At 74.5% G+C, this 46670-nt stretch carries 43 protein-coding genes, 4 tRNA genes and 1 pseudogene; 23 read left to right on the top strand and 25 right to left on the bottom strand.

The genetic code is table 11. The annotated features are described in order from the left end of the window. Positions 1-234: pseudogene (locus tag EYB28_RS08290) on the top strand (IS481 family transposase); the annotation flags it as partial. Positions 235-294: 60 nt separating this feature from the next. Here EYB28_RS08290 and EYB28_RS08285 read toward each other — a convergent pair. The 4 genes from EYB28_RS08285 to EYB28_RS08270 all read right to left on the bottom strand — a co-directional run bounded on the left by EYB28_RS08285 (position 295) and on the right by EYB28_RS08270 (position 1850). Next, positions 295-371 (bottom strand) — tRNA-Pro (locus tag EYB28_RS08285). An 89-nt stretch (positions 372-460) separates the two neighbouring features. After that, positions 461-835 carry a CrcB family protein gene (locus tag EYB28_RS08280; RefSeq protein WP_166846528.1) on the bottom strand — a complete coding sequence of 125 codons (375 nt, stop codon included), beginning with the start codon at positions 833-835 and terminating at the stop codon, positions 461-463. Next, positions 832-1311, bottom strand: a complete 480-nt coding sequence (locus EYB28_RS08275; RefSeq protein ID WP_240930444.1) for a CrcB family protein — start codon at positions 1309-1311, stop codon at positions 832-834. The genes EYB28_RS08280 and EYB28_RS08275 overlap by 4 nt, the downstream gene beginning before the upstream one ends. Next, positions 1302-1850, bottom strand: coding sequence for a universal stress protein (locus tag EYB28_RS08270; RefSeq protein ID WP_166846525.1), 549 nt, complete (start codon positions 1848-1850; stop codon positions 1302-1304). Before EYB28_RS08270 ends, EYB28_RS08275 begins: the two co-directional genes overlap by 10 nt. Positions 1851-1971: 121 nt before the next feature. Between EYB28_RS08270 and EYB28_RS08265 the strand changes: the two genes are divergently transcribed. From EYB28_RS08265 to EYB28_RS08250, 4 genes are all read left to right on the top strand, one after another. Then, a tRNA-Gly gene (locus EYB28_RS08265) sits at positions 1972-2042 on the top strand. A 432-nt stretch (positions 2043-2474) separates the two neighbouring features. Continuing rightward, a complete protein-coding gene (cysK, locus tag EYB28_RS08260) occupies positions 2475-3410 on the top strand; it encodes a cysteine synthase A (protein ID WP_166846523.1) in 936 nt (311 codons plus the stop codon). A 100-nt stretch (positions 3411-3510) separates the two neighbouring features. Next, on the top strand, positions 3511-4122 hold the full coding sequence (epsC, locus tag EYB28_RS08255) for a serine O-acetyltransferase EpsC (protein ID WP_166851971.1): 612 nt from the start codon (positions 3511-3513) through the stop codon (positions 4120-4122). A gap of 132 nt (positions 4123-4254) precedes the next feature. Next, complete coding sequence (locus EYB28_RS08250) at positions 4255-5244, top strand: CPBP family intramembrane glutamic endopeptidase (protein WP_166846520.1); 990 nt, start codon at positions 4255-4257, stop codon at positions 5242-5244. Here EYB28_RS08250 and EYB28_RS08245 read toward each other — a convergent pair. After that, positions 5211-5456 carry a hypothetical protein gene (locus EYB28_RS08245; RefSeq protein WP_205710870.1) on the bottom strand — a complete coding sequence of 82 codons (246 nt, stop codon included), beginning with the start codon at positions 5454-5456 and terminating at the stop codon, positions 5211-5213. The genes EYB28_RS08250 and EYB28_RS08245 overlap by 34 nt on opposite strands. Positions 5457-5659: 203 nt before the next feature. On the opposite strand from EYB28_RS08245, the gene EYB28_RS08240 reads away from it, so the two are divergent. Next, positions 5660-6691 (top strand): LLM class F420-dependent oxidoreductase, encoded by a 1032-nt coding sequence (locus tag EYB28_RS08240; RefSeq protein ID WP_166851968.1) that lies wholly within the window; start codon positions 5660-5662, stop codon positions 6689-6691. 75 nt (positions 6692-6766) lie between these two features. On the opposite strand, the gene EYB28_RS08235 is transcribed toward EYB28_RS08240, so the two are convergent. Further along, positions 6767-7120: an MGMT family protein gene (locus EYB28_RS08235; RefSeq protein WP_240930443.1), complete on the bottom strand. Its 354-nt coding sequence runs from the start codon at positions 7118-7120 to the stop codon at positions 6767-6769. A gap of 132 nt (positions 7121-7252) precedes the next feature. On the opposite strand from EYB28_RS08235, the gene EYB28_RS20310 reads away from it, so the two are divergent. Together EYB28_RS20310 and EYB28_RS20305 are read left to right on the top strand one after the other, a co-directional pair. Next, positions 7253-8032 carry a GNAT family N-acetyltransferase gene (locus EYB28_RS20310; protein ID WP_240930442.1) on the top strand — a complete coding sequence of 260 codons (780 nt, stop codon included), beginning with the start codon at positions 7253-7255 and terminating at the stop codon, positions 8030-8032. Continuing rightward, entirely contained in the window at positions 7930-8574 is a 645-nt protein-coding gene (locus tag EYB28_RS20305) for a sterol carrier protein domain-containing protein (protein ID WP_240930703.1), read from the top strand. Before EYB28_RS20310 ends, EYB28_RS20305 begins: the two co-directional genes overlap by 103 nt. A gap of 31 nt (positions 8575-8605) precedes the next feature. On the opposite strand, the gene EYB28_RS08225 is transcribed toward EYB28_RS20305, so the two are convergent. Both EYB28_RS08225 and EYB28_RS08220 read right to left on the bottom strand, forming a co-directional pair. Then, on the bottom strand, positions 8606-9712 hold the full coding sequence (locus EYB28_RS08225) for an Fpg/Nei family DNA glycosylase (RefSeq protein ID WP_166846518.1): 1107 nt from the start codon (positions 9710-9712) through the stop codon (positions 8606-8608). Between the two features lies 1 nt (position 9713). Next, positions 9714-10181, bottom strand: a complete 468-nt coding sequence (locus tag EYB28_RS08220) for a ribose-5-phosphate isomerase (protein ID WP_166846516.1) — start codon at positions 10179-10181, stop codon at positions 9714-9716. Between the two features lie 101 nt (positions 10182-10282). On the opposite strand from EYB28_RS08220, the gene EYB28_RS08215 reads away from it, so the two are divergent. Then, the gene (locus EYB28_RS08215) at positions 10283-12295 is read left to right on the top strand and encodes a M13 family metallopeptidase (RefSeq protein ID WP_166846514.1); all 2013 of its coding nucleotides are present in this window, start codon (positions 10283-10285) and stop codon (positions 12293-12295) included. A gap of 277 nt (positions 12296-12572) precedes the next feature. On the opposite strand, the gene EYB28_RS08210 is transcribed toward EYB28_RS08215, so the two are convergent. Beyond that, positions 12573-13604: a hypothetical protein gene (locus tag EYB28_RS08210; RefSeq protein ID WP_166846512.1), complete on the bottom strand. Its 1032-nt coding sequence runs from the start codon at positions 13602-13604 to the stop codon at positions 12573-12575. A 255-nt stretch (positions 13605-13859) separates the two neighbouring features. Here EYB28_RS08210 and pepN point away from each other — a divergent pair, with 255 nt between their 5' ends. Beyond that, complete coding sequence (pepN, locus tag EYB28_RS08205; protein ID WP_166846510.1) at positions 13860-16424, top strand: aminopeptidase N; 2565 nt, start codon at positions 13860-13862, stop codon at positions 16422-16424. A gap of 91 nt (positions 16425-16515) precedes the next feature. Here pepN and malQ read toward each other — a convergent pair whose 3' ends face one another. Then, positions 16516-18696, bottom strand: a complete 2181-nt coding sequence (malQ, locus tag EYB28_RS08200; protein WP_166851962.1) for a 4-alpha-glucanotransferase — start codon at positions 18694-18696, stop codon at positions 16516-16518. 634 nt (positions 18697-19330) lie between these two features. Between malQ and EYB28_RS08195 the strand changes: the two genes are divergently transcribed. Next, on the top strand, positions 19331-20338 hold the full coding sequence (locus tag EYB28_RS08195; RefSeq protein ID WP_166846508.1) for a mechanosensitive ion channel family protein: 1008 nt from the start codon (positions 19331-19333) through the stop codon (positions 20336-20338). A 12-nt stretch (positions 20339-20350) separates the two neighbouring features. Here EYB28_RS08195 and EYB28_RS08190 read toward each other — a convergent pair whose 3' ends face one another. Then, entirely contained in the window at positions 20351-20605 is a 255-nt protein-coding gene (locus EYB28_RS08190; protein WP_166846506.1) for a glucose PTS transporter subunit EIIB, read from the bottom strand. Positions 20606-20733: 128 nt separating this feature from the next. Between EYB28_RS08190 and EYB28_RS08185 the strand changes: the two genes are divergently transcribed. Both EYB28_RS08185 and EYB28_RS08180 read left to right on the top strand, forming a co-directional pair. Next, on the top strand, positions 20734-21117 hold the full coding sequence (locus EYB28_RS08185; protein WP_166851959.1) for a globin: 384 nt from the start codon (positions 20734-20736) through the stop codon (positions 21115-21117). Between the two features lie 4 nt (positions 21118-21121). Then, positions 21122-22039, top strand: a complete 918-nt coding sequence (locus EYB28_RS08180; RefSeq protein WP_166846503.1) for an acyl-CoA thioesterase II — start codon at positions 21122-21124, stop codon at positions 22037-22039. A gap of 12 nt (positions 22040-22051) precedes the next feature. Here EYB28_RS08180 and EYB28_RS08175 read toward each other — a convergent pair whose 3' ends face one another. The 9 genes from EYB28_RS08175 to EYB28_RS08135 form a co-directional block, all read right to left on the bottom strand. After that, complete coding sequence (locus EYB28_RS08175) at positions 22052-22555, bottom strand: thioesterase family protein (RefSeq protein ID WP_166846500.1); 504 nt, start codon at positions 22553-22555, stop codon at positions 22052-22054. 43 nt (positions 22556-22598) lie between these two features. After that, positions 22599-24353 (bottom strand): GTPase, encoded by a 1755-nt coding sequence (locus EYB28_RS08170; RefSeq protein ID WP_166846497.1) that lies wholly within the window; start codon positions 24351-24353, stop codon positions 22599-22601. Further along, complete coding sequence (locus EYB28_RS08165; protein ID WP_166846495.1) at positions 24350-26344, bottom strand: dynamin family protein; 1995 nt, start codon at positions 26342-26344, stop codon at positions 24350-24352. The genes EYB28_RS08170 and EYB28_RS08165 overlap by 4 nt, the downstream gene beginning before the upstream one ends. A gap of 62 nt (positions 26345-26406) precedes the next feature. Further along, positions 26407-27414 carry a phosphotransferase gene (locus tag EYB28_RS08160; protein ID WP_166846492.1) on the bottom strand — a complete coding sequence of 336 codons (1008 nt, stop codon included), beginning with the start codon at positions 27412-27414 and terminating at the stop codon, positions 26407-26409. 172 nt (positions 27415-27586) lie between these two features. Continuing rightward, positions 27587-29269 (bottom strand): energy-dependent translational throttle protein EttA, encoded by a 1683-nt coding sequence (gene ettA, locus EYB28_RS08155; protein WP_166846490.1) that lies wholly within the window; start codon positions 29267-29269, stop codon positions 27587-27589. Positions 29270-29443: 174 nt separating this feature from the next. Then, on the bottom strand, positions 29444-30070 hold the full coding sequence (locus EYB28_RS20300) for a single-stranded DNA-binding protein (protein WP_240930441.1): 627 nt from the start codon (positions 30068-30070) through the stop codon (positions 29444-29446). 51 nt (positions 30071-30121) lie between these two features. Beyond that, a complete protein-coding gene (locus tag EYB28_RS08145) occupies positions 30122-31711 on the bottom strand; it encodes a GTPase (protein WP_166846487.1) in 1590 nt (529 codons plus the stop codon). Continuing rightward, complete coding sequence (locus EYB28_RS08140; RefSeq protein ID WP_166846484.1) at positions 31708-33384, bottom strand: GTPase domain-containing protein; 1677 nt, start codon at positions 33382-33384, stop codon at positions 31708-31710. Before EYB28_RS08140 ends, EYB28_RS08145 begins: the two co-directional genes overlap by 4 nt. A 351-nt stretch (positions 33385-33735) precedes the next feature. Further along, positions 33736-34167, bottom strand: a complete 432-nt coding sequence (locus EYB28_RS08135; RefSeq protein ID WP_166846481.1) for a group I intron-associated PD-(D/E)XK endonuclease — start codon at positions 34165-34167, stop codon at positions 33736-33738. A gap of 97 nt (positions 34168-34264) precedes the next feature. Here EYB28_RS08135 and EYB28_RS08130 point away from each other — a divergent pair. The 4 genes from EYB28_RS08130 to EYB28_RS08115 all read left to right on the top strand — a co-directional run bounded on the left by EYB28_RS08130 (position 34265) and on the right by EYB28_RS08115 (position 35770). Next, positions 34265-34338, top strand: a tRNA-Arg gene (locus tag EYB28_RS08130). 298 nt (positions 34339-34636) lie between these two features. After that, positions 34637-34816: a hypothetical protein gene (locus EYB28_RS08125; RefSeq protein ID WP_166846478.1), complete on the top strand. Its 180-nt coding sequence runs from the start codon at positions 34637-34639 to the stop codon at positions 34814-34816. 169 nt (positions 34817-34985) lie between these two features. Continuing rightward, positions 34986-35624 (top strand): oligoribonuclease, encoded by a 639-nt coding sequence (orn, locus tag EYB28_RS08120; RefSeq protein ID WP_255461484.1) that lies wholly within the window; start codon positions 34986-34988, stop codon positions 35622-35624. A 70-nt stretch (positions 35625-35694) separates the two neighbouring features. Further along, positions 35695-35770 (top strand) — tRNA-His (locus EYB28_RS08115). Positions 35771-35874: 104 nt separating this feature from the next. On the opposite strand, the gene EYB28_RS08110 is transcribed toward EYB28_RS08115, so the two are convergent. Next, the gene (locus EYB28_RS08110) at positions 35875-38502 is read right to left on the bottom strand and encodes a polysaccharide lyase family protein (protein ID WP_166846472.1); all 2628 of its coding nucleotides are present in this window, start codon (positions 38500-38502) and stop codon (positions 35875-35877) included. A gap of 207 nt (positions 38503-38709) precedes the next feature. On the opposite strand from EYB28_RS08110, the gene EYB28_RS08105 reads away from it, so the two are divergent. From EYB28_RS08105 to EYB28_RS08085, 5 genes are all read left to right on the top strand, one after another. Then, complete coding sequence (locus EYB28_RS08105; RefSeq protein ID WP_166846469.1) at positions 38710-39156, top strand: hypothetical protein; 447 nt, start codon at positions 38710-38712, stop codon at positions 39154-39156. Positions 39157-39372: 216 nt separating this feature from the next. Further along, the gene (locus tag EYB28_RS08100) at positions 39373-40203 is read left to right on the top strand and encodes an ABC transporter ATP-binding protein (RefSeq protein WP_166846466.1); all 831 of its coding nucleotides are present in this window, start codon (positions 39373-39375) and stop codon (positions 40201-40203) included. Beyond that, positions 40200-40844: an ABC transporter permease gene (locus EYB28_RS08095; RefSeq protein ID WP_166846463.1), complete on the top strand. Its 645-nt coding sequence runs from the start codon at positions 40200-40202 to the stop codon at positions 40842-40844. Before EYB28_RS08100 ends, EYB28_RS08095 begins: the two co-directional genes overlap by 4 nt. Then, entirely contained in the window at positions 40841-41569 is a 729-nt protein-coding gene (locus EYB28_RS08090; protein ID WP_166846460.1) for an ABC transporter permease, read from the top strand. The genes EYB28_RS08095 and EYB28_RS08090 overlap by 4 nt, the downstream gene beginning before the upstream one ends. Positions 41570-41622: 53 nt before the next feature. Beyond that, positions 41623-42534, top strand: coding sequence for an ABC transporter substrate-binding protein (locus EYB28_RS08085; protein ID WP_166846457.1), 912 nt, complete (start codon positions 41623-41625; stop codon positions 42532-42534). Between the two features lie 48 nt (positions 42535-42582). Here the strand turns inward: EYB28_RS08085 and EYB28_RS08080 are convergent, their stop codons facing one another. From EYB28_RS08080 to EYB28_RS08065, 4 genes are read right to left on the bottom strand one after another with little or no spacing between them, the layout of a single operon-like run. Then, positions 42583-43494 (bottom strand): RimK family alpha-L-glutamate ligase, encoded by a 912-nt coding sequence (locus tag EYB28_RS08080; protein ID WP_166846454.1) that lies wholly within the window; start codon positions 43492-43494, stop codon positions 42583-42585. Further along, the gene (gene trmB, locus EYB28_RS08075; RefSeq protein WP_240930440.1) at positions 43491-44339 is read right to left on the bottom strand and encodes a tRNA (guanosine(46)-N7)-methyltransferase TrmB; all 849 of its coding nucleotides are present in this window, start codon (positions 44337-44339) and stop codon (positions 43491-43493) included. The genes EYB28_RS08080 and trmB overlap by 4 nt, the downstream gene beginning before the upstream one ends. A gap of 60 nt (positions 44340-44399) precedes the next feature. Further along, positions 44400-44807, bottom strand: a complete 408-nt coding sequence (locus EYB28_RS08070) for a pilus assembly protein CpaE (RefSeq protein WP_166846451.1) — start codon at positions 44805-44807, stop codon at positions 44400-44402. 23 nt (positions 44808-44830) lie between these two features. Further along, on the bottom strand, positions 44831-45118 hold the full coding sequence (locus tag EYB28_RS08065) for a hypothetical protein (protein WP_166846448.1): 288 nt from the start codon (positions 45116-45118) through the stop codon (positions 44831-44833). A gap of 732 nt (positions 45119-45850) precedes the next feature. On the opposite strand from EYB28_RS08065, the gene EYB28_RS08060 reads away from it, so the two are divergent. After that, positions 45851-46504: a TetR/AcrR family transcriptional regulator gene (locus EYB28_RS08060; RefSeq protein ID WP_166846446.1), complete on the top strand. Its 654-nt coding sequence runs from the start codon at positions 45851-45853 to the stop codon at positions 46502-46504. Positions 46505-46670: the final 166 nt, after the last annotated feature.

Below are 46670 nucleotides of genomic sequence, written 5' to 3'. Positions count from 1 at the left end.
CACGACCGACTCCGCCGCGACAAGATCGACAAGACCGGCTGCGTCACCCTGCGCATCGCCGGAAAACTACGCCACATCGGCATCGGACGACCCCACGCAGGAACCCACGTCCTGCTCCTGATCCATGACCACGACGTGCGCATCATCAACGCCGCCACCGGCGAGATCCTGCGTGAGCTCACCATCAACCTCACCCGCGACTACCAGCCACGCGGCACCAACACGCAGAAATGACAATGGCCCGAACCCACATTTCGTGGGTCCGGGCCATCCCGATGTCCTGAGACATCACAATGGTCGGGGTGACAGGATTTGAACCTGCGACCCTCTGCTCCCAAAGCAGATGCGCTACCAAGCTGCGCCACACCCCGGTGCCCCACGGCTGCGCCGCCGGGCCTCGGTCAGTGTAGTGCGCGGTCGGCCCCGCTCCGCGCCGCCACGCCCCGCCGGGCCGCGGCTCTCAGAGCTGGCCGAGCGCGATCCCGGCGACGGCCGCCGCGACGCCGGCGAGCAGCATCCCGACAGGGTGCAGGACGGCGGCGGCACCGCGGCCAGCGAGCACGAGCCGGGCGGCCTCGACGCTCGCGGTGCTGAAGGTGGAGTAGCCGCCGAGGAAGCCGACGCCCAGGACCGCCTGGAGGACGCCGTGCCCCGGTGCAGAGAGGGCCCACCCCGTGAGGAGGCCCAGCAGGAAGCAGGCCGTCGTGTTCACCACGAGGGTCCCGCGCGGGACCCCTCCGTGGTGCCGGCGGGCGATCGCCGAGTCCACGAGGAAGCGCGCCGCGGCCCCCGCCCCGCCGGCCAGGGCGAGCAGCAGCGCCGCCGCCGGCGTCATGCCGCTCCCCCACGCCGGGCGCGACGGCGTCGGTGCACGGCCCCTGCGCCGAGGATCCCGGCGAGTGCGGCGAGCACCCCGGCCAGGACGCTCACGAGCGCGTACGCGGCGCCCACCGCCGGGTGCCCGTCCTGCGCGAGCCGCACCACCTCCACCGCGAACGAGCTGTAGGTGGTGAACCCGCCCAGCAGCCCGGTGCCGCACCCGAGGCGCACCAGCCGCCGCCGGCCGCGGTCCGGGCCGGAACGCAGCAGCGTCTCCAGCAGCGCGCCGAGCACGAGGGACCCCACGACGTTGACCGTGAAGGTCGTCCAGGGCCACGCGCCGGACGCCGCGGGGAGAGCGTTCTCGAGCAGGGCCCTGCCCAGGGCGCCGACCGCACCCCCGGCCGCCACGAGCGACGCCGTCGCCGCGGTCGCCGCGGCACCGCCCCGCCCTCCGCCGCCCGACGGCCCGCGCGCCGCCGTCACCGCCACGGAGCCTTCGTCGCCCGCCAGTCGACCACGCTCGTCGGCACGGTGATCACGGGCCGGTGCTGGTGGTGGGCGAGGTGCACGGCGACCGAGCCCTCGAGGAGCTCGCGCAGGTGCGCGGCCGACCCGGGGGCGCGCGTGCCCACGACGATCGCCGCGGCGTCCACGGCGCGCGCGAGGTGGGTGAGCGCCCGGTCGGGGCGCCCGGCGAGGTAGTCCAGGCGCCAGGGGACGGCGGCGTCGGCGAGCACCCCGGCCAGGTGCTCGCGCATCGTCCCGAGGATCCGCTCCCAGGAGTCGTCCGCCGCGTCCGGGTCGAGCGGGGCGTGCGTGACGCCGCCGTCCGCGTGCTCCTCGACGACGTAGCGGGAGGTGTCCACGTACGCGAGCCGCATGGCCGGCGCACCGACCGCGCGCGCCCAGGACGCGGCGGTGAGGGGGACGAGGTCCGGCTGGCCGGGGACCACACCCACGACGACGGGCCGGCCCGCCGGGTCCACCATGCGGTCCACGGCCGGCTGGGGCACGGACGTGCTGCTCATGCGGCTCCTCCTCGCACGACGGTCGGTCACCCGGCGACGCCGACGGGGCCGCGAGGTTTGCTAGGGTGAGGCCCGCGCTCCGGCGCCGCCCCGTGCACCTGGGGCGCGCGGCGGGCAGCGTGCGGGCGTAGCTCAATGGTAGAGCCCCAGTCTTCCAAACTGGCTACGCGGGTTCGATTCCCGTCGCCCGCTCCGTGAGACGATCCCGGCGCACCGTTGCCGACGGCACCGTCGCCCGATAGCCTCGAAACACACGGCCCGCACCGACGCGGATGCCGTGCTCACGACCGCGGCCCCGGCGCCGCCCGGACGGAAGGACACGGTCATGCGCCTCGCGCCCCTCGCCGTCGTCACCCGTCCCTGCCTGCCCTGCTGCTGCACCTGTCTGTAGAGCGTCCGCGTCACGCCTGACCCGTCCCGCACGGGCCGCGGCGAGCGCGCGACGCTCCGCTCCGCGACGCGTACCGGCCCCCCGCGATCCTCCTCCTCGTCCGGTGGCGACGTCGCCCTCCCGAGTCCACAGTGACGGACAGCCCTCGTGCACACCCGCGCGTCGGCCACATACCCGCACGTCAATCCGCCGGCACCGCCGGCACCACACCGACGAAGAGGACACACACCACCATGGCCCGCATCTACGAGGACGCGACCCAGCTCATCGGCCGGACCCCGCTCGTGAAGCTCAACCGGCTCTCCGCCGAGTCCGGCGCGACCGTCGTCGCGAAGCTCGAGTTCTACAACCCCGCCAGCTCCGTCAAGGACCGCATCGGCGTCTCGATCGTCGACGCGGCGGAGGCGTCGGGCGACCTGAAGCCGGGCGGCACGATCGTCGAGGGCACGTCCGGCAACACCGGCATCGCGCTCGCCTGGGTCGGCGCGGCCCGCGGCTACAAGGTCGTCCTCGCGATGCCGGAGACGATGTCCAAGGAGCGGCGCGCACTGCTCCGCGCCTACGGCGCCGAGCTCGTGCTCACCCCGGGTGCCGAGGGCATGAAGGGCGCCGTCGCGGCCGCCGAGAAGATCGCCGCCGAGCGGCCCGGCGCTGTGCTCGCCCGGCAGTTCGCCAACGAGGCCAACCCCAAGATCCACCGTGAGACCACCGCGGAGGAGATCTGGGCCGACACCGACGGCGAGGTCGACGTCGTCGTGTCGGGCATCGGCACCGGCGGCACGATCACCGGCGTGGGGCAGGTGCTCAAGGAGCGCAAGCCCGAGGTCAAGATCGTCGCGGTGGAGCCGGCCGAGTCGCCGATCCTCAACGGCGGCGCCCCCGGTCCCCACAAGATCCAGGGCATCGGCGCCAACTTCGTCCCGGAGATCCTCGACACCTCCGTCTACGACGAGGTGATCGACGTCGACGCCGAGACGTCGGTGGAGTACGCCCGCCGCGCGGCGAAGGAGGAGGGTCTTCTCGTCGGCATCTCGTCCGGCGCGGCCCTCGCCGCGGCGCTCGAGGTCGCGAAGCGCCCGGAGAACGCCGGCAAGCTGATCGTCGTCGTGGTGCCGTCGTTCGGCGAGCGCTACCTGTCCACCATCCTGTACTCCGACCTGATGGACTGACATGACGCTGCTCCGCGCCGCGCGCACCGCCGGACGCGTCCCCGACCGGGGCGGGGCGACCCCGCGCACGGGGGCGGGCGGTGACGCCTCCCCGCACCCGATGCCGCCGGGGCACCGGCCCGGGCTGCGCCACCTCGTCGAGATCCTCTCGGAGGACCTCGACGCCGCGCACGCGCACGACCCGGCCGCACGGTCCCGCTTCGAGGTCGCTCTGGGCTATCCGGGTGTGCACGCGGTGTGGGCGCACCGGATCAGCCACCGGATGTGGCACCGGGACGGTCTGCGCCTGCCCGCACGGCTCCTGTCGCAGCTCGCGCGCTGGGTCACCGGGATCGAGATCCACCCGGGTGCCCGGATCGGGCGGCGGCTGTTCATCGACCACGGCATGGGCGTCGTCATCGGCGAGACCACCGTGATCGGCGACGACTGCCTGCTGTTCCACGGCTCGACGCTCGGTGGCCGGTCGATGACGCGCGGCAAGCGGCACCCGACACTCGGGAACCGTGTGCTGGTCGGCGCGGGCGCCAAGGTCCTCGGGCCGCTGTGGATCGGCGACGACGCCCAGATCGGTGCGAACGCGGTCGTCGTCAAGGACGTCCCCGACGGGTCGGTCGCGGTCGGTGTGCCCGCGCACGTGCGGGAACCCCGCCACCGCACCGCCCGGCCGACAGCCGTCGAGGACGCGTCGGAGCTCATCGAGTACGTCATCTGAGCGGCCCTGCCGACGGCCCGCGCCCTGGAGGGCGCGGGCCCTCGTGCTTCTCGTGGCGGGATCGTCGCAGGTCACGCAGACTGGGGCCATGGTCGTCGTCCCGGTACCGCTCCCGGCGGTGGATCGAGCGCGATGACCACCGCCGCGCAGCCCGCCCCCGGCACGGCCACCGCCGTGCCTCGACGGGCGGCCGCGCGGCCCCGCACCACGCTCGGCCCGCCCCCGGCAGGGTGGCTCGGCCCCGCCGTCTTCGTCGCGCTGTCCTTCGTGCTCGCCTGGATCGCCACGCTCCCGCTCTACACGTCGGGCGACGGGCTGGACAGCGCCGCGTTCGGGTCGGTCGCGCTGCTCATGATGGCCACGCCCGCCGTCGCCGCGGTCCTCACGGTGCGGTTCGTCGACCGCGAGCGCCGCGTCTGGGCCCGCCTCGGTGTCACGTCTGCCGGCCGGCGGTGGACCGCCGTCCTGGGCTGGGTGGGGATCGCCTTCGTCGTGTGCCTCGCCGTGGTCGTGCTCGCCCTGCCCGTCGGGGCGCTGCTGGGTGCGCACCCGGCGGACGTCGTGGGGCTCGCCGGCCTGCGCGACCTCGCCGCCGAGCGGTCGACCGGCCTCGCGGACGCCCCCACGTGGCTGCTGGTCGCGGGGCAGCTCGCCACGCTGGTCGTCGCCGCCGCGACGAGCACGGTCCCCGCGCTGGGCGAGGAGCTGGGCTGGCGCGGCTATCTGTTCCCGCGGCTGCTGCGGCTCGGGACCGTGCCGGCGATCGCGGTCTCGGGAGCGGTGTGGGGCGTCTGGCACACGCCCCTGCTCCTGCTGGGCTACAACTACCCCGGCGCGCCGCCGCTCGTCGCCGTCGCGGCGATGTGCGGGATGTGCACGGTGACCGGTGCCCTGCTCGGCTGGGTCCGGCTGCGGTCCGAGTCCGTGTGGCCGGCGGCCGTGGGGCACGGGGCGATCAACGCCGCGGCGGGCGTCGCGGTCGTCTTCGTGACGCCGGGCGTGGGCGTGGACACCACGCGGGCGTCGATCCTCGGGTGGTCGGGGTGGGTGGTGCCGCTCGCGCTGGTCGTCGTGCTGCTCGTGGCCGGTCAGCTGCGCCGGCGGCCGCGCCACGCGAGGTAGTCCGCGGCGAGACGCGGGGGCGCCTTGGCGAGCCAGGCGTCCTCGAGCAGCTCGGTCAGCGCGGCCGTCTCCGCCGCCTCCAGGCGCACCAGCACGGCGGCGAACCCGTCGAAGTGCTCGATGGTGAAGCACACGTCGGGGTGGGCGGCGAGCACCGCCTCCTTCTCGCCCAGGTCCTCGACGGCGAGGGCGAGGATGTCACCCGTCGGCACCGGCTCGTCGTCTCCCCGCCGAACATGTGGTTGGTCCGGGATTCGGCGGCCGAATCCCGGACCAACCACATGTTCGACACAGAGGAAGGACATGGTCGGCTAGGGTGAGCCGCAATACCCCATACTCCGGGTACCGGGAATCGACTGCGCCATCGACGGCCGCCCGCCCCGGCTCGACGACGAGGAGCTCGCCCATGTCAGCGCTGCGCATCGGACTGCAGACCGGGTACTGGTCCCGAACACCCCCGCACGGCATCGAGGCCGCGCTGGTCGCGGCCGAGGAGCGCGGACTGGACTCCGTCTGGACGGCCGAGGCGTACGGCTCGGACGCGTTCACCCCACTGGCCTGGTGGGGGTCGCGCACCCGGCGCCTGCGACTGGGCACCGGCATCGCGCAGATGGCCGCCCGCACGCCCACGGCGACCGCCATGCAGGCACTCACGCTCGACCACCTGTCGGGCGGGCGGTTCGTGCTCGGCCTCGGGGCCTCGGGCCCGCAGGTCGTCGAGGGCTGGTACGGCCAGCCGTACCGACGCCCGCTGGCGCGCACGCGCGAGTACGTCGACGTCGTGCGCCAGGTGATCGCCCGCGAGCGCCCCGTGACCGCCGACGGCGACTTCTTCCGGCTGCCTCTGCCGGCCGACGCGCCCGGGGCCACCGGGCTCGGCAAGGCGCTCAAGCCGACGGTGCACCCGTTTCGTCCGGAGATCCCGATCGTGCTCGCGGCCCAGGGGCCGAAGAACGTCGCGCTCGCCGCCGAGATCGCCGACGGCTGGATGGCCGGCTTCTACGCCCCCCGCACCGACGCCGAGCACCGGGAGCGGCTCGACACGGGCTTCGCGGCCCGCGCCCCGGAGCGGTCGGCGGCGGACCGGTTCGAGGTCCTCGCCACGGTGCCCGTCGTCGTGCGCGACGACGTCGAGTCGGCGGCCGACCTCATGCGCCCGCACGTAGCCCTGTACGTCGGCGGCATGGGGTCCAAGGAGGCCAACTTCCACAAGGCGTCGCTCGACCGGCTCGGCTACGGGTCCGCGCTCGACGAGGTGCAGGACCTCTACCTCGCCGGCCGCAAGGAGGACGCCGCCCGCGCCGTGCCGACGGAGCTCATCGAGGAGGTCGCCCTGGTGGGGCCGGCCGACAAGGTCCGCCGCGACGTCGCGCGCTGGGAGCCCACCGCCGTCACGACGCTGCTGCTGCAGGGCGACCCGGCGTCGGTCGCCGCGGTCCTGTCCTGATCGTGCGTCGCGATCGGGACCTCGTTCGCTGCCGACGGGGTCCCGACCGTGACGCTCGACGGAGAGGCGTCGCGGCTACGGCAGCCAGACGGCGCGCCGCAGGTCGACGCGGCGGCCGTCGCGTGTCAGCGGGCAGCCCTCCGCCCGCAGCTCGGCGAGCGCCCGGTCCAGATGCCGGGCGGGCGGCGATCCCGCCGCGTTGACGACGCGCCACCACGGCACGCCGGAGCCCGCACGGGCCATGACGTTGCCCACCTGGCGCGGACCGCCGCGCCCGAGCACGTCGGCGACGGCCTCGGCGACCAGCCCGTACGTCGTCGCCCGGCCCGACGGGACGCGCTCCACGACGGCGAGCACCTCGTCGAGGTACTCCTCCGCCGGCGTCGGGGGCGGCAGCGGGGATGTGTCGGGGGCCGGCTGCTCGGGCACGGCGCGAGACTACCCCGGGCCGCCCTCGGCCAGGGAAACTCCCGAAACATTCGGTATTCCGAGAGTTTCCGTGACCGTCGCGGGGGCCGAAATGTGCTGGCGGCGCCCCTTCCCGGCGGCGACGATCGTCGGGTGACCTCCTTCGACACACCCGCACCCGACGGCTACCGCTTCCGACGACTCACCGGCGACGACCGCCGGGCCCTGATCGACCTCGACACGTGGGCCTTCCCGATGCCGACGCACGTGGACGACTTCGACGACGTGCCGCTCCCGCTGACGTGGGAGCGGACCGTGGGCGTGGAGCCCGTGGCGGGCCCCGGGGACGACGGACGGGGACGGCCGCTCGCGGGGATGCACGCGTCGTACCCGTTCTCCCGCTTCGGCGTGCCGGGCGGCGAGCTGCCCACGGCCGGCCTGACCTGGGTGGGCGTGCACCCGCAGCACCGCCGGCGCGGGATGCTCTCGGCCATGATCGACCTGCACCTGGCCCGCTGCCGCGAGCGCGGCGAGCCGCTGTCCGCCCTGTTCGCCGCCGAGGCCGCGATCTACGGGCGCTTCGGATACGGCAAGGCGGCCGACGACCTGCGCCTGAGCATCCCTCGTGGCGCCGCGCTGCGGGACGTCCCCGGCGCCGCCGAGCACACCGTGCGGGTCGAGCACGCGGACCGGGCCCGTCACGGCGACCTCGTCGCCCGGTTGCACCGGGACGCCGGGGCGTCCGCCGGCGCCACGGGCTCAACCGGCCCGGGTGGGCGACCCGCGAGACCGAGGAGCTGTGGGCCAGCTTCTGGGGCGATCCCAAGGCGCTGCGCTCCCCCGGCCAGGAGTCGCGGCGGATCGTGGTGGTCGAGCGCGAGGGCGAGCCGCGCGGTTACGCGACGTTCCGCCGCACGCTCGACTGGCAGGTGACCGGCCCCGGCGGCACGGTGCACGTCGGCGAGGTCGTGGCCCTGGACGCCGCCGCGGCCCGGGCGCTGTGGGGCGTGCTGCTGGACCTGGACCTCATGAGCGGCACGGAGCCGTTCCTGCTGCCGGTCGACGACCCGGTCACCCAACTGCTCGTGAACCCGCGGGCTGCGGGGGCGCGCACGGTGGACAACGTCTGGGTCAGGCTCGTCGACGTCCCGGCGGCGCTCGCCGGTCGCCGCTACCAGACGGACGTCGACGTGACGCTCGCCGTCACGGACGCCCGGCTGCCCGCCAACGACGGCGTCTGGCGCCTGCAGGCGGGCGCGTTCGGCGACGCGACGTGCGAGCCCGCTCAGGTGCCGCCGTCGAACGCGGACCTGGCGCTGGACGTGCGCGAGCTCGGCGCCGCCTACCTCGGCGGGACGTCCCTGGCGGCGCTGGCCGCGGCCGGCCTGGTCGAAGAGCTCACGCCGGGCACCCTGGCGGCGGCGAGCGCGGCGTTCGGCTGGCCCGTCGCACCGGGTTGCGGCTGGGTCTTCTGAGCCCGCTCCGACGCTCGAGCGTCAGTCCCCCTCAGCGCTGGCAGACGCCGCACCAGAACAGGTTGCGCCCGGCCAGCTCCTTGACGAGGACCGGTGTGCCGCAGACACGGCAGGGCAGGCCGTCGCGGTGGTAGACGTAGAACGCCAGCTCCCGCGGCACGGCGTCCGGGTCGTCGTCCGTGTTCTGCCGGGTGCGGCGGGACTCGTGCAGCGGTGCGGCGTCGTCGCGGTCGCCGGGGCGCGTCGTGACGATACGGCCGGTGTCGGCGCCGTCGCGCATGAGCACGACGAGGTCGTCCCAGATGCCGACGAGGACGTCCGCGGGCACGTCCCTGCCGGGGCGCAGCGGGTCGACGCCGGCGCGGAACAGCGCCTCCGCGCGGTAGATGTTGCCGACGCCGGCGACGACGGCCTGGTCCATGAGCTGTTGACCGACCGTCACGCGCGAGCGCCGCACCCGCTCGACGAAGGCGTCGCGCGCGGCGTCGAGCGTCCGCCGGCCCACGCCCCACGAGGCGTCCTCGCTCCGCTGCGGGCCCTCGCGGGGGTCCCGGGGCCCGTGCCGGATCGGGTCGGGACCGAGCCGCGCCTCGACGGCCGCCTTCTCCTCGCCGGTGAGCACCTCGCAGGCCGTGGGCCCGGTGAGGTCGGCGACGGCATGCTCGCCGCGCAGGCGCACCCGCACCGCCCCGCGCGGGGCGGGCGGCGTCCACTCCCCCGCGTCGTCGGCCCCGGCGGAGGACGGCCCCGCCGGGTCCGACGACTCGTCCGTCAGGGCGGTCTCGCGCTCGCCGACCCGCCTGCGCGGCGCGCCGATGGCGTGCACGACGTCGGCGGTGCCGTCCCCGGCGAACGTCCACGCGCCGTACAGTCCCAGGTGGACGCGCAGCCAGAGTTCCGGCTCGTTCGAGCTGTCAGACTCAGCGCGGGCCATCCCCCGCGCTGAGTCTGACAACTCGGGAGCGAAACCGCAGAAGAGCTGCTTGCCCCATGCCTCGGCGCGCACGAGCGTGGCGCCGTCGAGCAGCGCGGCGCCGGCGGCGAACCGGCCCTGCGGGCTGCCCACCCGCACCTGCTGCCCGGCGAACAGGGCCTCGAGGGTGCGGGCGAGGCGATGGACGGTGTGTCCCTCGGGCACGTCAGGAGATCGCGGCCACGTCGTGCGTCCGCTCGTACGCCGCGACCTTGTCGATGCGGCGCTGGTGGCGCTCGTCGCCGCTGAACGGCTCGGCGACGAAAGCCTCGACGAAGCTCGTCGACTCCTCGAGCGAGTGCATGCGGCCGCCGACGGCGATCACGTTCGCGTCGTTGTGCTGGCGGCCCAGGCGCGCGGTCTCCAGCGACCAGGCGAGCACCGCCCGCACGCCCACGACCTTGTTCGCCGCGATCTGCTCGCCGTTGCCGGACCCGCCGATGACGATCCCCAGCGAACCGGGCTCGGCCACGACGGCCTCGCCGGCCGCGGCGCACACGGCCGGGTAGTCGTCCTGCGGGTCGTAGGTGTGGGCACCGTGGTCGACGACGTCGTGCCCGGCGGCGCGCAGGTGGTCGACGAGGTGGGTCTTGAGCTCGTATCCGGCGTGATCGGCGGCGATGTGCAGACGCATGGTGCTCATTGTCCCCTACCGCCGCGGTACCGCGGCGGTAGGTCTCGCCATCGGGTGGCCGTGCCGCCGGCCCGTCGGTCCGCGGCCGTAGTGTGGGCGCCATGACTGCAGACGCCACCGGGCTGAGGTCCGGTATCGACCTGTCCGCACTCGACGACGCCGTCCGCCCGCAGGACGACCTGTACCGCCATGTCAACGGCCGGTGGCTCGCCGAGCACGAGATCCCCGCCGACCGCGCCATGGACGGCGCGTTCCGCGCCCTGCACGACCTGTCCGAGGAGCGGGTGCGCGCCATCATCACCGACCTCGCGGCCACCGAGGGCCTCGACCCGGCGTCGACGCCGGCGAAGATCGGTGCCCTGTACGCCAGCTTCATGGACACCGAGACGGTCGAGCGTCGCGGCACGGGCCCGGTCGCGGACGAGCTCGCTCAGGTCGCGGGTGCCACCGACGCGGGGGACCTGGTCCGCGTGCTCGGCTCCCTGCAGCGGACCGGGGGCGGCGGCGCCGTGGGCCTCTACGTGGACAACGACGCCAAGGACCCCGAGACGTACGTGACCTACCTGGTCCAGGGCGGTCTCGGGCTGCCCGACGAGGCGTACTACCGCGAGGACCAGTACGACGCGGTGCGGTCGGCGTACGCGCCGCACGTGGCGCGGATGCTCGGGCTGGCCGGGGTGTCGGCCGACTCCGCCTGGGGCGCCGGGGCCGACGACGCCGCCGCCCGCGTCGTCGCGCTCGAGACGAAGCTCGCCGCGCACCACTGGGACGTCGTGCGCGACCGGGACGCCGACCTCACGTACAACCCGATGACGCTCGCCGACCTGGTGGAGCAGGCGCCCGGTTTCGACTGGCGCGCCTGGGCGGCGGCGCTCGGCGCCCCCGAGGGGTCGCTCGACTCCCTGGTGGTGCGCGAGCCCACCTTCGCCACCGGCTTCGCCGACCTCTGGTCGAGCGAGCCGCTGGAGGACTGGAAGCTGTGGGCGGCCTACCACCTGGTCACCGCGCGCGCCCCCTACCTCGACGACGCGACCGTCGAGGCGAACTTCGACTTCTACGGGCGCACGCTGTCCGGCGCCCAGCAGGTGCGCGACCGCTGGAAGCGCGGCGTCTCCCTGGTGGAGGGCGCGCTCGGCGAGGCGGTCGGCGAGCAGTACGTGGCGCGGCACTTCCCGCCCGAGCACAAGGAGCGGATGGACGCGCTCGTCGCCAACCTCGTGGCGGCCTACCGCGAGTCGATCGAGCAGCTCGACTGGATGACGCCCGAGACGAAGGTCAAGGCGCTCGCGAAGCTCGAGCGCTTCACGCCCAAGGTGGGCTACCCGGTGAAGTGGCGCGACTACTCGGGCCTCGAGGTGGACGCCGACGACCTGGTCGGCAACGTCCGCCGCGCCCACGCGTTCGAGCAGGACCACGAGCTCGGCAAGATCGGCAGGCCGCTGGACCGCGACGAGTGGTTCATGACGCCGCAGACGGTCAACGCCTACTACAACCCGGGGATGAACGAGATCGTGTTCCCCGCGGCGATCCTGCAGCCGCCGTTCTTCGACCCGGACGCCGACGACGCCGTGAACTACGGCGGCATCGGTGGCGTCATCGGGCACGAGATCGGGCACGGCTTCGACGACCAGGGCTCCAAGTACGACGGCGACGGCCGCCTGGAGGACTGGTGGACGGAGACCGACCGCGCGGAGTTCGAGAAGCGCACGAAGGCGCTCGTCGCGCAGTACGACACCTTCCGCCCCGCGCAGCTGCCCGACGACGGCCCGCACGTCAACGGGGCGCTGACCATCGGGGAGAACATCGGCGACCTCGGCGGCCTGTCCATCGCGATCAAGGCCTACCGGATCGCGCTGGGCGGCTCCCTCGACGACGCGCCGGTCGTCGACGGGCTCACGGGCCTGGAGCGGATCTTCCTCGGCTGGGCGCAGGTGTGGCAGTCGAAGGGCCGCGACGAGGAGGTCGTGCGGCGCCTCGCGATCGACCCGCACTCCCCCAACGAGTTCCGCTGCAACGGCGTGCTGCGCAACGTCGACGAGTTCCACACCACCTACGGCGTGGGCCCCGACGACGCCCTGTGGCTCGCCCCCGAGGAGCGCGTGCGCATCTGGTGAGGGGTCGGGGCCCGGCCTCGGCGGTCCCTGCGCTTGGGCCGGGGCCGGGTGGGCAAGGGGTCGTTGTCGCCAGGCGCGCCATCCGCCGCTCGTTCCTCGCGGCTCCCGCCAGGCCCGACCAGCCTGGCGACAACGACCCCTTGCCCACCCGTCGGTGGTCCGGTCACGACCGCAACCGCCCGGGGACGGCGGGGTGAGTCCTGGCGGCAGCGACCCCTTGCCCACCCGTCGGTGCTCCCGTCACGACCGCAACCGCCGGGCGGGCACGCCCCGGACCTCAGCTGGTGCCGATGCCCGCCCGGGCGATGGAGAACCCGCGGCCGGAGGGGTCGTGCCGGCAGCTCATGCCGGTCTCCTCGCTGGTGCACGTGAAGTCGCCCTCGGTGCGCGAGTCGCCGTACGCGAGGACGTCCGCACCCTTGCCGGCGGCCTTCGGCTGGTCCTTGGTCGCCACGCACGGCAGCGAGACCTGGCCCTCGCCGTCGACGGTGACCATGTAGCCGGTCGTGCCCGAGCACCCCTCGACCGGGGCGGGCTGCTGGTCCAGCTCGGCGATGCCGCACGTGGCGGCGTTCTCGAACATCGTGCAGGTGATGTTGCCCGACGGCGACGCGAACGCGGCGAGCCGGGCGCCCTCGGCGGGCGCCTCCTCGCTCGGCGTGGCGGGTGCCGTCGGCGAGCCGGACGCCGCGGGGGCCGTCCCGCCCGCGGTGTCGTCGCCCGGCGACGACGACAGGACCTGCACCGCGAACGCCACCACCATGACGACGAGCACGACGTCCACGACGATGAAGGCGATCCAGCCGGCGCTGAGACGCCGTCGGCGGCGCGGCTCCTCGGGCGGCGCACCGGCCGCGGCGGCGGTGGCCGCCCCGGCGCCCGGCGGCGGCACCGCGGCGTGCGGGGACTGCGCGTACGCCTGCTGCTGGGGCGCGGCGGCGTACGCCGGCTGCGCCGGGGCGACCTGCGTCGGTGCGGCGTAGGCGGGCTGCGCGTACGCCGGCGGCGTCCCCCCGGCGGGCGTCTGCCCACCGGACGGCGGGTAGGCGGGTGCGCCCGCCGCGGGGCCGGGCGCGGCCGGAACCGGCGGGATCTGCTGGGTGCCCGGGTCCTGCGGCGGTGGCGGCACCGGGGCGTGGACGTGCTGCCCCGGCTGTGGTGCGGCGTCGTGGGGCGACGGTGTCCCGGCCTCGGGGGTGGCCGGCCGGTGGTATGCGGACGTGACGCGGCGGACCCCGGTGGCGGGCGGTACCGACGACGGCATCCCGTCGGGGCCCGGGGGCGGCGGTGGCGGCACGGTGCCGGACATCTGGACTCCCTCCAGTGACGGTGGCGCCCCGCGAGGCGTCGGTGGGCACCTCCGCGCAAGACGCACGGGGCAGGATGTCACGACCGGGTCTCGAGGGTCGAACCCGGGAGCGCACGCCCGGGCCCCCGGTGCCTTTTCACCCCGGTCGACGGGCCGGGCGAATCCGTTCGGACCGCCACGGCCGAGGTGGCATGATCGACGACGGGTCGCGACGATCTCGCGGCCGCCCATCCGCCACCGTCCGAGGGAGCATCCGTGCCCGGAGAGAACCTGACCCGCGCCGAGGCGATCGATCGCGCCGCCGTCGTGACCGCCGTCGAGTCCTACGACATCGAGCTCGACGTCACCACCGGCCCGACGACGTTCGCGTCCACCACCGTCGTCCGGTTCTCCGCGACCCCGGGCGCGACGACGTTCGTCGACCTGGTCGCCCCGACCGTCCACGAGGTCGTCCTCAACGGGCGCCCGCTCGATGTCGCCGAGGTGTTCGCCGACTCGCGCATCGCCCTGACGGGGCTGGAGGCCGACAACGAGCTGCGCGTCGTCGCCGACTGCGCCTACATGAACACCGGCGAGGGGCTGCACCGCTTCGTCGACCCGGTGGACGGCGAGACGTACCTGTACACCCAGTTCGAGGTGCCCGACGCGCGCCGCGTCTTCGCGACGTTCGAGCAGCCCGACCTCAAGGCGCCGTTCCGCGTCACCGTCACGGCCCCGGCTGCGTGGCACGTGGTGTCGAACCAGCCGACGCCGGAGCCGCAGGCCGCCACGCACGCCACCGACCCGTCGGTCGAGGCCGCCGTCTGGAGCTTCGAGCCGACCCCGCGCATCTCCACCTACCTGGTGGCGCTCGTCGCCGGCCCGTACGCGGTGCAGCGCGGCGAGCTCACGTCGTCGGACGGGCGGACCATCCCCCTCGGCGTCTTCTGCCGCGCGTCCCTGTCCGAGCACCTGGACGCGGACTACATCATGGACACGACCCGCAAGGGCTTCGAGTTCTACGAGAAGACCTTCGACGTCCCGTACCCGTTCGACAAGTACGACCAGCTCTTCGTGCCCGAGTACAACATGGGCGCGATGGAGAACCCCGGCTGCGTGACGTTCACCGAGGCGTACGTGTTCCGGTCCCAGGTGACCGACGCCGTGCGCGAGCGCCGCGTCGTGACGATCCTGCACGAGCTGGCGCACATGTGGTTCGGCGACCTCGTCACCATGAAGTGGTGGAACGACCTGTGGCTCAACGAGTCGTTCGCGGAGTACATCTCCACGCTCGCCACGGCCGAGGCCACCGAGTGGGAGGCGGCCTGGACCACCTTCTCCGCCATGGAGAAGACCTGGGCGTACCGCCAGGACCAGCTCCCGTCCACGCACCCGATCGTCGCCGAAATCCGTGACCTGGAGGACGTGCAGGTCAACTTCGACGGCATCACCTACGCCAAGGGCGCGTCGGTGCTCAAGCAGCTCGGGGCCTGGGTGGGCCGCGAGCAGTTCCTCGGCGGGGTCTCCGAGTACTTCAAGAAGCACGCCTGGTCGAACACGGAGCTGCCCGACCTGCTGGTCGAGCTGGAGGCCACCAGCGGCCGCGACCTCACGGCCTGGTCGAAGGCCTGGCTGGAGACCGCCGGCGTCAACACGCTGCGCCCCGAGATCAGCACGGACTCGGGCGGCCGCATCACCGGGTTCGCGGTGCTGCAGTCCGCCCCGGCCGACCACCCGACCATCCGGCCGCACCGGCTCGGCATCGGCTGCTACGACCTCGTGGACGGCGCCGTCGTGCGCACCGGCGAGGTCGTCGTGGACGTCGACGGCGAGCGCACCGAGGTGCCCGAGCTCGTGGGCCGCGACCTGCCCGGCCTGGTGCTGCTCAACGACGAGGACCTCGCGTACGCGAAGATCCGGCTCGACGACGCCTCGCTGGCCTTCGCGCTCGAGCACCTGTCGCGGATCAGCGACCCGCTGGCCCGCTCGCTGGTGTGGGGCTCCGTGTGGGACGCGGTGCGCGACGGCGAGACCCCGGCGTCGGCGTACGTGGACCTCGTACTGGGCAACATCGCCGCCGAGACCGAGTCCACCACGGTGCGCACCACACTGAACCAGCTGGGGCTGGCGGTGCGCTCCTACGTCGCGCCCGCCCGCCGCGCCGAGACGCTGGCACGCGTCGGCGACCGCCTGTGGGCACTCGCACAGGAGGCGGCACCGGGCTCCGACCTGCAGCTGCAGCTCGTGAAGTTCTTCACGGCGCTCGCCTCGACGACCGACCACGTGGCGCCGCTGCGCGGCCTGCTCGACGGCACGGTCGCGCTCGAGGGGCTCACGGTCGACACCGACCTGCGCTGGGAGCTGCTGCAGGGCCTGGTCCAGCTCGGCGCCGCCGGCACCGACGAGGTCGACGCGGCGCTCGCCCAGGACGACACGGCCACGGGCCGCCAGTCCGCCGCCCGCGCCCGCGCCTCCGTGCCGACGCCGGAGGGCAAGGAGTCGGCGTTCGCGTCCGTCGTCGAGCACGACGACGTCCCGAACGCGATCATCCGGGCCACGGCGGCCGGCTTCGTGCGCGTCACCGACCCGGCGGTGCTCGAGTCGTTCGTGACCCGGTACACCGAGGCGCTGCTGCCGATCTGGGACGGGCGCAGCTACCACATCGCCGAGGAGCTCATCGAGGGGCTCTACCCGGCGCCGCTGGCCTCCGTCGCGCTGCGGGACGGCGTGCGGTCGTGGCTGGACGCGCACGCCGACGCCCCGGCGGCGCTGCGGCGCATGGTGACCGAGCAGCTCGCCGGGACCGAGCGGGCGCTCGCGGCGCAGGCGGCCGACGCCTGAGCCGTCGCGGCGTCAGCACGACGTCGGGGGCCGTCCGATCCCGGACGGCCCCCGACGTCGTTCCCGCACCGGCCCCGGGGCGGGGCCGCCGCTAGCGTGCGGTGCGCACCACCTGCAGGAGCGAGCGCAGGCGCGCGTGGTCGAACAGGTCGTCGACGAGGACGACGTTGCCGGCGCTGTCGCCGAGCGGCACCTTCCAGCTGGGGTACTCGTCCCCGGCGCCCGGCTGATGCTGGGTGCGGCGCTCCCCCACCGCGTCGACGAGCTGGACGCCGACGAGCGTCGCCGGGGTGCGGCGTGCGTACCGGTGCAGCCCCTCGATGATCTCGCGCTCGGAGGGATGGTCGGACACCATCCCCTGCTCCGCCAGGACGAGCACGGCGGCGTCCCTGTCGGCGCGTGCCTGGCGACGCAGCTCCTGCGGGTCCTCCGTGAGGCCGAGACGCTCGGCCAGGTCCACGTGCTCCCCGGCGACCAGCCCGGCCGTCGGCGGCATGACGTGCGTGCCGACGGTGGCGAGCGCGAGCCGCCGGTGGCTCTCGGGGGGCAGCAGCCGGCCGGCCCCGTCCCGCTCGAACCACAGCACCGAGGTGCCGAGGATCCCGCGCTCGGCGAGGTACTCGCGCGCCCACGCCTCGGCGACGCCGCGGTCCTCGCCGATGACGAGCGCCCCGGCCCGGTGCGCCTCCAGGCACAGGATCCCGACGAGCGCCTCGTGGTCCGACCGCACGTACGCGCCGTCCGCCGGCGCGGTGCCCGCCGGCACCCACCAGGTGCGGAACAGGCCGAGCACGTTGTCGACCCGCAGGCCACCCGCGTGACGCAGCACGGTGCGCAGCATGTCGCGGTACGGCGCGTACCCGGCCCGGGCGAGCGTCCGCGGGTTCCACGGCGGCACCGACCAGTCCTGCCCCCGCGGGTCGTCCGCGTCGGGCGGGCTGCCCGCGCCGACGCCGCGCGCGACGACGTCGCGGTGCAGCCAGGTGTCCGCCCCGTCGGGGTGCGCGCCGGCGGGCAGGTCGTGCACGACGCCGATCCGCATCCCCGCCTCGCGCGCGACCCGCTGCGCCGTCTGCTTCTGCTCGTCGGCCACCCACTGCAGCCAGGTGTAGAACTCCACCCGGTCGGCGAGCTGCTCGCGCAGCGCGGCGACGGCCGGCGAGGCGGGGTCGCCCACCTCGTCCGGACGCGGCACCCGGCCGAGGTGCTCGACGACAGCGCACCAGGTGGCGAAGTCGCGCAGCCCGGCCCCCTGCGACTCGACGAAGTCCTCGTACGCGGCCTGGCGCACGGCGCGCCGCGGCGCCGTGAACACGACCTCCAGGGCCGCCTTCTTCGCCTCCCAGACGGCGTCGCGGTCGATCGGCCCCGCGTCGGTGACGAGGTCGCGCACCGGGTCGGCCGCCCACTCGACGAGCGAGCGGTCGGCCGCCGACAGGTACGCCGTCTCGGGGACGTCCTCGACCCGCACGTAGAGCGGGCTGAGGAAGCGCCGGCTCGTCGGCAGGTACGGCGACGGCGTCAGCGGGCGGACCGGCTCGGTCGCCGCCAGCGGGTTCACGGCGACGAAGTCCGCGCCGTTCTGGTGGGCGACCAGCCACGCGAGGTCCGTGAGGTCGGCGAGGTCGCCCACCCCCCACGAGGCGCTCGAGCGCACGGAGTACAGCTGCGCGAGCAGACCCCACCACTGGTCGTCGGCGAGGCCGGCGGGGAGCTCCAGCCGGCGCGGCGTCACGACCAGGGTCGCGCGGGTCTCGTGCCCCTCGCTCAGCGCGTGCAGCGCGTGCCACCCGAGCGGCAGGTCCGACGGCACCGTGAACGTCGTCCGCTCGACGCGGCGCCCGTCGATGGTGCGCGCCTCGGCCGACGTCCCGACCTCGTCGAGGTCACGGCGCGGGCGGTGCTCGTGCATCCGGGCGCCCTGCTCCGCGCCGTCGATCTCGACCCACACGTGCGCCGACGCGCCTTCGCTGACGTGCACCGGGATCTGCGTCTCGTCGCCGGCGCGCACGACGACCGCGGCCGGCAGGACGGCGCGCCACTCCTCGTCCTGGACGCGTTGCAGGCTGTGCGCCACCTGCTGCGGCGTCGAGGCCGCGACGCCGAGCGTCTCCAGCACGGCGACGAGGGTGTCCGCCGGCACGCGCACGCGGTCGCCCCCGAAGGCCTCGTGCTCGGTCAGCACCCCGTGGGCGGTGGCGAGGTCCCGCAACGCGTCCGGGGCCTCGCCCTCCTGTGCCGGGGCCCCGTCGCCGTCCGCCTGGTCCGGCAGGACGGCCTCGTCCGTGTCGTCGGCCTCGTCCACACCATCGGCCTCATCCACGTCGACCTCGACCGCGGGGGCCTCCTCGTCGGCGTCGTCGACATCGCGGTCGGCGTCGTCGACCTCGACCGCGGGGGCCTCCTCGTCGGCGTCGTCGACATCGCGGTCGGCGTCGTCGGGCTCGTCCGTCGCGTCGTCGGCCGCGGCCTCGGGATCGTCCGCTCGGTCCTCGGGATCGTGCACGGGGTCGTCGACGTCGTCCGCGTCGTCTCCCTCGTCGGCGCCCGCGTCGGTGTCCGCGGACACGTCGTCGCCCGGCTCGCGCGGCCCGTCCGCCGCGGCCTCGGGCACGTCGGCGTCCGCCGTGTCGTCGCCGTGCACGGCATCCTGACCCACGTCGTCACCCACCTCGTCACGGTCCTGCGCGTCGTCGGGCACGTCGTCGGTGGTCGCGTCGGGTGCGTCGTCCGCACCGGGGTGGTCGATGCTCACGGGACGATCCTGCCATCTCCGCACGTGACGGGGCGGGCTCCACGCTGCCGGGACCGCGGATCGGCGCCCCGAGCGACGACGAGACGCGTCTCACGGCACCTCCGGCCCGCGCCTTTGCGGACGGTCCCGGAGGGGCCGTTACCGTGGTGCGGTGATCGTCTCCGCCACCATCGACACCAGCATCGACCCGTCGCCCTCGCCGTCCACCGTCCCGGAGGAGCTGACCGAGGGCGCGAAGGACGCGAGCACGGCGTTCTGGGACTGGTTCACCGGCTGGCCGCTGCACGTCCTGATCATCCTGGTGGTCGGGATCATCGTGCTCGCGCTGCTACGCCGGGTGATCGGCCACGTGACCGAGCGCATCGCGCTGGGCGGCAAGGTCGGCGAGGCGTCCGACAAGTCGTGGCGCTCCTACTTCCGCCGCGCGCCCCTGGTCGAGGACGCCCTGGCGATGGCGAACCCGCTGGCGAACGAGCGGCGGGCGCAGCGGTCACGCACCGTGGGCTCGGTGCTGCGGTCGACGGCCAACATCGTGGTCGGCACGATCATCATCCTGATGATCCTGCAGGAGTTCGAGGTGCAGATCGGCCCCCTGCTCGGGGCCGCCGGGTTCATCGGCGTGGCGGTCGGCTTCGGCGCCCAGAGCCTGGTGAAGGACTTCATCTCCGGCATCTTCCTGCTGGTCGAGGACCAGTTCGGCGTCGGGGACTACGTGGACCTCGGCTCCGGCGCGGAGGGCACGGTCGAGGACGTCCAGCTGCGCACCACCAAGCTGCGCGCCATGGACGGGACCGTCTGGTATGTGCGCAACGGGGAGATCCTGCGCGCCGGCAACTACACGCAGCAGTGGTCGCGTGCGATGGCGCAGATCCGCGTCCCCGTCGACGCGGACGAGCAGGTGGTGCACGCGGCGCTGCTGCGCGCGGCGGACGCCGTCTACCACGACCCGGAGCTGACCGGCGTGCTGCTGGAGGAGCCGGTGCTCTGGTCGGTCGACGGCGTGACGGACCTGTCGATGGTGTTCACCCTGCACGTCCAGGTCCGGCCCGGGCAGCAGTGGGAGGTCGCGCGCCGGCTGCGCCGGTCCGCCCAGGCCGAGCTGCGCGGCGTCGGCGTGCTGCGCGAGGGCCAGCCGGTGGATGCCGAGCAGCTCGGCTGAGGCGCCCCGCCCTCAGCTCGCGGGCGCGAGCCGGGTGTCCATCGTGGCGGCGAGGTCGTCGGCCTCCGGCCCGACGATGACCTGCACGATGCGGCCGGAGCGCACCACACCGAACGCCCCCGACTGCTTGAGGCCCGGTTCGTCGACCAGCGACGAGTCGGCCACCTGGACGCGCAGCCGGGTGATGCACGGCTCCAGGTCCACGATGTTCCGGCTGCCGCCGAGCGCGGCGAGGATGTTGTCCGCCTTGGTCGCGAGGGTGGTCATGGGGGTGCCTCCCGGTGGATGCGTCGTTGCAGGTCCGCTCCCAGCCTAGCCCGTCCGGCCGGTGCACGGAGGCCACGGGTCCTCCGGCGAGCCGTGTCTGGGAGGATGTCCGGGTGACGAACGAGGATCTGAAGGGCGAGTCGTTCTACGACGCCGTCGGCGGGCACGCGACGTTCGAGCGGCTGGTGGCCCGCTTCTACGAGGGCGTCGCCGGCGACGAGGTGCTGCGACCGATGTACCCGGAGGAGGACCTGGGCCCGGCGCGCGACCGGCTCACGCTCTTCCTGGAGCAGTACTGGGGCGGCCCGACCACGTACAGCCAGCAGCGCGGGCACCCGCGGCTGCGCATGCGGCACGCGCCGTTCAAGGTGAACCCGGACGCCCGCGACCGCTGGCTGCGGCACATGCGCGTGGCGGTGGACGATCTCGGGCTCTCCCCGATGCACGAGGCCCAGCTGTGGGACTACCTGGAGCGCGCGGCGTTCAGCATGATCAACACGTTCGAGGACTGAGGCGATGACCACCGAACGCACCGCCGCGGCGGACGCGCACATCCCGGACGCGCTGGACCGGCTGCTGTCCGTGCTGGAGCTGCGCGAGGTCGAGGGCTGGGGCCCGCGCGGCGAGGAGGACCTGTGGCGCGGCGACAGCGTCCCCGGGCCCGCCCGCCGCGTCTACGGCGGGCAGGTGCTCGCGCAGGCGCTGCTCGCGTGCGGGCGCACCGTCCCGGACGACCGCCTGCCGCACTCGCTGCACGCCTACTTCCTGCGCGAGGGGTCGCTGGAGGCCCCGATCGACTTTGCGGTGGAGCGGCTGCGCGACGGCCGGTCGTTCAGCGCCCGGCGCACCCACGCCCTCCAGGCGAACGGGCCGATCCTGTCCCTCACGGCGTCGTTCCAGGTGGACCAGCCGGGCTACGAGGCCGCGACCGCGGCGCCGGACGTCCTGGACCCGCAGGACGTGCCGTCGGCGATCGAGATGCTCTCGGGCCTGGACCACCCGGCGGCGCGGTTCTGGTCGCACGAGTCGGCGTTCGACCTGCGGCACGTGGACGGCTCCCTGTACCTGGGGGCGCCGGCGGAGCCGCGGGCCACGCAGCACGTGTGGGTGCGCGCGCGGCACGCCGTCCCCTCGGACGACCGGCTGCTGCACCGGGCGCTGCTCGCGTTCGCGTGCGACCAGGTGATGCTGGAGCCGGTGCTGCGCCAGGCGGGCCGCTCGTGGCTCGACGTCGGCGCCAGCGTGCCGATGGCGAGCCTGGACCACGCGATGTGGTTCCACCGCGACGCGCGGGCCGACGAGTGGCTCCTCTTCGTGCAGGAGTCGCCGGGCGCGCAGGGCGGGCGCGGCCTGGGCCTGGCGCGGGTGTACTCGCGCGACGGCGCGCTCGTCGCCACCATCGCTCAGGAGGGCATGGTGCGCCTGCCCTCCTGAGCGAGCCGGTGCTCAGCCGCGCTTGCGGAACGCGACGGGCTCGCCGGCGAACTCGGCCCAGGCGGCGCGCTCGTCGTCGGTGATGCGCCGCGGCTTCCCGCTCGCGGCGTCGACGACGACGATCGTGGTGGCCGCCTTGACGTACGGCGCCTCGCCCGAGGCCGGCCCCGTGCGGGGGAAGCCGCCGGGCGCGCCGTCGTACACCTCGTAGCAGACCTCGAGGCTCGCGCCGCCCATGGCCCCGATCCACATCTCGACGCGCACGGGGGTGCGGGAGAAGCCGAGGGGGCGCAGGTACTCGATCTGCTGGCCGGCCACGAAGGTGTGCGACGTGGCGTGCGGGCCGGTGTCGAGGATCGCCGTGGGCCACGCCTCGCCGGCTGCGGCTTCCTCGTGCCGCCAGAACGCGGTGATGCGGGCGTCCTCGAGGAGCCGGAACATCGCGACGTTGTTGACGTGCTGGTACGCGTCCAGGTCGGACCAGCGCAGCGGGACGGGGACGTGCAGACGGGTCATGACCCGCATCGTCGCACGGCAGGCCTCGATGCCCCGAACGCGGTCAGCTCGCCGCGATGGTCGCCGCGGTGCGGCAGCGGGCCAGCGCGCTGAGCTCCTCGCTCACCGGCATCCGCACCTGCGCGTCGGCGACGGCGGTCACGGCGCGTCGCAGCCGCCGGCGTGCCCGCGCGGAGCGCCGGCGCGCGCCCCAGGCCGCCACCGCGCGGGCGAGCAGGGCCAGCACGAGGCCGGCCAGCAGCCCGCCGAGCGCGAGCAGCGTGGGCCACGGCAGCTCCAGCACTCCCCCGCCCCGGCCGGTGAGGTCGAGGGTGAGCACCGGCACGCCGAGCGGCGGCAGCCGGAGGTACTCGACGACCGCGGCCGCCCCGAGCCAGAGCAGCCCTACCGCCGCCGCGGCGAGCAGCAGCCACTGCGCCGCGCCCGCGACCGCCCACCAGCGGGGCCGGCGCTCGGCCTCGACGCGGGTGCCGACCACCGCCTGGTCGAGCTCGCCGGGGAGTCGGTCGATCGCGGCCTGCCCCCGCCCGCGCACGACGAGGGACCACGAGGGCGGCGCGCCCGTGGTGACCTCGTCGATGTAGCGGCGCACGGCCGATGCCGCCGACGCGCGGACGGCGGGCCGGGCCGCCGGGAGGGAGCTGCGCACGAGGTCGGGCCGGGAGCCCGGCCTCGGGTCCTTCCGCGACCCGGCCGCCGGGTCGCGGCGCCCGTCGGCGCCGGTCGCGGCGTCGTCGCGGCGCAGCCCCAGGCGGCGCAGCGGGTCGCGACGCAGCCGCGACACCCAGCGCGTGAGCGGCCAGCCGGTGGCGAGGTGGGCGTCGCGGCGGTGGGTGCGGCCGACGGCGTCGACGACCGTCGGCACTCCGGCGGCGTCCTCCAGGGCCGCGACGAGCGCGGCCGCGGCCTTGTCGCCGGCCCGGTGCGGCGGCACTGTGCCGCACGCCTCCGCGACGCGCCCGGCCACCGCCCGGGTGTCGGCCGCGAGGCGGGCGGCCGCCGCCTCGCGGCGCCGGGCCGCGTCGGCGAGCAGCGCGCGCAGCCGGTCGGTGCCCTGCCCGGTGCGGGCGGACAGCGCGAGCACCCGGGCCCCGTCCAGGCCGTCGTCCACGACGAGCCGCCGCAGGTCCTCGACCATCGCCTCCGCCTCGGGCTCCGAGAGCCGGTCGACCTGGTTGAGGACCACCACCACGACCTCCGCACGCCCCGCCAGCGGGCGCAGGTAGCGCTCGTGCAGCACGGCGTCGGCGTACTTCTGCGGGTCCACGACCCACACGAGCAGGTCCACCCGCTCGACGAGGCGGTCGGCCCGCATCCGGTGCTCGGCGACGACCGAGTCGTGGTCCGGCAGGTCGAGGAGCACCAGCCCGGTGCCGATGTCGGCCGGGCCGCGCCGCTCCCGCAGCCGCGCCAGGCCCTTGCGGGTCCCCTTGTCGCCGGCGGTGCCGTCGGCCGTCGCCACCGGCATCTCGTGCCGCCGCCGGACCTCCAGCCAGTCCAGCAACGGTCCCGCACCGTCGCCCCACACGGCGGCCACGGGGTGGGAGGTCGTGGGGCGGCGCACCCCCACGGTGGCGACGTCGGTGCCCGCGACGACGTTCAGCACGCTCGACTTGCCGGACCCGGTGGCGCCGGCGAGCGCGACGACGGTGTGCTCGGCGGACAGGCCGCCGCGCCGGCGGGTCCGCGCGATCACGGCCCGGGCGTCGTCGAGCAGGTCGGCGTCCAGCCGGCCGGTGGCGGCGACGACGGCGGTCTCCAGGGCGGCGGTGCGGTCCGTCAGGGCGATCCGGCTCACGAGGTCGAGTCCTTCCGCCCGCGCAGACGGCGCCACAGGCCGCGGCGTGGCGGCTCGGACTCGTCCTGGCCCGCGCCGGCCGCCGGCTCCACCCGCGGCACGCCGTCGGTCGTGGGCGGGCGGGGCGTCCCCGCGCCACGTAGGAGCCCGCCGCTCCACGGCCGGGTCGCGCCGCCCTCCTCCGGCGGTCGTGCCGCGCGCTCGGCCCGGGCGGCCTCCGAGACGCGGTGCGCCGCGTCGCGCACGGCCCGCGCGTCCGTGTCCGCGGTGCCGAGCGCGTCCAGCTGGGCCGTGTACCGGGCGGCCTGCCCGCGCAGCACGGTCTCGACCCGCCCGGTGAGTCGCTCGCGCGCCTGGGCGGACAGCCGGCGCACGGCCTCGTCGCCGAAGACGGCCTCCAGCAGCTTCTGGGCGACCAGGGCCGTGCCGCCGGCGATGCCGACCTCGGCCCCGGTGAGGCCGGCGGTGGAGGCGAAGACGACGACCATGAGGCTCACGCCGAGCGCGTTGACCCCGAACGACAGGGCGCGGGCGGTGCCGCGCCGGGACGCCCCCTGCTCGCGGACCAGGGCCAGGACGTCGTCCTGCCAGCCGCGGATCTGTGCGCCGACCTCGTCGCGCAGCGCGGCGGGTGCGCGCGACAGGTCGAGCCCGCCGAGCAGGGCCGCGCCGGCGGCGTCGCCGTGCCAGGAGGCGTACGTGCGCTCGGCCGCCTGCTCGGCCGCGTCCAGGATGACGGCCTCCATGCCGTGCGCGATCGCCTGCTCCACCTGCGGCGCCTGCTTGGGCCGGCCGCGCAGGAACCGCCCGACGGCGTCGCGTGCCCGGCCGACCCCTGCCTCGATCGACCGGAAGAGCTCGCCCGTGCCCACGAAGTCCTGCCAGCGGGCGAGCACCTCGCCGCGCAGCAGCGCGCCGTCGGACGTCGCGGACTCGACCTGGGCGATCGCCTCGGCGTAGTGCCGCGCGACCGCGTCGCGCAGGCGTGCGTCCGCCACCTCCTGCACGTCCGCGGCCTCGGCGATCGCGACCGCGCGGCGCACGAGGTCGCTGGTGGCCCCGTCCCGCGTCGCGGCGACGACGCGGGCGCGGGCCTCGGGGTCGCCGCCGAGGCCGGAAAGCCAGGTCGCGACCTCGCCGACCGCGTGCTCGGGCAGGAGCCCGTCCGTCAGGGCCTCGGCGCCGCTCTCGGGAGCCTCGGCGACGACGAACACCCGGGTCTCGTCCAGGCCGTGCTCGGCCAGCATGCGGCGCAGGTCCTCGGCCACGACCTCCGCGCCGGGATCCACCCGGTCGAGCACGATCGCGAGCTGGGCCCTGCGGGCGGCGGCCTGCGTGAGGAGCTCCCAGGGCACGGCGTCGGCGTAGCGCGCGGCGGTCGTGACGAACAGCCACATGTCCGCCGCGCCGAGCAGCTGGGCCGCGAGGTCGCGGTTGGCGGTCTCGACCGAGTCGATGTCGGGCGCGTCGAGCAGCGCGAGCCCCTGCGGCAGCGAGTCGCTGGCCACGAGCCGCAGCGAGCGCCCGGCGCCGTCGCCCTCCGCGGCGCCGGGCGACGACGTCACGCGGGCCAGCCGGGGCAGCACCCGGTCGGTCGTGAACCACCGCACGTCGAGCGGATGGTGCACGAGCACCGGCGCCCGGGTGGTGGGACGCAGCACGCCGGGCGCGGAGACCGGCTCCCCGAGCAGGGAGTTCACCAGGGTGGACTTCCCGGCGCCGGTGGACCCGCCCACGACGACGAGCAACGGTGCCCGCTCGGCGCGCAGGCGCGGCAGCAGGTAGTCGTCGAGCTGGTCGAGCGCCCGGTGCAGGTCCGTGCGGGCGGACGCGACGCCGGGGGTCTCCAGAGGCAGGCGGAGCGCCCCGAGCCGGGCACGCAGCGTCTCGAGCGCACCGACCAGGCGTGCCGTCGGCGCCTCGCTCTCGTCGCCTGCCCCGGCGACGCCGCCCCGCGAGCCGGAGGCAGGCGTGTCGTCCGGGTCCGTCATGCGCCCATTGTGCCTGGGGGCGCTCGTCACCGCAGGTCATCACCCCGCGGGCACGCGGATGATCACGTGCGGAGACGGCGGCGCAGCCAGGCGACGGCAACCTCCCCCTGAGCCCGCTGGAAGGCCCGCGCGTGCGGGATCGCCGGAGGCGGCGGCTGCAGGGAGGCGTGCACGAAGTAGCCCGTGATCGCGGCGAGGAAGGCGGTCACGGCGTCGTCGTCCGTGCCGGCGGGCAGGGGCCGACGACGCAGCACCTCCTCGGGCGGGGGCCCGCCCTCGAGCTCGGTGGCCGGCAGCATGCCGACCTGGTCGCAGAAGGCGGCCCCCCGGGAGGCGTACGGCCAGTCGACCGCCAGCGCCCGCGGACCGTGGGTCCCGTCGACGAGGAGAGCGTTGTCGCCGCGCAGGTCGTGGTGCACGAGCGCGGGCCCCGCGACGGCCGCCCGCGCGTGCTCCGCGATGTCGGCCAGCCGGTCGAGGTGGGCGGCGAACCAGGGGTCGAACGCGTCGAGTCCCGCCGGCAGCTCGTCGGCGAGGGTGGCGGTACGGTCGGCAGGCAGGTCCTCGGCGAGCTCCGGCAGCTCTCCCGGGGCCACCTCGAACGACGCGACCTGCGCGCACAGTCGTTGGACGGCGTCGAGGTCGTCGTCGCGCCACGGAGCGTGCGGGGCGCGGGCGCCCGGGACCGCCTCGAAGGCGACCGCGACCCATCGCGGCACGTCGCCACCACGTCCATCCGGACACGCGGGCCCGATCTCGGCGGACCACAGCAGCGCAGGCGCGGGCACGCCCTCGGGCAGGAGGGCGGAACGCCGCGCCTCCTCCCGGTACAGGTGGGTCGCCCCCTCGTGCTCGGTGCTCACGGCCTTGACGAAGAGCGGGCCTCGCGTCGTGCGCAGGGTGGAGGCCATCCCGGGCGAGTACCCGCCGTCGTGACTGGTCCAGCCGAGCACGGTGCCGCCGATGCGCTCCTCGAGACCCGCGCGGACCTCGGCCGGAAGCTCGGGCCAGGTCGGTCTGGTCCGGGTAGGCCGGTCGCGGGTCGGTGACGTGCCGGTGTCGTGCGCCATCGCCGTATCGTCGCCGACCGGTCGCCCCCGGGTCATCCCGATATCCGGCGTCCCGACGTCCCCGACGTCCTGCGCCCGGTCGGGACCGGACGACGAGGCGTCGCCCGGTCGGGACCGGACGACGCCTCGTCGACGGTGCGCCCGGCCCTGTCGGCCCGGGCAGAGCGAGTCGTCAGTCGCGCGTCAGGCGGCGGTACGTCACGCGGTGCGGGCGCGCGGCCTCGGCGCCGAGGCGCTCCACCTTGTTCTCCTCGTACGAGGCGAAGTTGCCCTCGAACCAGTACCAGTTCGCCGGGTCCTCCTCGGTGCCCTCGTAGGCGAGGATGTGCGTGGCGACACGGTCGAGGAACCACCGGTCGTGGGAGACGACGACCGCGCAGCCCGGGAACTCGAGCAGGGCGTTCTCCAGCGAGCCGAGCGTCTCGACGTCGAGGTCGTTGGTGGGCTCGTCGAGCAGCAGCAGGTTGCCGCCCTGCTTGAGCGTGAGCGCCAGGTTGAGGCGGTTGCGCTCACCACCGGACAGCACGCCCGCGGGCTTCTGCTGGTCCGGGCCCTTGAACCCGAACGAGGCCACGTAGGCGCGCGAGGGGATCTCGACGTTGCCGACCTTGATGAAGTCCAGCCCGTCGGAGACGACCTCCCACAGGGTCTTCTTCGGGTCGATGCCGCCGCGGGACTGGTCCACGTAGGAGATCTTCACGGTCTCGCCGACCTTGAGCTCGCCGCCGTCGAGCGGCTCCAGGCCCACGATCGTCTTGAACAGCGTCGTCTTGCCGACGCCGTTGGGGCCGATGACGCCGACGATGCCGTTCTTCGGCAGCGTGAAGCTGAGCCCGTCGATGAGCCGGCGGTCCCCGAAGCCCTTCTGCAGGTTCTCCGCCTCGAGCACGACGTTGCCCAGGCGCGGGCCGGCGGGGATCTGGATCTCCTCGAAGTCCAGCTTCCGGGTCCGCTCGGCCTCCGCGACCATCTCGTCGTAGCGGGCCAGGCGGGCCTTCGACTTGGCCTGCCGCCCCTTGGTGTTGGAGCGCACCCACTCCAGCTCGTCCTTCAGGCGCTTGGACAGCTTGGCGTCCTTCTTGCCCTGGACCTTGAGACGCTCCTGCTTCTTCTCCAGGTAGGTGGAGTAGTTGCCCTCGTACGGGTACAGGCGGCCGCGGTCGACCTCGCAGATCCACTCGGCGACGTGGTCGAGGAAGTACCGGTCGTGGGTGACGGCGAGGACGGCGCCCGGGTAGGTGGCGAGGTGCTGCTCGAGCCACAGCACGGACTCGGCGTCCAGGTGGTTGGTGGGCTCGTCGAGCAGCAGCAGGTCCGGCTTCTCCAGCAGGAGCTTGCACAGCGCGACGCGGCGGCGCTCACCGCCCGAGAGGACGGTGACGTCGGTGTCCGGCGGCGGGCAGCGCAGGGCGTCCATCGCCTGCTCGAGCTGGGAGTCGAGGTCCCACGCGTCGGCGGCGTCGATCTCCTCCTGCAGGGTGCCCATCTCGGCCAGGAGCGAGTCGAAGTCGGCGTCGGGCTCGGCCATGAGGGCGGAGATCTCGTTGAAGCGGTCGATCTTGCCCTTGATCTCGCCGACGGCCTCCTCGACGTTGCCGAGCACCGTCTTCTCCTCGTTGAGCGGGGGCTCCTGCTGCAGGATGCCGACCGTGTACCCCGGGGACAGCCGGGCCTCGCCGTTCGACGGCTGGTCGAGACCGGCCATGATCTTCAGGATCGTCGACTTGCCGGCGCCGTTGGGGCCGACGACGCCGATCTTGGCGCCGGGATAGAAGTTCAGCGACACGTCGTCGAGGATGACCTTGTCGCCGTGCGCCTTGCGCGCCTTGTACATGGAGTAGATGAACTCAGCCACTGGCTCTGCTTCCACCGTTCGATCGCGCGGAGATTCGTCGGACTCGCCCCGGCGCGCACCGACGGTCGTGAGGGTCGTGGCGTGCCCGAGGTTCGAGGCTCCAGCGGGCGTGCTGGAGGACCGGCATCGCGGCCGGTCCCCCAGCCTACGCGACGCGCGGCCGGGAGCGTGGGCTCAGCGGCCCGCCGGCACCGGGACGCGCGGGCCGCCGGCGGCCTCGGCACCCTCGTCGGCGTGCTCGTCCACGGTGGGCTCCGCCGCGTCGTCGGGCCGGCCGTCCTCCCTGTCGTCCGCACGGACGCCGGCCGCGTCGTCCGGCCGGTCGTCCGCGGTGGCGCGCGAGGCGTCGTCGGCCGCCGCGGGCGGCTGGTCCCACGGGTCGGCCGCGCCACGGTCCCGGCCGGATGCCAGCCTGGCGTACCGCACCACGCCCCGGGTGGCGTCCACGCCCACCTGCTGCGCCTCGACCACCGGCTGGTTGCGCCGCTCGGGCAGCGTCGTCACCGAGCCGTCCGGCAGCACGTGCTGGTGCTCGGCCTCCCACTCGTCGTAGGTGAGCCGGCCCACCACCACGACGGGGTCGCCCTTGCGCAGCGACATGCTGACGTGCCGCGCGCGCTCGCGGAACAGCTTCACCGTGAACCACAGCGTCTCGCCGTCCGACCACTCCCCGGTCTGCGGGTCCCGGACCCGGCGGGTGCTGGCGAGCCTGAACGTGCACCAGTCGGTGCCTCGTCCCGACGTCGCCAGGACCGGTTCCGTCCCGACGTGCCCGATCACCGTGACGTTGACGTCGCTCATGCGTCCTCCTGGGGTCTCTCGGGCCGGCGCGGTGCCGGCCCCGGCCCAGGTTCACCTCCGGGCGTGGGCCCCCTCGGCCCCGGGGCCGGACCCTGTGGACGACGAGCCGAGCTGCTCGGCCGTGGGCAGGCTCAGCGACCCGGTCAGCGGGCGGGCGGCCGGAAGCTCGGTTGCCGCCTTCGCCAGCTCGCGCACCCTCCGGTGCTCCAGCAGCAGCCGCTCCGTCGGCTCCCCGAGGCTCTCCGTGAGCACCCGCTCCAGGGCCGCGCGGCCGGCGTCGCCGACCTCCTGCTCGCGCCGGCGCGCCAGCCGCCGACGGGCGGCGACGCCCGCCAGGGCGGTCACCACGGCGCCTGCCGCGAGGACGCCGGCGCCCGCCAGCAGCACCGCCGTCCAGACGCCCGCGAGGTCCAGGACACCGGTGAGCGCCAGCACCCCGGCGACCGCGGCGAGGACGGCGGCCGCGGCGAGAGCCCATGCCGTCCGGCGCGTCGTCCGGGCCGCCGCGGGACCCTGGGCGTCGAGCGAGATCCCGCGCATCGCGCCGGCCACCTCGGTGCGCAGCGCGTCCGCCCCGGCGACCGACCCGGCCAGGGCGCGCTGCCAGCCCGGCCGCAGCGACGCCCCCGCCCGCGTGAGCCAGCGGGCACGCGACAGCGCGACGGCGTCGCGGTCGGGCGGCGAGACCTCGGGGTGGCCGTAGCCGTTGCGCACCGCGGTCCCCACCTGGCTCGCGACGGCGTCGAGCCCGGTCGCGGTCACCAGCGCGCCGAGCTCCCGCTCCACGGCCGGCTCCATCTGCCACGGCACCTCAGCCGGCGTCTGCGCCAGGAGCAGCCTGGCCGCGGAGTCGAGCTCGGCCGCCGCCCGGCCGGCCGCCACGCTCCGGCGCGCGCAGGCCTCCGCCAGCAGGGCACGCACCTCGTCGACGCCCTCGCCGCTCCGCGCGGACACCTCCTGGACGTGCACGCCCCGCAGGCCGTCGTCGGCCAGGAGCCGCCGCAGGTCCGCCACGAGGTTCTCCCGCTGCACGTCGGGCACGGTGTCGACCTGGTTGAGGAGCACCACCATGGACGCCTCGGAGCCCACCTGCTCGCGCAGGTAGCCCGAGTGGAGGGCGTCGTCGGCGTACTTCTGCGGGTCGACCACCCACACCAGCAGGTCGACCATGGGCAGCACCCGGTCCACGACCTCGCGGTGCGCCGGCTCCACGGAGTCGTGGTCGGGCAGGTCGAGCAGCACCAGCCCGGCCAGCTCGTGGCCGTCGGAACCGTCGAGCTCGCCGCTCTGCACGATGCGGCGCTCCCGGTCCACGCCCACCCAGTCGAGCAGGCTGTCGGCCTCCTGGGACCAGGAGCACGCGGTGACGCGCGCCGTCGTGGGCCGCTTCACCCCGACGTCCGCGAAGCTCAGCGTGGTCACCTTGTTGAACAGGCTCGACTTGCCCGAGCCGGTCCCCCCGGCGAATCCGACGATCGTGTGGTCGACGCCGAGCGCCAGACGCTCCCGGACGCCGTCGACGGCGCCACGGACACGGCGCGCGGTGGCGTCGTCCAGTCGCGGGCCCGCGATCTCGAGCGCCTGGGCGAGATCCTCCGTCCGGGCGCGCAGCGTGGCGTCGTGGGACGGGCTCTGGGTCATGTCAGTCTCCTCAGCTCGGCGAGCCGCACCCGGAGCCCGGCGGCCGAGTCCTCGGTGGGCTCGTTCGCGGCCAGGGCCTCACGCACGGCGGACATCTCGCGGTCCACGACGGAGGCGGCACGATCCGACAGGTCGTCGCGCAGGGTGGTCACGGGCTCGTCCGCCAAGGGTCCCAGCACGCGCTCCAGCACGCGCGCCGCGTCGCCGCTGCCAGCCGCTGCCGCGAGCAGCAGCGACGCCAGGCCCCGCTGCCCGAACGCCTTCGCCGCGGCCTCGAACCGCGCCCGCCCGACGTCGGCCGCGCCGTCGCCACGCACCGCGTCCGCGACGAGCGTGTCCGCCCGCGCCGACCACAGACGCACGAGGGGCGGCACTGCTCCCTCGCGCGCGGCAGTGCGCTCGACGCCGTCGGGCACCACGGCCTCGCCGCCGTCCGGGGCCCCGGGGCCCGCGAGCACGGCGCGGAGCCGCTCCTCCACCCGCGCACCGGAGGCGACGAGCGTCCTGGTCGCGGCGGCGCAGACGTCCTCGCGGAGCGCGTCGAGCCCGCGCTCGCGGGCGCGGCCCGCCCGTCGGCTGCTGCGGGCCAGGTCGCCGCGCATCTTCACCCGGTCGACGCCGACCGAGCCCTGCAGCTCGCGCCAGCGGGCCTCGACGGCGGCGCCGACGACGATGCCGGCGGCGACCGCGTCACGGGCGAGGCGCTCCGCGGCGGGCTGCTCGGCGTCGACCGTGGCGCGCAGGCGCTCCGCGGCCTCGTGCTGCGCGTCGACCGCGTCCGCCAGCGAACCGACCCAGCCCGGCAGCGCTCCCAGGGAGCCCTTGAGGGTGCGCACGATGACGGCGCGGGAGCGGTCGGGGCCGGCGAGGAGGGTGAGCCAGCGGCGCACCGGGCGCACCGCGGCCTCGTCGAGCAGTCCCTCGTGGGGCCCGGCGTCCGGGACCACGAAGAGCGGGACGTCCGTCATGCCGTGCTCGCGCAGTCGCTGCAGCAGGGCCCCGCGCACGGTGGTCATCGTGTCCTTGGGCACCCGGTTGAGCACCATGGCGACCGACGCCCCGCGCTCGGTCGCCTTCGCGAGCGCCTGCCAGGGCAGCGCGTCGCCGTACCGGGACGCCGTCGTGACGAAGAGCCACAGGTCCGCGGCCTCCAGCAGCTGCTGGGCGGTGGACCGGTTCTCCTGCACGAAGGAGTCGAGGTCGGGTGCGTCGAGCAGCGCGGTGCCCCGCGGCACCGCCTCGTGCTCCACGACCCGTGCGATCTCGGTGACCGGGCCCTTCGCGAGGAGCTCGGCGTCGGCGGGATGATACACCAGGACGGGCTCGCGGGTGGTGGGGCGCAGCACCCCCGCCTCGGAGACCTCCTCGCCGAGCAGCGAGTTGTACAGCGTCGACTTGCCGGCCCCGGTGGATCCCGCGACGACGACGATCGCGAGCGCCGACAGCTCGGCGAGGCGCGGCAGCAGGTGCTCGTCGAGCTGGGCGAGCAGGCGGTCGCGGGACCCCTCCGCCGCCGCCGCGCCGTCGATCGGCAGCGGCAGGCGCACCGCGGCGACGTCGCGGCGCAGATCGCGGGCGACGTCGTGGACCGTGAGCCCGATCTCCTCCGCGACGTCGGCCCGTGCCTGGCGTGCGGCGCGGCGCGAGGCTCGCGTCTCCAGAGAAGGTGTCACGGGCACATCCTCGCGGGTGGGCGTGCGGCTGCCAAACGCGCGCGCCGTGACGCCCCGCACCGGCGTCGTCCCGGTCGGCGCCACGTCGCGCGCACCGGGCTCGGCGAACACACCCCCCGGGGAGACAGTATGCCCCCTCGTGCCTGAATAGCCCGCCGTGCCCAGTTTGCCCTTTCCTTTGCCTCGCAAGGTCCGTCTCGGACGGAGCGCGCCGCGCCCTCCGGACCACAACTCGTGACTCGCGTCGAGCCGTTCGGTCGAGGTACACGCACGATCGTGGGAGCCCGAGGTCGGTCTCGCCACACCGGCGAGCAGACCGATCCTCAGGTGGTCGAGCACGGGCGACCCGTGTCAGCGGTGGCGAACGAGGTCCGCGAGGTCACGAAACGCCGCTGCGTCGAGCACACCGCTTCGTTGGCCGTTCCTGCTGGGCGTGATCCTGAGTGTGACCGACGCTCCATAGTCGCTCGGCCGGACGTAGTAGCACTCGTCGGTCTCGGGACAGTAGATGCAGACGACGTCGATCGCACCCTTGTCCACAGGCTTGACATGCGTGCCCTGACGATCGTTCCAGACGGACCGGAAGTGGACCGTCATCGCACCGGAACGCGCCGCGCGGTACTTCACCTGCAGCCGATGGAACGCACCGTCCGCATACGCGACGAGATCGAACGGGGCGTGCTCGGTCGCGGGGAAGAGCACGACGAAGCCTTGACCGACGAGATCGGCGTGCGCCTTGGCCACGCCGAGGTCGCCCTTGTCCTTGGTGTGGTGCGGCGCCATTCCCTCAGACTAACGGATGGGCCATCCATCGCTCCCCGCGCGTCTTGTACTCGGAACGGTCGTGACCAGGACGGACTGGGCTAAAATCGGCTCGCTTGCCTCCGTAGCTCAGCTGGATAGAGCGGGTCACTTCTAATGACCGGGTCGCGGGTTCGAATCCTGCCGGAGGCACCGATCCGCAGCCGTCGAGCATGGCTGGTCCACCCGGCGCGCCATGGCGATCGCGTGACGCGGCCCCGCGGAGCGCCCGGGCCCGGGACGGACGTCGAGTGCCTGCCCGACACCCGACCGGCCCGCACGCGCCTGCCGCCGGGTCGCGCCACGACCTGGGAAAAAGCCGTGCGCGACCCGGGTGCGGCAGAGCAGAGTACGTGGTGCACCGCGGTGACGCGCGGCCGGCCCGACGCCGGTCGCACGGGTGGTCCCTGGCCCGGACCGACGACCCACGTCACGAAGGACACACACCACCATGTCGAACTCCATGGACCTGCTTCTCGTGCAGGCCATCCATCGCGAACGCCTCGAGCAGGCCGAGCACCGCCGTACCCTCCGCCGACTGCGCCGGCAGCACACGCTGCCGGGGCAGCCGCTCGCCCGTCGTCAGCGCACCAGCATCGCCCGGTGGCTGCACGACCGGCTCGCCGCATGACCCGCCCCGGCACCCCGCGCGCGACCGGCCGGGGCGCCCACGACCGAAGGCCCCGGTGGCCGGACCGCTCCCCCACGGGAGCGTCCGGGCACCGGGGCCTTCGTCCTGAGGTCGCGACCACCGGCCCGGCCGTCCGGGACGGTGCCACGCAGAACGTATGGTGAAGCACGTGAGCCCTGCGAAGACCGACGAACGCATCGTGTGGATCGACTGCGAGATGACCGGGCTCGACCTGCGCGCCGACGCGCTCGTCGAGGTCGCCGCCGTGGTCACCGACTCCGAGCTCAACGTGCTCGGCGACGGCGTGGACGTCGTCATCCGGCCCCCCGCCGAGGCGCTGGAACAGATGAACGACTTCGTGCGCGAGATGCACACCACCTCCGGCCTGCTCGACGAGCTCACGCAGGGCGTCACGCTGGCCGAGGCCGAGCAGACCGTGCTCGACCACGTGCGCGAGTGGGTGCCCGAGCCGCGCAAGGCGCCGCTCGCCGGCAACTCGGTCGGGACGGACAAGATGTTCCTCGACCGCGACATGGCCGGGCTCGTGGCCCACCTGCACTACCGGATCGTCGACGTCTCCTCCATCAAGGAGCTCGCCCGGCGCTGGTACCCGCGCGTCTACTTCGCCTCGCCGCCGAAGGGCGGCGGGCACCGCGCGCTCGCGGACATCCTCGAGAGCATCGACGAGCTGCGCTACTACCGCGAGGCCCTCTTCGTGCCGCAGCCCGGGCCCGACACCGCGACGGCCCGCGCCGTCGCCGCGCGGATCGGCGAGACCTCCGTCACGCGGCACGGGTCGATGTCCTGACCTCGCCGGAGAGCATGTACACTTTTCGACGGCCCGGTGCTCACGCGGCAGCGTCGAGACCCAGGCCATGGTGGCTATAGCTCAGTCGGTAGAGCGCCTGGTTGTGGTCCAGGAGGTCGCCGGTTCAAGCCCGGTTAGCCACCCCAGCACGACGAGGCCCGCCCCGGTTCCGGGGCGGGCCTCGTCGTCTCTGCCGCAGCTCGGTCCGAGCGGGGCACCGGCCCCACAGGGACGCCGGTGCCCCGCCGGCTCAGCCGACCTCGAGCCGGATCGCGTCGTAGGCCGTCTCGTTCCACAGGTGCTCGGCCCCGGCGTTGATCTGCAGCGAGATCTCGTTGCCGGCCGGCCTCAGCAGCGCGGCGTCGAACGTGATCTCCCGGCGGTACGTGCGCCCGCCGCAGGCGCTGCGGTAGGTGGCGCCCCGGGCGTCGTCGGGCTCGAACGTCCAGACGAACGGCTCGCCGTTGACCGTCACCGTGAGGTTGCTCTGCTCCGGCGGAACGGGTAGCGCGGAACCCATCGACCAGGCCGCGAGCCATACCGACAGGGTGGCGGTGGCGCCGGCCCGAGGTGCCTCGTCGAGGTCGAACAGGATGCGCCAGGGCCGTTCCTGGCGGGTGGCGTGGAGCCGGTAGGTGGTCGCGGCGCCTCCGTCTCCGGTCACCACCAGCTCGACGACGGTGCGGTGCCCCTCGAGCGGGACGGTCAACCCCTCCTCCGGGACGGGCTCGCCGCCGATCGTCACCGCCGCGCCACCCCGGCCCGCAGCACGCACCGTGACCGACGGCTGGTCCCAGGGGAAGTCCGCGGCGAAGTCGGAGCGGAACGTGCTGAAGCCGGGCACGAGGTCGGCGCCGTCGACGTCGAGGCGCTCCAGCACCGGCACGGCCGCTTCCGTCGAGATGATCTCCACGGCGTTGATCCGCCCGTCCCCGCCCGTGGTCAGGTCCAGCCGGCCCGCGTCGACGGTCACGACCTCCGTGTGCACGGCGTACTCGCCCCGGCCCGCCGTGAGGTCGACGGCATCGCCCCCGTTGAAGGAGATCGCCGACCGGTTCGCGGCGATGTCGTCGCCGGAGAGGACCGTGACCTCGTACTCGCCGTTCGGCAGGTTCACGGAGAAGGTGTACGACGAGCCGACGGTGAAGTCCCGCTGCAGGTCGCCGCCTGCCCCGCGGTCCCGGTACGCGACCGCCCGGTCGAGGCCGAAGCCGCCGCCGGCGGAGTACAGCGTGTTCTGCGCGACCCGCTGATACCCCTCGGCGACCGGGCTGCCGGTGCTGCCGAAGTCGAAGAGCCAGATGCCGTCCGTGTCGTCGGGCACGACGGTGCCCTCGGGGGCCTCGACCGGGTAGGAGCGCTGGTACTGGACGTAGTTCCAGTCGTCCTCGGTGCTCGTACCGACCCGGTAGGTGACGCCCTCGGGGAACTCCTCACGGAAGGCCTGGAACGCTCCGTAGCGGCGGAAGTCCCGGCCGCCGTGAAACTCGATCGAGGTGCGGTTCGGCGTGCCGATCTGGAACACCGTGCGGCCGTGGTCCTCCGGCTCCCACTCCATCCGGCCGAGCCGCACGTCCTGGCCGGCGCCCACCACGACGTCGTCGATGACGTACTCGCCCCAGAGGCCGGCCCCGTAGACGGTCAGTCGGTACGTCCCCGGCCGCACGTGGTCGATCGCGAACCGGCCGCCCTCCTCGACGTCCGCCCAGTAGTTGTACCCGAGCACCGACCGCTGCATCTCGGTCCGGTTGTCGGAGAGCACGACGACGGCTCCCGCGAGGTCCGTCACGCCGGGGACCTGGACCTTGCCCCGCACGCGCGACCGGTCGGCGCTGGGCGTCCAGCCCTCCACGGCCAGCCGGTCGTAGAAGGCGGCGTGCGCCCCGAACCGCGTGTACCGGGCGGCGTCGCGCCGCATCGCGCGGGGATCGTCGCCGGTGTTGAGGTAGACGAAGTAGGGGCCGTACGTCTTCTGCCAGGCCTGCCCGGCCTCCACGCGAACCGGCGGCGCGCCGTAGTGGGTGGCGTGCGGCTCGACGAGCAGCACGGGCCCGCCACCGGTCTGGTGCAGGATGAGGTCCTGGCGCACCGGGCCGCCGGTGAACGCCTCGAGGTTCGGCAGCGCGGCCCACATGCCGTACCCGTGGCCGTAGAGCCCGTGCAGGCTGTGGTCCTTCATGGACACGGCCCAGTCGTACTTGGTGTAGTACCGGCGGGCGTAGGACGACCCGGTGCCCTGCAGGTCGTACGTCGCGTCCATCACCTCGACGGCGCGGGACAGCTCGCCGTCGGTGGGCATGCGGGCCGCTGACTCCCGCCAGGGGGTGGCGCCGGCGTCGTCCGGCACCGACACGTGGGTGAACGTGTCCCCCGCCGTGTAGAAGACGTACCGATGCTGGTCGGTGCGGAAGCCGTGGTGCTCGGCCGGGTGGTCGTAGCTGTACGCGAGGTGGATGCCCGGCTCCCCGGAACGCACGATGTGGTGGCGCACCAGCCAGCAGGGCATGTCGTTCGACGGGGCGTGGTGGTAGGCGATGTCGACGAAGTCCTGCTCGCGTCGGACCACGATCTCGTCGTCGGCCGAGGGCAGGGGAAGCCCGCCCCCTTCCCGCGTGGTGTTCATGTCGTAGTTGCCGCGACCGACCATGTTCACGCCGTCGTAGACGAGCGAAGTGGTCCGACCATTCGACCTGTCCACCGTGAGCTGGACGAGGCCGTTGTCGACGACGACCTGGGTGGCCGTCTCGTGGACCGCCGGAGGTCCGGCCGTCCCGGCCGCGGTCGCACGCTGCGCGTACGCCAGTGGCAGCAGCGCCGTGGCCGTGATTCCGGCAAGCTTTCCAAAGGTTCGCCGCGTCATTGCGGTCTCTGAGGTCATGGCGCGAAATTATCACGATTCAATGAACCAGGGAAGGGATTCATCCGATCATTCACCGGCCATCCGAATCCCATCTCCGCCCTCGCCCGCGTCCCACCTGATGAGACGGATTCGCGTCCGACCTGCTCAGCGGGCACCGGAGCACCTAGGGTCCTGCGTGTGCCGGCACTCGCCGGCACACGCAGCACCAAGACAGGGGGAAACATCATGAACCGCAGGGTCACGCGAGGCCTCGCCCTCGCCGCCGCCGGCGCCGTCGCCCTCGGCGCGTCGCTGAGCACCGCCACCACCGCGTCCGCCGCCGAGACGACCGTCGACGCCGACGCCACCGTCGCCGCCGACGTCGCGGCCGACCTCAGCGCGGACGTCGCGGCGCAGCTCGACGCGCTCGTCGAGGCGGGGGTCCTCGACGCGTCCGTCGCCGCGGCGCTGGCCGCCCAGGCGGAGGCGACCGTCGACGCCGCCGTCGACGCCGAGCTCGGCGCGAGCGCGACCGTCGACGCCGCGGCAGCCGTCGAGGCGGCCGTGGAGGCCGACGTCGAGGCCTCCGTCGAGGCGGTCGTCGATGCCGCGGTGGACATCGACGTCGCGGTCGACGCGGACCTCGTCGCTGACGTGACGGTCACGCTGCTGGGGACGCTCGACCTGCTCTGAGGTCGCACGGTGACGAGGGCGTGCTCCGCGACGCGGGGCACGCCCTCGCCCCGTCCCGGGCCGGCGCCCCGTCCTCGGACGGCGTCCCACGGCCCCGATCCGCGACGTGACCGGCGGGCTCCCTCGCGCCGGGCCCGCGGATGTGGTCGGCTAGGGCGTCGGAGCACCTCAGCACCCGCCCGGGCTCCAATCCACGCGAGGACGGTGATCACGCCCATGATCGAGTTCCGGTCGGTGACCAAGACCTACCCCGACGGCACGGTCGCGGTCGCGGACTTCGACCTCGTCGTCCCGCCGCACCGCACGACGGTCCTCGTCGGCTCGTCGGGCAGCGGCAAGACGACCCTGCTGCGGATGATCAACCGCATGGTCGACCCGACGTCCGGGTCGGTCGAGATCGACGGCACCCCGATCCGCGACCGGGACCCGGTGCGGCTGCGGCGGAGCATCGGCTACGTGCTGCAGAACGGGGGGCTGCTCCCCCACCACCGGGTGCTCGACAACGTCATGACGGTGCTGCGGCTCGAAGGTACGCCGAAGGCTCGCGCCCGCGAGCGCGCGTACGAGGTGCTCGACGTCGTCGGGCTCGACCGCGCCCTCGCCGAGCGGTACCCGAGCCAGCTCTCCGGCGGCCAGCAGCAGCGCGTGGGCGTCGCCCGCGCGCTCGCGGCGGACCCGAACATCCTGCTCATGGACGAGCCCTTCGGTGCCGTCGACCCGATCGTGCGCGCCGAGCTGCAGGCCGAGACGCTGCGCCTGCAGCAGGAGCTGCACAAGACGATCGTCTTCGTCACGCACGACATCGACGAGGCCTTCCTGCTGGGCGACCAGGTGGTGATCCTGGAGACCGGCGCGCAGGTCGCGCAGGCGGGGAGCCCGAGCGAGATCATCGAGGGGCCCGCGAGCGAGTTCGTCGCCAGCTTCATCGGCGTCGAGCGCGGCACGCGGGCGCTGCGCCCCAAGGAGACGGACCGGGGCACCGTCCTCGTCGACACCGCCGGGCGCACCCAGGGCGTACTGGTCGAGGACGGGACAGGAACGGCATGACCTGGGTCGTCGACAACCTCGACCTCATCGGCCGGCTGACGGTCGAGCACCTGCAGCAGAGCGCCGTGCCGATCCTGCTCGGGTTCCTCCTGTCGATCCCGGCGGGCTGGCTCGCGTTCCGGTTCCGGCTCACCCGCGGTCTCGTGCTCACGCTGGTGGGCCTGCTGTACACGATCCCGTCCCTCGCCCTGTTCGCCCTGCTCCCGCCGCTGCTGGGGATCAGCTTCCTGTCCGAGCTGAACCTGGTCGTCGCGCTGACGATCTACGCGATCGCGATCATGACGCGGTTCGTGGCGGACGCGCTCGGCTCGGTCGAGCCGAGCGTGCGGCAGGCCGCCGTGGCCGTCGGGTACGGCCCCTGGCGGCGCTTCTGGCAGGTCGACCTGCCGCTGGCCGGCCCGGTCGTGCTCGCTGGGCTGCGTGTCACCGCCGTGTCGACCATCTCCCTGGCCACCGTCGGTATCCTCATCGGCATCGACAACCTCGGCTACCTGTTCACCAACGGGTACCAGCGCCAGATCGTCGCGGAGATCCTCGCCGGCGTCGTCGCCGTGGTGGTCGTCGCGCTGCTCGTCGACTGGCTGCTCGTGCTCGCGGGGCGCGCGCTCCTGCCCTGGACCCGGCGGAAGGCGGCCGCGTGAACCTCTTCGCCGACGCGTTCGCGTGGATCTTCTCCCCCGACAGGCTCGGCGGAGCGCTGCCCCTGCCGGAGGCGATCGCCACCCACGTGGCCTTCACGTTCATCTCCGTCGCGATCGCCGCGGCGCTGGCCGTGCCGGCCGGCTGGCTCATCGGGCACACGGGCCGGGGCCGCGAGGCCGCGGTCGCCCTGTCCGGCGCGGCGCGCGCCGTCCCGTCGTTCGGCCTGGTGCTCCTGCTGGTGCTCGTGCTGGGCGTCACGCACAAGGTCGCGGCGTCGACGACGGCGTTCGTGCTGCTGGCGATCCCGCCCGTCCTCGCCGGGTCGTACTCCGGGGTCGAGGCCGTGGACCGCCGCATCGTCGACGGCGCCCGGTCGGTCGGCATGACGGCGGGGCAGGTGCTGCGCAAGGTCGAGATCCCGCTCGGCCTGCCGCTGCTCATCGGCGGGCTGCGCTCCGCGACGCTCCAGGTGGTGGCGACCGTGACCCTCGCCGGGTACGTCGGCAACTGGGGGCTGGGCTTCTACATCGTCCAGGGCATCCAGCTCCGCGACTTCGCGCAGATCCTCGGGGCGGCGCTCGTGATCGTCGTCCTCGCGGTCGTCCTGGACCTGGCGTTCGCGCTCGCAGAGCGCGCCGTCGTGCCCCGCGGGGTGTCCGCCGGCCGGAGCGCGGGCGACGCCCCCGCCCGGCGGCGGCGCGGGAGCAGCCCGGCACCCACCTGACCTGATCCCCCCGGCGCCCGCTCCCGGGCGTCCCCGGCAGAAAGGCACCATCCATGCGCACGACCCGACGTTCCCTCGCCCTCGCGGCGGGGACCGCGACCGCACTGCTGGCCCTCACCGCGTGCGGCGGGGGCTCGGACCCGCTCGAGGAGGACACCGGCGGCGAGGCCACGGGATCCTCCGACACCATCGTGGTCGGGTCCCAGGCGTACTACTCCAACGAGATCGTCGCGGAGATCTACGCCCAGGCGCTCGAGGCCGACGGCTTCACCGTCGAGCGGAACTTCAGCATCGGCCAGCGCGACGCGTACATGCCGGCGCTGGAGAACGGCGACGTGCAGGTCTTCCCGGAGTACACGGGCAACCTGCTGCAGTTTTTCGACCCGGAGACCACGGCCACGTCGTCCGAGGACGTCTACGCCGCCCTGACCGACGCGCTGCCGGAGGGCCTCGCCGTGCTCGAGCAGTCGCCGGCCACCGACCAGGACTCGTACAACGTCACCGCCCAGTTCGCGCAGGAGCACGACCTGACGACCATCGGGGACCTCGCGGGGCTCGAGGACCTCACGGTCGGTGGCCCCGCCGAGCTCGAGCAGCGCCCGTACGGGCCGCAGGGCCTCGCGGAGGTCTACGGCGTGGACGTGTCGTTCGAGGCGACGGGCGACACAACCGTCCAGGACCTGGTCGCGGGCACGGTGGACGTGGCGAACGTGTTCAGCGCCGACCCCCGCATCCAGACCGAGGACCTGGTCACGCTCGAGGACCCCGAGGGCCTGTTCCTGGCGTCGAACGTCGTGCCCCTCGTCTCCGCGGACGTCGCGGACGAGGTCGCCGACGTCCTCGACCCGGTGAGCGCGGCCCTGACGCCCGAGGGGCTGGTGGACCTCAACGTGCAGTCCACCGAGGAGCAGCGCTCGAGCGAGGACATCGCCGCGGACTGGCTCGCGGAGAACGACCTCGCCTGAGGCGCGGCGTCCCGCCGGGTGAGGCCGGCTCAGAGTTCGCGCGACCGCTTAACGGGCGCGCTCGACGATCGCGTCGGCGAACGCGTCGAGCGTGCCCGCCCGGTCGGCGTGCTGCAACCACAGGGACGGCTCGGTCAGCTCCAGCTCGATCACCGTGGGCGTGCCGTCCTCGCGGGTCACGAGGTCCACCCGCGCGTACAGCAGCGGCCGGGTGAGGCCGAGCTCGCGGCTCGCGACCTCGAGGGCGCGGGTGGCGACGGCGACCTGCTCGTCGTCCGCCCGCGCGGGCTCCATCTCCTCGCGCAGGTACGCGGGGACGTCGTCGCGGCTCGGGCCGGTCAGCAGCGCGCTCTTGCGCACGGCGTGCTGCGGCTCCCCGTCGACGAAGACGAGGCACGTCTCCCCCGACGTGTCGACCGACGTCACGTACGGCTGGATCATCACGGCGCGGCCCGAGTCGAGCAGGTCCTTCGCGTGCATGATCGCGAGCGCCCGCGACCGGGCGCTGACCGGCTGGTAGCGGCCGGTGTCCTTGGCGCCCGCGCTGACGACGGGCTTGACGACGAAGTCGCCGAACGCCGGCATCCGCGTGTGCACGGCGCGCTTGGACAGGTGCCGCTCCGGGTCGAGCCAGATCGTGGGGATGACCGGGACGCCGGCGTCCTCCAGCACCCGCATGTAGCCCTTGTCGGTGTTCCAGGCGATGGCGTCGGCGGGGTTGGCCAGCCGGGGCACCGAGCGCGCCCAGGCGACGAACTCGTCGCGCCGCGGGGAGTAGTCCCAGGTGGAGCGGACGACGACGAGGTCGTACGCCGCCCAGTCGACGTCGGGGTCGTCCCACACCACCGCCTCGGCCTCGGCGCCGCGCCGGGCGAGCGCGTCGAGGAGCGGGCGGTCGTCGTCGTGGAGGGCGGGCAGGGCGGAGCAGGTGGCGAGGCCGACTCGCGTCGTCGTGGTCACCCGCCGAGCCTACGACCCGGCGAGGATCCGAGGCGCTCGAACGCCAGGTCGGTGACCGTGCGTCCCGCGTCGGCGCCCTTCTTCTCGAAGCTGGTGAGCACGCGGCCGGAGAACCGCGGCGCCACCGCGCCCGGCCCGTGCGCGTTGCGGAGGTCGTCGTCCGCCTCCCCGACCTCGAGCATCTGCTCGGCGTACTCGACCCAGTCGGTCGCGAGCCGCCAGACGCCGCCGGGGCGCAGCACCCGCGCCGCGAGCCGTGCGAACGCGGGCGTGACCAGGCGCCGCTTGTGGTGGCGGGCCTTGTGCCACGGGTCGGGGAAGAACACCCACAGCTCGTCCACGCTCGCCTCCGGCAGGGCGGTGGCGAGCAGCTCGGCGGCGTTCGCCTGGACCAGGCGGAGGTTGTCCAGCTCGGTGCCGGGGGCACCGCCGTCGCGCCCCGGGTCCGCGCCGGCGTGGCCGGCGCGCACGATGGTCTGGGCGAGCCCGGGCGTGTAGACCTCCACCGCGAGGTGGTCGCGCTCGGGGTGCGCCGCCGCGGCCGCCACGATCGCCTCGCCCTGCCCGGAGCCGATCTCCACGACCAGCGGCGCGCGCCGTCCGAACTCGCTCGCGACGTCGAGCCGCCAGCCCGGGTCGACCGACGTCGCCGCGACGTCGCGCGGCGCGTCGACGACGTAGCGCTCGCGGCGGGTGTCCCACGCCCGGCGCTGGCTCGCGGTCAGGCGGGCGCTGCGGCGCACGAAGCTCACGGGCGCGCGCCGGAAGCGGCCGCCCGGCAGCTCGGCGGCCGTCTCGGAGGGCTGCTCGGCAGGGCTCTGCGGGGTCGTCAGGGGGTCGGGCACCCGTCCAGGGTAGACAGTCCGGCGCGGTGCGCCACGCGGCGTGACGGCCGCCACACGGCGTCAGGCGCTGCGCTCGATCAGCGCGACGAGCGCGCGGGCGTACGCGTCGGCGGGGTCCTCGGCGCGGAAGTCGCGCCGCTCCCCCAGCAGGTCCACCTCGACCGCGTAGTCGCCGTCGTCGGCGCGCCGCAGGGCGCGGAACGTGGACCGCAGCAGGTCGCGCAGCTGGTCCTCGCGCGGCAGCCAGAGCGTGTCCTCGATCGCCACGGAGTCCAGCGCCCACTCGGTGGTGCCGTTGAAGCCGAGGATCGTGCCCGTCGGGAAGTCGTGGGCCTCGACCGTCATGGTGCTCACGGTGAACACCTGGTCCGCCAGCTGGTCGGTGTCGATACGGAACCGGTCGCCGTCCTGCGGGCGCCAGACGAGGCCGGCGTCGCGCAGACGGGTCGCGAGGGCGATGGAGATCATCGCCTCATCCTGCACCCGGACGGTCACGCGCGGCCCGCCGGCGCCGCGCGGGGGCTCGTCTCCGCGTCGTGAGGCGCCGGGCGGAGGCGGAGCCACGCCCAGACACCGACCGAGAGCGCACCGAACCCGCCGAACACGGCCACGAGGACGAGCGCGGGCCCGGTCGCCGCCTGCCACGACCCCGGCAGGGGAAGCACGACGAGGACGAACGCCAGCAGGGCGGCCGCGTACGCGGCCGCCCACCGTGCACGGGACCAGCCCAAGAAGTCCTTGTCGCCCGTGAACGTCACCGGGAGCAGGACGACGATCACGGCCCCGCTCGAGCCGGAGCGCGTCGCGGGCCGCGAGCGGCCTACCGGCAGCGCCACGCGGCGGGCACGAGCACGAGCCGCCCGCAGCCCGGGCGGAGCGTGCCGTACAGCAGCCCCAGCGGGAGCGCCACGAGCAGCAGGAACCCGAGGGGCCTCCCCACGGTGGCACCGATCACGACGAGCGGGTCGCGAACAGCGCTCCCACGGTCCGCGGCCCGTGGCCGAGCCCTGTCGGAGCCGCGGCGACCACCGGGCTCCCGGCCACGCCGTCGGGGGCGGGCAGGGCCGCGTCCGCAGGCCCGCCCGCCCCCGGGCCGACGCCGCTCGGCGTCGGCCCGGGTACGGGAGCCGTCTGGGGATCCGTCTCTCGCCCCGGGTGTGTTCCGGCCCCGGTGAGGGGACCTGGTCTGGTGTCCGGCGGCGGGGCCGTGCGTCATGGTGCGGGAGTAGGGCGGCGTGACGAGCTCGACCTCGGCCCACGGCCCGGGGACGAGCCCGTCCGAGGGCGTGAGCTCGGGCTCGGACGCGTGCGCCGGCGCAGCCTCTCGCATCGCATCTCCCTCACAAGCGGACAGAATGTCCGTTATTATGGCATCATCGAGCTCTCGCGCCAAGGGGTGCCACGTGGACGACGTCACCGGACGGGACGACGACGGGGCGTGGACCCCGTCTGCCCGGACACCGGCGCGCGGCTTCCGCCCGCCCGGCGACGGGGTGCGGAAGACTGGCCGCATGCCCGCCCCCTCCGGCACCCGAGCCCGCCGCCGCGACGCGGTCCAGAACCGCGAGCGGATCCTCGACCACGCCGAACCGCTCCTGGAGGCAGAGGGGCTCGAGGTCGGGTTCCACCGCATCGCCCAGGAGCTCGGCGTGGGCGTCGGGACGGTCTACCGGCACTTCCCGGACCGGGACGCACTGTTCCTCGGGCTCTACGAGCGGTACCTGGAGCGGATCGACGAGCTGGGCGAGCAGCTGCTGACCCACCCGGAGGGCATGCCGCGCGTGGTCGCGTTCGTCGACGGGACCATCGCGTTCTCCGTGCACCGCCCCGTCGCGCGGCGCGTCTCGGCGCGGGTGCGGCAGGCGCACCCGGAAGCCGTCACGGTGGGCCGGTGGGCCGACGAGGTCGCCGCCGCCGTGCGCGCCGCGCAGGACGCCGGCGAGCTGCGCGGGGACGCGACCGCCACCGACGTCGCGGTGCTCGCGGGGATGGTCGCCGACCTCGCCACCGTCGACGAGGCGCAGCGGTCGCTGCTGCTGCCGCGCATGCGCGCGTTCGTGCTGGACGCGCTCAGGCCGACGGGGTCCGAACGACCGCCGCTGCCCACCGGGCCGCTGTCGGTCTCCGACATCACGGCCATGGCGCACCAGCAAGGACGGGTCTGACGGGCTGCCGGTCTCGGCGCGGGGCGGTCGGTCGACGGCCCCCACGGGGGCGGTGGGGGCCGCGGCATCGCGGCGACGTCCACGATGCGCGGTCGCACTCTTCCGGTGCGCCATCAGGGACTCGAACCCCGAACCCGCTGATTAAGAGTCAGCTGCTCTGCCAGTT

Origin of the sequence: Isoptericola sp. BMS4, assembly GCF_011634835.1 — a bacterium.
GTDB lineage: Bacteria > Actinomycetota > Actinomycetes > Actinomycetales > Cellulomonadaceae > Isoptericola.
This window is presented reverse-complemented; position numbering and strand designations above follow the sequence as displayed.

Bases quoted from the DNA above. Each gene is read 5' to 3' on its own strand.
- EYB28_RS08280 (WP_166846528.1), bottom strand. From the start codon at position 835: ATGACGCCGGCGGCGGCGCTGCTGCTCGCCCTGGCCGGCGGGGCGGGG.
- EYB28_RS08270 (WP_166846525.1), bottom strand. From the start codon at position 1,850: ATGAGCAGCACGTCCGTGCCCCAGCCGGCCGTGGACCGCATGGTGGAC.
- cysK (WP_166846523.1), top strand. From the start codon at position 2,475: ATGGCCCGCATCTACGAGGACGCGACCCAGCTCATCGGCCGGACCCCG.
- epsC (WP_166851971.1), top strand. From the start codon at position 3,511: ATGCCGCCGGGGCACCGGCCCGGGCTGCGCCACCTCGTCGAGATCCTC.
- EYB28_RS08250 (WP_166846520.1), top strand. From the start codon at position 4,255: ATGACCACCGCCGCGCAGCCCGCCCCCGGCACGGCCACCGCCGTGCCT.
- EYB28_RS08220 (WP_166846516.1), bottom strand. From the start codon at position 10,181: ATGCGTCTGCACATCGCCGCCGATCACGCCGGATACGAGCTCAAGACC.
- EYB28_RS08215 (WP_166846514.1), top strand. From the start codon at position 10,283: ATGACTGCAGACGCCACCGGGCTGAGGTCCGGTATCGACCTGTCCGCA.
- EYB28_RS08210 (WP_166846512.1), bottom strand. From the start codon at position 13,604: ATGTCCGGCACCGTGCCGCCACCGCCGCCCCCGGGCCCCGACGGGATG.
- EYB28_RS08190 (WP_166846506.1), bottom strand. From the start codon at position 20,605: ATGACCACCCTCGCGACCAAGGCGGACAACATCCTCGCCGCGCTCGGC.
- EYB28_RS08180 (WP_166846503.1), top strand. From the start codon at position 21,122: ATGACCACCGAACGCACCGCCGCGGCGGACGCGCACATCCCGGACGCG.
- EYB28_RS08175 (WP_166846500.1), bottom strand. From the start codon at position 22,555: ATGACCCGTCTGCACGTCCCCGTCCCGCTGCGCTGGTCCGACCTGGAC.
- EYB28_RS08165 (WP_166846495.1), bottom strand. From the start codon at position 26,344: ATGACGGACCCGGACGACACGCCTGCCTCCGGCTCGCGGGGCGGCGTC.
- EYB28_RS08160 (WP_166846492.1), bottom strand. From the start codon at position 27,414: ATGGCGCACGACACCGGCACGTCACCGACCCGCGACCGGCCTACCCGG.
- EYB28_RS20300 (WP_240930441.1), bottom strand. From the start codon at position 30,070: ATGAGCGACGTCAACGTCACGGTGATCGGGCACGTCGGGACGGAACCG.
- EYB28_RS08145 (WP_166846487.1), bottom strand. From the start codon at position 31,711: ATGACCCAGAGCCCGTCCCACGACGCCACGCTGCGCGCCCGGACGGAG.
- EYB28_RS08135 (WP_166846481.1), bottom strand. From the start codon at position 34,167: ATGGCGCCGCACCACACCAAGGACAAGGGCGACCTCGGCGTGGCCAAG.
- EYB28_RS08125 (WP_166846478.1), top strand. From the start codon at position 34,637: ATGTCGAACTCCATGGACCTGCTTCTCGTGCAGGCCATCCATCGCGAA.
- EYB28_RS08110 (WP_166846472.1), bottom strand. From the start codon at position 38,502: ATGACCTCAGAGACCGCAATGACGCGGCGAACCTTTGGAAAGCTTGCC.
- EYB28_RS08105 (WP_166846469.1), top strand. From the start codon at position 38,710: ATGAACCGCAGGGTCACGCGAGGCCTCGCCCTCGCCGCCGCCGGCGCC.
- EYB28_RS08100 (WP_166846466.1), top strand. From the start codon at position 39,373: ATGATCGAGTTCCGGTCGGTGACCAAGACCTACCCCGACGGCACGGTC.
- EYB28_RS08095 (WP_166846463.1), top strand. From the start codon at position 40,200: ATGACCTGGGTCGTCGACAACCTCGACCTCATCGGCCGGCTGACGGTC.
- EYB28_RS08085 (WP_166846457.1), top strand. From the start codon at position 41,623: ATGCGCACGACCCGACGTTCCCTCGCCCTCGCGGCGGGGACCGCGACC.
- EYB28_RS08070 (WP_166846451.1), bottom strand. From the start codon at position 44,807: ATGATCTCCATCGCCCTCGCGACCCGTCTGCGCGACGCCGGCCTCGTC.
- EYB28_RS08060 (WP_166846446.1), top strand. From the start codon at position 45,851: ATGCCCGCCCCCTCCGGCACCCGAGCCCGCCGCCGCGACGCGGTCCAG.